47 protein-coding genes and 1 tRNA gene (2 of these 48 cut by a window edge) are annotated in these 57671 nt (G+C 54.2%); 23 read left to right on the top strand and 25 right to left on the bottom strand.

Features of this window, described 5'->3' with window-relative positions:
- Positions 1 to 361: the 5' end (the start) of a lamin tail domain-containing protein gene (locus PED39_00470; protein ID WII07704.1), read on the bottom strand. It extends 3536 nt beyond the left edge of the window; 361 of the gene's 3897 nt are visible here — the first part of the coding sequence; it begins with the start codon at positions 359 to 361; its stop codon lies beyond the left edge, outside the window.
- 153 nt (positions 362 to 514) lie between these two features.
- Here PED39_00470 and PED39_00465 point away from each other — a divergent pair, with 153 nt between their 5' ends.
- The 3 genes from PED39_00465 to PED39_00455 are packed head-to-tail and all read left to right on the top strand — an operon-like array spanning position 515 to position 3524.
- The gene (locus PED39_00465; protein ID WII07703.1) at positions 515 to 2146 is read left to right on the top strand and encodes a radical SAM protein; all 1632 of its coding nucleotides are present in this window, start codon (positions 515 to 517) and stop codon (positions 2144 to 2146) included.
- Positions 2147 to 2161: 15 nt separating this feature from the next.
- Positions 2162 to 2329, top strand: coding sequence for a 4Fe-4S binding protein (locus PED39_00460; protein ID WII07702.1), 168 nt, complete (start codon positions 2162 to 2164; stop codon positions 2327 to 2329).
- Between the two features lie 4 nt (positions 2330 to 2333).
- Entirely contained in the window at positions 2334 to 3524 is a 1191-nt protein-coding gene (locus PED39_00455; GenBank protein ID WII07701.1) for an NAD(P)/FAD-dependent oxidoreductase, read from the top strand.
- A 247-nt stretch (positions 3525 to 3771) separates the two neighbouring features.
- On the opposite strand, the gene PED39_00450 is transcribed toward PED39_00455, so the two are convergent.
- From PED39_00450 to PED39_00420, 7 genes are all read right to left on the bottom strand, one after another.
- Positions 3772 to 4818 carry a (Fe-S)-binding protein gene (locus PED39_00450; GenBank protein WII07700.1) on the bottom strand — a complete coding sequence of 349 codons (1047 nt, stop codon included), beginning with the start codon at positions 4816 to 4818 and terminating at the stop codon, positions 3772 to 3774.
- Between the two features lie 4 nt (positions 4819 to 4822).
- Positions 4823 to 5800 carry a mevalonate kinase gene (mvk, locus tag PED39_00445; GenBank protein ID WII07699.1) on the bottom strand — a complete coding sequence of 326 codons (978 nt, stop codon included), beginning with the start codon at positions 5798 to 5800 and terminating at the stop codon, positions 4823 to 4825.
- Positions 5800 to 6321 carry a hypothetical protein gene (locus tag PED39_00440; protein ID WII07698.1) on the bottom strand — a complete coding sequence of 174 codons (522 nt, stop codon included), beginning with the start codon at positions 6319 to 6321 and terminating at the stop codon, positions 5800 to 5802. The genes mvk and PED39_00440 overlap by 1 nt, the downstream gene beginning before the upstream one ends.
- 4 nt (positions 6322 to 6325) lie before the next feature.
- On the bottom strand, positions 6326 to 7450 hold the full coding sequence (locus PED39_00435; protein ID WII07697.1) for an aminotransferase class I/II-fold pyridoxal phosphate-dependent enzyme: 1125 nt from the start codon (positions 7448 to 7450) through the stop codon (positions 6326 to 6328).
- 46 nt (positions 7451 to 7496) lie between these two features.
- Complete coding sequence (locus PED39_00430) at positions 7497 to 9638, bottom strand: DEAD/DEAH box helicase (protein WII07696.1); 2142 nt, start codon at positions 9636 to 9638, stop codon at positions 7497 to 7499.
- On the bottom strand, positions 9635 to 10909 hold the full coding sequence (locus PED39_00425; GenBank protein WII07695.1) for an ATP-binding protein: 1275 nt from the start codon (positions 10907 to 10909) through the stop codon (positions 9635 to 9637). The genes PED39_00430 and PED39_00425 overlap by 4 nt, the downstream gene beginning before the upstream one ends.
- A gap of 66 nt (positions 10910 to 10975) precedes the next feature.
- Positions 10976 to 13246, bottom strand: a complete 2271-nt coding sequence (locus tag PED39_00420) for a TerB N-terminal domain-containing protein (protein ID WII07694.1) — start codon at positions 13244 to 13246, stop codon at positions 10976 to 10978.
- Positions 13247 to 13334: 88 nt separating this feature from the next.
- Here PED39_00420 and PED39_00415 point away from each other — a divergent pair, with 88 nt between their 5' ends.
- Positions 13335 to 14822 (top strand): DUF1846 domain-containing protein, encoded by a 1488-nt coding sequence (locus PED39_00415; protein ID WII07693.1) that lies wholly within the window; start codon positions 13335 to 13337, stop codon positions 14820 to 14822.
- Positions 14823 to 14857: 35 nt separating this feature from the next.
- Here PED39_00415 and PED39_00410 read toward each other — a convergent pair whose 3' ends face one another.
- Positions 14858 to 15748, bottom strand: coding sequence for a DUF362 domain-containing protein (locus PED39_00410; protein WII07692.1), 891 nt, complete (start codon positions 15746 to 15748; stop codon positions 14858 to 14860).
- A gap of 86 nt (positions 15749 to 15834) precedes the next feature.
- Positions 15835 to 17742, bottom strand: coding sequence for a molecular chaperone HtpG (gene htpG / locus PED39_00405; protein WII07691.1), 1908 nt, complete (start codon positions 17740 to 17742; stop codon positions 15835 to 15837).
- Between the two features lie 514 nt (positions 17743 to 18256).
- Between htpG and PED39_00400 the strand changes: the two genes are divergently transcribed.
- Positions 18257 to 20221: a hydantoinase/oxoprolinase family protein gene (locus PED39_00400; GenBank protein ID WII07690.1), complete on the top strand. Its 1965-nt coding sequence runs from the start codon at positions 18257 to 18259 to the stop codon at positions 20219 to 20221.
- Positions 20222 to 20264: 43 nt separating this feature from the next.
- Complete coding sequence (locus tag PED39_00395; protein WII07689.1) at positions 20265 to 21446, top strand: MFS transporter; 1182 nt, start codon at positions 20265 to 20267, stop codon at positions 21444 to 21446.
- Positions 21447 to 21471: 25 nt separating this feature from the next.
- Here PED39_00395 and PED39_00390 read toward each other — a convergent pair whose 3' ends face one another.
- From PED39_00390 to PED39_00380, 3 genes are all read right to left on the bottom strand, one after another.
- On the bottom strand, positions 21472 to 22563 hold the full coding sequence (locus PED39_00390) for a DNA topoisomerase IV subunit A (GenBank protein WII08391.1): 1092 nt from the start codon (positions 22561 to 22563) through the stop codon (positions 21472 to 21474).
- Positions 22556 to 24586, bottom strand: a complete 2031-nt coding sequence (locus PED39_00385; protein WII07688.1) for a DNA topoisomerase VI subunit B — start codon at positions 24584 to 24586, stop codon at positions 22556 to 22558. The genes PED39_00390 and PED39_00385 overlap by 8 nt, the downstream gene beginning before the upstream one ends.
- 114 nt (positions 24587 to 24700) lie before the next feature.
- Positions 24701 to 25816: a zinc-ribbon domain-containing protein gene (locus PED39_00380; GenBank protein WII07687.1), complete on the bottom strand. Its 1116-nt coding sequence runs from the start codon at positions 25814 to 25816 to the stop codon at positions 24701 to 24703.
- A 68-nt stretch (positions 25817 to 25884) separates the two neighbouring features.
- On the opposite strand from PED39_00380, the gene PED39_00375 reads away from it, so the two are divergent.
- Positions 25885 to 27897: a hypothetical protein gene (locus PED39_00375; protein ID WII07686.1), complete on the top strand. Its 2013-nt coding sequence runs from the start codon at positions 25885 to 25887 to the stop codon at positions 27895 to 27897.
- A gap of 37 nt (positions 27898 to 27934) precedes the next feature.
- Positions 27935 to 29041 carry a GTP-binding protein gene (locus PED39_00370; GenBank protein ID WII07685.1) on the top strand — a complete coding sequence of 369 codons (1107 nt, stop codon included), beginning with the start codon at positions 27935 to 27937 and terminating at the stop codon, positions 29039 to 29041.
- Positions 29042 to 29165: 124 nt separating this feature from the next.
- On the opposite strand, the gene PED39_00365 is transcribed toward PED39_00370, so the two are convergent.
- From PED39_00365 to thrS, 3 genes are all read right to left on the bottom strand, one after another.
- Positions 29166 to 30527, bottom strand: a complete 1362-nt coding sequence (locus tag PED39_00365) for an MATE family efflux transporter (GenBank protein ID WII07684.1) — start codon at positions 30525 to 30527, stop codon at positions 29166 to 29168.
- 75 nt (positions 30528 to 30602) lie between these two features.
- Positions 30603 to 32342, bottom strand: coding sequence for a Na+/H+ antiporter NhaC family protein (locus tag PED39_00360; protein ID WII07683.1), 1740 nt, complete (start codon positions 32340 to 32342; stop codon positions 30603 to 30605).
- Positions 32343 to 32578: 236 nt separating this feature from the next.
- The gene (gene thrS, locus PED39_00355) at positions 32579 to 34333 is read right to left on the bottom strand and encodes a threonine--tRNA ligase (GenBank protein ID WII07682.1); all 1755 of its coding nucleotides are present in this window, start codon (positions 34331 to 34333) and stop codon (positions 32579 to 32581) included.
- A gap of 230 nt (positions 34334 to 34563) precedes the next feature.
- On the opposite strand from thrS, the gene PED39_00350 reads away from it, so the two are divergent.
- The 5 genes from PED39_00350 to hisS all read left to right on the top strand — a co-directional run bounded on the left by PED39_00350 (position 34564) and on the right by hisS (position 40922).
- Positions 34564 to 36246, top strand: coding sequence for an ABC transporter ATP-binding protein (locus PED39_00350; GenBank protein ID WII07681.1), 1683 nt, complete (start codon positions 34564 to 34566; stop codon positions 36244 to 36246).
- Complete coding sequence (locus PED39_00345) at positions 36243 to 38009, top strand: ABC transporter ATP-binding protein (GenBank protein ID WII07680.1); 1767 nt, start codon at positions 36243 to 36245, stop codon at positions 38007 to 38009. Before PED39_00350 ends, PED39_00345 begins: the two co-directional genes overlap by 4 nt.
- Positions 38010 to 38088: 79 nt before the next feature.
- Positions 38089 to 38532, top strand: coding sequence for an NfeD family protein (locus PED39_00340; protein ID WII07679.1), 444 nt, complete (start codon positions 38089 to 38091; stop codon positions 38530 to 38532).
- Positions 38533 to 38541: 9 nt separating this feature from the next.
- Entirely contained in the window at positions 38542 to 39609 is a 1068-nt protein-coding gene (locus PED39_00335; protein WII07678.1) for an SPFH domain-containing protein, read from the top strand.
- 68 nt (positions 39610 to 39677) lie between these two features.
- A complete protein-coding gene (gene hisS, locus PED39_00330) occupies positions 39678 to 40922 on the top strand; it encodes a histidine--tRNA ligase (GenBank protein WII07677.1) in 1245 nt (414 codons plus the stop codon).
- Here the strand turns inward: hisS and PED39_00325 are convergent.
- Both PED39_00325 and PED39_00320 read right to left on the bottom strand, forming a co-directional pair.
- A complete protein-coding gene (locus PED39_00325; GenBank protein ID WII07676.1) occupies positions 40845 to 41321 on the bottom strand; it encodes a ribonuclease HI family protein in 477 nt (158 codons plus the stop codon). The genes hisS and PED39_00325 overlap by 78 nt on opposite strands.
- Positions 41321 to 41668 carry an aspartate 1-decarboxylase gene (locus tag PED39_00320; GenBank protein WII07675.1) on the bottom strand — a complete coding sequence of 116 codons (348 nt, stop codon included), beginning with the start codon at positions 41666 to 41668 and terminating at the stop codon, positions 41321 to 41323. Before PED39_00320 ends, PED39_00325 begins: the two co-directional genes overlap by 1 nt.
- A 106-nt stretch (positions 41669 to 41774) precedes the next feature.
- On the opposite strand from PED39_00320, the gene PED39_00315 reads away from it, so the two are divergent.
- The 3 genes from PED39_00315 to PED39_00305 are packed head-to-tail and all read left to right on the top strand — an operon-like array spanning position 41775 to position 44718.
- Positions 41775 to 42899, top strand: a complete 1125-nt coding sequence (locus PED39_00315; GenBank protein WII07674.1) for a hypothetical protein — start codon at positions 41775 to 41777, stop codon at positions 42897 to 42899.
- Positions 42899 to 43933 carry an iron ABC transporter permease gene (locus tag PED39_00310; protein ID WII07673.1) on the top strand — a complete coding sequence of 345 codons (1035 nt, stop codon included), beginning with the start codon at positions 42899 to 42901 and terminating at the stop codon, positions 43931 to 43933. The genes PED39_00315 and PED39_00310 overlap by 1 nt, the downstream gene beginning before the upstream one ends.
- The gene (locus PED39_00305) at positions 43930 to 44718 is read left to right on the top strand and encodes an ABC transporter ATP-binding protein (GenBank protein ID WII07672.1); all 789 of its coding nucleotides are present in this window, start codon (positions 43930 to 43932) and stop codon (positions 44716 to 44718) included. Before PED39_00310 ends, PED39_00305 begins: the two co-directional genes overlap by 4 nt.
- 100 nt (positions 44719 to 44818) lie before the next feature.
- On the opposite strand, the gene PED39_00300 is transcribed toward PED39_00305, so the two are convergent.
- Positions 44819 to 44891: transfer RNA gene (locus tag PED39_00300), tRNA-Asp, on the bottom strand.
- Between the two features lie 111 nt (positions 44892 to 45002).
- Here PED39_00300 and PED39_00295 point away from each other — a divergent pair.
- A complete protein-coding gene (locus PED39_00295; protein ID WII07671.1) occupies positions 45003 to 45404 on the top strand; it encodes a VOC family protein in 402 nt (133 codons plus the stop codon).
- A gap of 35 nt (positions 45405 to 45439) precedes the next feature.
- Here PED39_00295 and PED39_00290 read toward each other — a convergent pair whose 3' ends face one another.
- Together PED39_00290 and PED39_00285 are read right to left on the bottom strand one after the other, a co-directional pair.
- Complete coding sequence (locus tag PED39_00290) at positions 45440 to 46645, bottom strand: SufD family Fe-S cluster assembly protein (protein WII07670.1); 1206 nt, start codon at positions 46643 to 46645, stop codon at positions 45440 to 45442.
- A 5-nt stretch (positions 46646 to 46650) separates the two neighbouring features.
- Complete coding sequence (locus PED39_00285) at positions 46651 to 47367, bottom strand: ABC transporter ATP-binding protein (protein WII07669.1); 717 nt, start codon at positions 47365 to 47367, stop codon at positions 46651 to 46653.
- 170 nt (positions 47368 to 47537) lie between these two features.
- Between PED39_00285 and PED39_00280 the strand changes: the two genes are divergently transcribed.
- Positions 47538 to 48119, top strand: a complete 582-nt coding sequence (locus PED39_00280) for a flavodoxin family protein (protein ID WII07668.1) — start codon at positions 47538 to 47540, stop codon at positions 48117 to 48119.
- On the opposite strand, the gene PED39_00275 is transcribed toward PED39_00280, so the two are convergent.
- The gene (locus PED39_00275; GenBank protein WII07667.1) at positions 48120 to 48842 is read right to left on the bottom strand and encodes a hypothetical protein; all 723 of its coding nucleotides are present in this window, start codon (positions 48840 to 48842) and stop codon (positions 48120 to 48122) included.
- 171 nt (positions 48843 to 49013) lie between these two features.
- Here PED39_00275 and PED39_00270 point away from each other — a divergent pair, with 171 nt between their 5' ends.
- Entirely contained in the window at positions 49014 to 51158 is a 2145-nt protein-coding gene (locus PED39_00270; GenBank protein ID WII07666.1) for an AAA family ATPase, read from the top strand.
- Positions 51155 to 52429, top strand: coding sequence for a hypothetical protein (locus PED39_00265; protein ID WII07665.1), 1275 nt, complete (start codon positions 51155 to 51157; stop codon positions 52427 to 52429). Before PED39_00270 ends, PED39_00265 begins: the two co-directional genes overlap by 4 nt.
- Positions 52430 to 52463: 34 nt before the next feature.
- On the opposite strand, the gene PED39_00260 is transcribed toward PED39_00265, so the two are convergent.
- Both PED39_00260 and PED39_00255 read right to left on the bottom strand, forming a co-directional pair.
- The gene (locus PED39_00260; protein WII07664.1) at positions 52464 to 53252 is read right to left on the bottom strand and encodes an ABC transporter permease; all 789 of its coding nucleotides are present in this window, start codon (positions 53250 to 53252) and stop codon (positions 52464 to 52466) included.
- Positions 53249 to 54106 (bottom strand): ABC transporter ATP-binding protein, encoded by an 858-nt coding sequence (locus PED39_00255; protein WII07663.1) that lies wholly within the window; start codon positions 54104 to 54106, stop codon positions 53249 to 53251. The genes PED39_00260 and PED39_00255 overlap by 4 nt, the downstream gene beginning before the upstream one ends.
- 333 nt (positions 54107 to 54439) lie before the next feature.
- On the opposite strand from PED39_00255, the gene PED39_00250 reads away from it, so the two are divergent.
- From PED39_00250 to PED39_00240, 3 genes are all read left to right on the top strand, one after another.
- Entirely contained in the window at positions 54440 to 55570 is a 1131-nt protein-coding gene (locus PED39_00250) for a hypothetical protein (GenBank protein ID WII07662.1), read from the top strand.
- A gap of 119 nt (positions 55571 to 55689) precedes the next feature.
- A complete protein-coding gene (locus PED39_00245) occupies positions 55690 to 56853 on the top strand; it encodes an iron ABC transporter permease (GenBank protein WII07661.1) in 1164 nt (387 codons plus the stop codon).
- Complete coding sequence (locus PED39_00240) at positions 56814 to 57629, top strand: ABC transporter ATP-binding protein (GenBank protein ID WII07660.1); 816 nt, start codon at positions 56814 to 56816, stop codon at positions 57627 to 57629. The genes PED39_00245 and PED39_00240 overlap by 40 nt, the downstream gene beginning before the upstream one ends.
- A gap of 2 nt (positions 57630 to 57631) precedes the next feature.
- Here the strand turns inward: PED39_00240 and PED39_00235 are convergent, their stop codons facing one another.
- Positions 57632 to 57671, bottom strand: the 3' portion of a protein-coding gene (locus tag PED39_00235) for a 4Fe-4S binding protein (GenBank protein ID WII07659.1). Its footprint extends 581 nt past the window's final position; the window shows 40 of its 621 coding nt (coding positions 582-621); its start codon lies beyond the right edge, outside the window; it ends in the stop codon at positions 57632 to 57634.

Here is a 57671-nt window from a genome sequence, read left to right as displayed (position 1 = left end):
ATTCTGCTCCAAGGTCTACGCTGACGTCCACAAGTTCCGTTCTGACTCCGTTGCTCCTCATAGGGAAAGTGTAATCGAACCAACTGTCCGACCGCTCCTTGAACACCGTTGCTCTGTCTTCCAGGGAGCCGAGGTCACCGTCCCTGGATATGTCGAGGATCAAGACTCCCAGCTCTTGGTTGACGTATGATGAGATCTCTTCCAACGAGGAATCCAACGCCCTGGTCCCCTCAGCCGTCTCTTCTACGCCGTTCCCGGACCTCATGTGGTCCGCGACAACGATCCCGGCGACCGATGAAAGCAGCAGGATCGTTACTGCAATGACCGAGAAAGGCATGTTTCCACGCTTGTCTCCATACATGACTGCCTCTTTCTTCGTAGGGGTATAAAAAACGCCGATACTGCAGTCATGCTGACTGCTACTGGCTGATAGGTGAAAAAAGGATACGCCAAACGTCGAAGTTTATTGGGTGTCTATTTTATATTATTAGGGTATCGGCTCTTATAGGGTACTATGACTAGAACGTCAGTTGAATACACGGCAAAGACTGGTCTTCCCAAAAAGACAAAGTCAATTTGCCCTGAATGTGGAAAGATTATCGAAGCCACCATCCTCGAGAAGAATGGAATGGTCATGATGGAGAAGGACTGTCCGGAGCACGGTCACTACAGCGACAAGATCTGGACCGATGTCGATCTCTACCTCAAGGCTGAGAAGTACGCAACCGACGGAATCGGAATCCACAATTCAATGAACGAGACAATCAAGGACAACGACGACACCGCACGCATCGTCATCGACAACGAGAAGATCGACATGCTGTCCTGTACGATGATCGCCAACGTCGATCTGACCAACAGGTGCAACATGCACTGCCCCATCTGTTTCGCAAACGCGAACGACCAGGGATATGTCTATGAGCCCTCCTTCGAGGAGGTCCACAAGATGCTCGTCGCACTCAGGTCCGAGAAACCCATCGCCAACACTGCGGTGCAGTTCGCCGGTGGAGAGCCCACTGTCCACCCCAGGTTCATCGACATCATCGCAGATGCCAAGAAGCTGGGATTCGCCCAGATCCAGGTCGCCACCAACGGTCTCGAGTTCGCATACCACTACGATTTCCTCAAGGCCGCTAAGGAAGCAGGTCTCAACACCATTTATCTCCAGTTCGACGGAATGGACGACGAGATTTACCTCAGGGTCAGGGGAAGGAAGATGTGGGCCAACAAGCAGAAGGTCCTCGAGAACTGCAGGAAGCTTCAGGAAGACGGTCTCCACAGCCCTTCCATCGTGCTGGTCCCCGTCATCATCAACGGTGTCAACGACAACCTGGTCGGCGACATAGTCAAGTTCGCCTTCGACAACTCCGACATCATAAGGGCGGTCAACTTCCAGCCCGTAGCGTTCACCGGAAGGGTGACGAAGGAGGAGATCGAGTCAGGAAGGTTCACCCTCACAGACCTTGTCGACAGGGTCGAGAAGCAGACCGGATACGCTAACAAGGACGATTGGTACCCCGTCCCTGTCGTAGCACCCATCTCCAAGTTCGCTTCGATCCTGCTGGGAAAGACCAAGGTCACTTTCACAACCCACCCCCACTGCGGAATCGCGACATATCTGTTCCAGGACGAGAAGGGCAACGTCGTCCCCTTCCCCAGGTTCGTGGACATCGATAAGTTCTCCAGAGAGCTCAACAAGATCTCCGACAAAATGGAGAAGGCTAGGTTCAAGAAGCTCTACGCGATCAAGCTCATCAAGCTGCTCAACAGCTGCATCGATGAGAGCAAGATGCCCGAGGGACTTACCAAGAAGAAGTTCGTCGATATGATCTCAGGCGTCATGGGAAGCGATTCCAAGACCGCTCTGGCAAACTTCTCCTGGAAGATGATGCTCCTTGCAGGAATGCACTTCCAGGACAGCTATAACTACGATATCGAGAGGGTTAGGCGCTGTGGTGTTCACTACATCACACCCGACTGCCGCCTGTACCCCTTCTGCGCTTACAACAGCGGCCCCGAGTTCCGCAGGGAGATCGAGGCGAAGTTCTCCATACCTCTGGAGGAGTGGAAGAAGCTCCACAAGGAAGAGGCCGACAAGATCGACGCGGCACTCATCGTCCCCGAGGACGAGAGGGGCCCCGAGTGATCAAGGAGTGATAACATGATTCAAGTCAACGTGGACAAATGTCTCCATTGCGGAGGGTGCGTTGGTTCGTGCCCCAAGAACGCGATCTACCTCAACGATTTCGTCCTTGAGTTCAACAGCGATTGCATCAACTGCGGTATTTGCGTGAAGCTCTGCCCCGTTGGTGCCCTTACGAAGGTGTGATAACATGAAGACCTACACATGCGACGCGGTCATCGTCGGGGCAGGACCCGGCGGAAGCATGGCGGCCAAGTACTGTGCCCAGGGAGGCATGGATGTCATCCTCATCGAGAAGAAGGCAGAGATCGGTGCACCCCTCAGGTGCGCAGAGGGAGTCTCCAAATCCTGGCTGGACGAGGTCGGCATCAAGCCCGACTCCACATGGATAAGGGCGGACATGAAGGGTGCGATCATCAAATCCACCAAGGGAACCACATACCAGCTGGACGAGTCCAAGGCAGGAAACGAGGTCGGATACGTGCTGGAGAGGCACCTCTTCGACAAGGCCCTCGCCAGGGATGCCGCCAACGCCGGTGCCAAGATCATGATGAGGACATCATGCACAGGTATCATCCGCGAGGACGGCAAGATCGTCGGAATCAAGGCGAAGAGCATGGGCGAGGAGATCGAGATCCGCGCCAAGGTCGTCGTCGCAGCCGACGGATACGAGTCGCAGGTCGGAAGGTGGGCCGGAATCGACACCACACTGAAGCTGAGTGACATCGACTCATGCATCCAGTACAGGATGTGCAACATCGACATCACGCCCGACTACTGCGAGTTCGTCATCGGATCCGCAGCGCCCGGAGGATACATCTGGGTGTTCCCCAAGGGAGAGAAGGTCGCAAACGTCGGTATTGGAGTCGCCGGACACCTCTGCAAGAAGGGTGCCGATGCCAAGTACTACCTCGACAAGTGGATCGCCGAGGATCCCAGATTCAAGAACGGACAGATCCTGGAGATCATGGGAGGATTCGTCTCCACATGCCCCGGACTCGATTCCGCAGTCGACGACAACATCGTCCTCGTCGGAGATGCCGCAAGGATCATCGACCCCATCACAGGCGGAGGAATCTGCCACGCATGCAGGACCGGTATGTACGCCGGTCAGGTGCTCTCCGAGTGCAACAAGACCGGAGACTTCTCCAAGAAGGCGTTGCAGCCCTACGAGAAGAGATGGAGGGACAGGATGGAGGACAAGCTATTCAGGAACTGGATGGCCAAAGAGAAGCTCGCCACCCTGGACGACGATACCATCGACGACATCATCAAGATGGTCAAGACCTCAAAGATCTCCAACGTCACCGTGTACAACCTCCTCAAGGCTATCAAGGAGAAGTACCCCAAGGTCGTCGAGGGATTCGAGGACCTTATCTGAAAACCTTTCAAGGGGCTCCGGCCCCTTTCACTTTTTCAAGAATACATCATTTCCTTCTGACGTATTTCTCGACCAGGCCTTTCTTTCCTACCAGTTCGACGTCCACGGCGCCCTCGTTCTTCGCTACGGCCTCAAGGAGCTTCTCCTCGTATGCCCACTGATGGGTGATGTGTCCCTTAATGGCGTGAACCGTGAAAGCAAGGAAGAGCTGGCGGAAGAATTGTCTGAATCTGAACCCGAGTGAGGTTCACCAGCGCATTCCCTTGGATTCCTTGGGGATGAAACCTTCGAACCTCGGTTTGTAGAATTCCTCTTTATCCGGTTCTATGGGGATGTTGTGATACTTGAACGTCTCTGTGTGTCCTGCAGCCCAGGCCACAAGCTCCGAGAGGAACAGAACGGGCATCCCGTCCGGTTGGGCATCGTATTTCGTGAAGCACTTGGGACAGGCGACGATGATCATGCATCCGTTGCCGCACTCCTTCTCCCTGTCGGCCATCATGGTCTCGGCCAGTTCCGTGTCCTTTCCGCAGCACCCCATCCCGTTGTCCACGAACTCGCATCCTAGGGCCTCGACGATGGCGATCATGTTCTTCTTCAAGGGCATGCAAGAGCATCCAGGCTCCAGGGCCACCTTGAACTTCCTATCGAACTTCGGGAGCTTGTCGATGTTGTTGTACAGGAACTCGATCATGTTCGTGGTCTTCTGCCCCTCGCTGACGAGCGCATCGGTGCATCCCCCGCAAAGGGTGATCAGCTCCTTCCCGTGAGCGTTGGCGACCATCTTCACGACGGCGTCATGCCTGTCGGTACCTGCCATCTCCCTGAATTGGGGAGGGCGCATGCAGCATCCGGAATCCTTCAGTTCCGAGCACGTCTTGCCGACAGTCTTCACTGCTGTCAATGCAGCATATTCCAGGTAGGGCGCCTTGCACTTGACGACGCATCCGGGCATGATGTAGGCATCATCCCCGTTCCATTCGTATTCTAGCTCGGTGCGCGAGGGATGGTCAGCCTGAGGCATGGCCAGCCCCGTCTGTTTGTAAGCATCGGATACATGGAGGTTGTTGGCCAAAGCCTTCAGGTCCCTCATGACGGTGAACGGATCGCTCCTCCTGCATACCTGAGAGCAGGTACCGCATAGGATGCACTTGGACACGTCGTCCTCTCCCCCTATCATGATCTCGTGGGGATCCACACCTCCGTATTTGTGGGAGGGGCAGTATGGTGTGCATTTTCCGCAGCTGATGCATTTCTGCATGAGTCTGGCGATCTCGTCCTCGATCATTCCCATAGTATCACTTCATCATCGGGACATCCAAAGGTTCTCCCTTTGCCATCTCCGTCTCCATGCGGGCTCCTTCCGCCCCGCTCTTGATTATCATCGGCGTTCCGCCTCTCGATGCGATGGCTTCAGCCACTTTATCCGGCTTGTCCGTAAGGGCGACCATGCACCCTCCGCCTCCGGATCCGGTTAGCTTCGCCCCGTAAGAGTATGGGAGCGATGCGTTGACCAGTTTGTTGAGTTCCTTGCAGGACACTCCCAGGATGGACAGCAGCTTGTGATCCTTGGTCATCAGACGGCCCAGAGCTTCTTTGTCGCCATTCTTGAGGGCCTTGTATCCTTCCAACGTGAGCATCCCGATCTCATCGATGATATCGGATGCGAAGCTGTTCCTGCTCATGTATCTTCTGACCTTGTCCACCTGAGGTCCTGTGGGTGCTTTGACTCCGGTGTTCCCGATGACGAATGACAGATCAGGCACTTTGATGTCCGTGACCCTCCATGTGCGCTCTCCGCGGGATATGGTCCACAGTTCCTTGGAGTCATCGTCCATGTTGATGGCGACTCCTCCTCCGTGGACGCATGCGGATGCATCCATAGGCGATCCGCCTCCCTGGGCATGCAATTCTGCGCCGTACGCCTCTTCTACCAGCGACAGCTCAGTGGGGAACTCTCCCCTCTCTGTGCGGATCGCCAGTGCCAAGGCGGCCGATAAGGCGGCAGAGGAACCCATGCCTGCTCCCGAGGGCAGTTGGCTGGTGGTGAGGAAATCGAGGGCGTAGTTCATCCCTCTGGTGAGATAGTTGAAATGGGGCTGCCTGCTCAGGTCGAGACTGTCACCGTTGACCGTGAACTTCCTGCTCCTATGGACACTGCAGTATATCCTGCGGTCCGTAGCAAGGACGATGGCCGGTTTGCCATAGACTACTGAATGCTCTCCGAGCACCACGAACTTCCCGGGAGCAGAGGCGGTCACCCATTGCGTCGTCATCACTGATTCAATCCGTATTTGTTCATCTCTTCCCTGATGGCATCGTTGGGGTTGCGTCCGTTCAGGAGAGGCTGGGGGATGTTCCACCATGCCTCCTCCATGTCCATCAGTCTCTTCTCGAACATGTCGTCCGATTCCCCGGCCTGGGGCTCGATCTTGCTGAGCTCCTCCATGACCGTGTTGACGAGGTCCACTCCGAATCTCTGGTTGACCAGGTTCAGTCCAATGAACGAGTCCAAGCTGGTGGCAACCTCTTCCCTGTACTCAGGCTGGAGGCTCTCCATGATCATGTCCAGCACCCCGTGCACCGTGGCCTTGAAGACGAAGGACATCTTGCCTTCGACCGGCAGCTTGTCGTCGGCCATGGTCTCGTCCATGAGCCTCTTTCCGAACAGTGTCTCGATGGCAACCGCCCTGTTGGGGTTCTTTCCGAAGGAGTACTCGTTCAGTATCTCTTCCGGGCTCTTCTCTGGTTCGGGCTCTCCGAAGAGGCCCGCATTGGGGTCGAAATCGTTAGACATTATCTCACCTTAGTTTCTTGACTGTGGACTCAAGGATGTCCATTCCTTTGTTGATCTTTGTTTCGTCTGCTGCGTAGGAGAACCTCAGATGGCCTTCTCCGTACTTTCCGAATGCCGATCCCGGGGTGCATATGAGCCCAGCTTTGACCAGTTCCCCTGCCAGTTCCTGGGAGCTGATCTTCATGTCGAACGAGGGGAATGCGTAGAATGCTCCCTTCGGAGGTTCGATGCTGAATCCGGGGATCTCGTTTAGCCTCTTGCATATCAGGTCCCTTCTGGCCTTGTAGACGTTCCTGGCGTTCTCCAGGTAAGGGTCTATGCTGGGCAAGGCATCCAGTATGCCGTACATGGCGGGCATGTTGGGGCTAGCGCAGACATGGTACTGCATCTTGATCAGGTATTCCATCATCTCCTTGCTGGCGCAGAGGAATCCCATCCTCCAGCCGGTCACCGCCATCATCTTGGAGAATCCGCTGGCGACAATAGCCTTATCCAGCTGGTTCATGAATGACAGGTGCTTGCCCTCGTAGATGAAGGACTCGTACACCTCGTCGGCCAGGATGGTTATGTTCTTGTCGGCGGCGATGTCGCAAAGGGCCTTGTAGCTCTCCTCGTTCAGAACGCCCCCGGTAGGATTGGAGGGAGTGGTAATGACCAGCATCTTCGTCTTGGAAGTGATCTTCGACTGTATGTCGTCGATGTCGGGCTGGAAGTCCCCGTCCGTGAGCTTGTATTCGGTGAACGTGCCGCCTGCGAGCTGCGCGTGCGGCCCGTAGATGACGAAACCGGGGCTGGGAACGAGAACATCGTCGCCCGGGTTCACCACGCTCATTGTGATCTCCAACAATGCCGATGATCCGCTGGGAGTGATCATTATGTTGTCACCCGTGATGTCACCGTATTTCCTGAACCTGTCGGCAACAGCCTTCCTGAGCTCGGGTATTCCGGCGGTAGGGCCGTACTTGTTACGTCCCTCTGAAGCGGCCTTGTTCATGCCCTCTACGGCTTCCTTGGGCGGTGCGAGATCGGGTTCACCCAGGCCTAGATTGATGGAATCCGGGCCAGCCATGTCGAACATCTTTCTGATACCTGACATCGGGATGTCGTGTATCCTGTTGGAGATCTGCATGGTGCGGGTCATACCTTCTGTAAATAAAAGTAATCGTGGGCGCGCGTTAGAGTTCGAGGCCTGTATCCAGCTTATCCGCAACGAACTCCCTTACAAGCAGGGATTCGGGGATGTATCTGTCGTATTTCCCGTATTTCAGAAGGTCCTCGTCGTAGATCAGCGGAGCGAGGTCCCTCTCCTCGACGTACCTCAGCACCCTGTCGATTATCTGGTCCTCTGACAGTTTGGTCCTGATGTCGATGTAGTAGGGCTGATAGGCCCTGATGGAATCTGTGCCGATCACTTTCTGGAGGATCCTCCTGAGGGTGTCGAACTGTTTCGTCCCCAGCCAGGGGTACATCCTGTATCCGCCTTTCCTCTCCGAGAACAAGGTGGTCATCCCGTTCTCCCTGGCGATGGCCCTGCTCTCTTGGAGACGAGCTTTCGCGGCATCGTCCAGATAGTGGTACTCCTCATCGCTCTCTAGAACCTCCAACATCTTCTTCATGACGCGGTTGTGTGTCGGCGGGGTTCCTGATTTCCAGGGGTTGCACGCCTCTCCGTCGCATTCCTCCACCTCGACCGTAGATTTCTCCTTGGAGGCCTTGATGACCCTCCATACGCGTCCGGCCAATTGGATGAAATCATCTTCTGAGGGCATATTCTGTATCGAACCGACCATGTGGCCGTCGCATTTCACCATGACCTCTTTCTTAGTGGTGAACACAGAGCAGAAGTCGCGGTTGAACACAACACGTTCAGCATTCTGGCCAATCAGGATCGTCTGGTCTGACATGACCTCTAAGTGGCCTATGTTGACCAGATGCTTGATCATCAGTCTGTACTGCTCCTTCGAGATGTTCCTGAACGGGTACATCGAGAGCACGTCCGAAGCTAGCAGCGAGAATTTGGCCCCGATCCCGGAACGGAGGTATTCCATCGTCTGGTGGTAGAGGAGTCCGAACGGCATGGAGTTCTGCTCTGCCGGTTCGGTCCACCCCTCATTCAGGACGAGCTCCGACATCGCGACGGCCTTGACCAGACTCATGGAAACGCCATCCAAAGTCGCCCACCATTCCTCGGCGTCCTCGTTGCACATGAGGATAAGGTTCTGTCCGTTTCCTCTCCTTCCGGAACGGCCCATCCTCTGGACCAGGCCCGAACATGTGTACGGGGCATCGATCTGGACTATCCTATCCAGATCCCCTACGTCTATCCCCAGCTCCAAAGTGACCGTAGCCACGGTCGTGTTCTTGACCATGGGGTTCTTCAATCTGTCCTCCGCTATCTTGCGGTACTCCTTGGATATGCTGCCGTGATGGATCGTGACCTCGTCTGGATAGCCTTTCTTCTCCGAGACGATCCTAAGGGATTTGGCAGCCATCTCGGCGCTGTGCCTGCTGTTGGTGAACACGATGCAGTTGTAGCCATGCGTCTCCCTGAACAGGTCCAGGTAGTACGATGTGATGGCCTTCTTCCTGTCCACGCTGTCAGTCTCTGGATCCGGAAGAGGGAAGGCGTTGTACTTGATGCGTATGTTGCGCTGGTTACTGGCCTTATCGTAGACGATACTGACGTAGCGGCCAGTATCAGCCTTCAGCCATTCTGCGGCATCCTCCCTGTTCGCAATGGTCGCTGAAAGCCCTATCCTTCTCGGATCGCAGTGGGCGAGGAGCTCCAATCTCTGGAGACAGCACAGCAGCTGCAGTCCCCTGTCGGAATCCATGAATGCATGCACTTCGTCGATGATGATGAACCTGAGATCCCCGAAAAGCCTCTCCACTTCCTCAGGGTTATACGAAACGATGTTCTGAAGGGATTCAGGTGTAATCTGGAGTATCCCGCTGGGTTCAGCGACGAGTTTGTCCTTGGAACTCTTGGCGATATCTCCGTGCCATCCTGTAATCTTGAGTTCCGATTCCCCTAGAACCGGCCCCATCCTCTCGAACTGGTCGTTGATCAGTGCCTTCAGCGGACCGATGTACAGCGCCCCCACGCTCTCGGGGGGATTGCTGTAGAGCGAACCTATGACCGGGAACATCGCTGCCTCGGTCTTACCGCTGGACGTTCCCGCTGAGATCAGTATGTGGTCATCCGTGGAATAGAATGCCTCGAAGGTCTGGTTCTGGATCTCCCTGAAGCCGGACCATCTGCAGTTGTGGATGTACTCTTTGACGAACCAAGGCAGCTTATCGAAGTACTCGCTCATACCTCGAGGTCCTCGATGATCTCATCGTCGGGGTTGTCATCGGCCTTGACGAGCCTTCCCTCAATCAGGTCCATGAAGTTCAGGTCCCCGTTCTGGTGCATGGTGTCCAGAAGGCTGATGAGGTCCCTTGTGATCTCCCTGGGGGTGATCATAGCGGTAGAGACGACGTTGGACATGATCGTCCTGAGGTATGTCTCCAGCATCTCGTCGGTGATCTGCGATTTGTACTCGTACCTCTGCTCGTGGAGGTCCTTGATCGTCTTGAGGAGGACGAAGACCTCCTCGTTCGTCAGGGGCTTGAGGTTGATGATCGGCCCGAGGTAGTTGTCGAATCCGTTCTCGTAGCGTCCGGCGACGAGCCTGGACCTGAGTGCCTCATAGCTGTACAGTCCCCTGTTGGGGTCCTCGATGAACTCGGGTGTCCCGCAGACGTAGATGGACATGTACTGCGTCTTGCCCTGCATGATGTCGTTGAACATGGTCAGCAGACGCTCGTAGTTGTTGGCCCTGGAGACCTTGTTCTGCAGCTTGTAGAGGATGACCCCTTCGTCGATGAAGACGATGAGTCCCTTGTATCCGAGCCTCTTGAAGATGCCTGACCAGATCTTGATCATGTCGTACCAGTTGCTGTCGTCTATGACGACGTTGGTGCCGAGGCTCTTCCTGGACTCCTTCTTGAGGTCCAGTTCTCCCTTCAGCCACCTGAGGGCGGTGATGTCGTCCTTGCCGTCGAGGAAATCGTTGGTGTAGCAGACGATGACCCTCATGAAGTCCTGATAGTTCTGATAGCTGGAGATGTCCGCGACATCAGCACGCATGGCCTTCTCGATATCCTCTTTGGATGGGGATCCGCCCAGTTTCTCCTGTGTGTTGGAGATCCAGTTCTGGAGAAGGGACTCCAGTGCTCCCCCGTCGGGTCTGGCCTTGTATGCTATGTTCCTGAGGAGCTCCTTGTACGTGTTGAGCCCCTCGCTCTTGGAACCAGTGAGTCTCCTGTTGATGGCGAGATCGGCATCCATGACAACGAAGCCGTTCTCCATGGCGTAGTTGCGTATCATCTGCGTCATGAAGCTCTTACCGTTACCGAAGCGGCCGGAGATGAATCTGAATGCTCCTCCGCCTGCAGCGGTGTCCTCCAGGTCGTTGACGAACGTCTCGGTCTCCTTCTTCCTACCTACCGCGATGTACTCCAATCCCCTTCTAGGTACGACACCAGAGGATAGAGCGTTCATCATTCCGATCAGAGTTCTCTTTGGGACGGTTTCTGTCATGGTAGAATTCCCTTCGGGGCGCCGTATATAATGCGCGCATATACTTTTATCGCTGTTCTGCGGGCATCAGAGCAACGATCTAACGTCGTCCGCATAGTCCTCGAAGACGTTTCCGTCCTCAACGATGCTGTCGCCCACTGAATCCATGGCGAGAGTGTTGATAGCCTCTTCTATCCTGGTCATCAGCAGCCCCTTGTCCTTGAGATACTGTTTCGCCTTGCCTTCGAGAGCGGCTTCGAGGTATCCTTTCTGGTCATCATCCAGAGCCTCGGAAAGGCCCTGCCATGTGTTGGAAATCGCTCTCACGGGCTCGACAGGCTTGGTGACAATCTCGGGAACTATCTCCTCGTCGTTTCCGACCTTCATCATCTCGGTGACTTCTTTGAGGGCAGCCTGTGCACCAGACACCGCCTCGAGATCCAGTTTCATGTTGCTGGCTCTTTCTTTGATCTCCTCTATGGCCTTATTCTCGTACCATGCGGAAACACTCTTGGATACGATATCCTTGCAGTCCATTCCAAACGCGGCCACCTTGCCGATCTTGACCGCCTTTCTGGTCCTCTTCATGCGCACTGCTGAGAACACGGCTTTGACTATCTCCTTCAGAGAGTCGTCGAACATTCCGTTGTAGATGTAGTTGAGATAGGTGAATCTGGCCTTCCTGATCTCCTTGAAGTACTTCAGGCCCTCGAAGACATTGATGACGGTGTTGACCTTCTCGGGGTCGCACAGTTCCTCGATCGATGTGCCTTCCGCTTTCAACGTTGCCTGAACGCCGCGTATGGACATGTTGGTGATCCCGACACAGTCGGGGTCGAACTCCCTGGTCATCGTCTTATCGTTGATGCCCGATAGGAACAGGAGCAGTGTCTTGTCAGGCCTGACGTTCATTCCCTTGAGGAACTGGTCCATGACCAGACAGGCGGTTATGTTGGATTCGCTGATGGAAGGCTCAGGGAACGGTAGCTTGTGGACCACGGAGTACTCGAAGCAGGTCTTTCCGATGAGCTTCTCCTCATCGGCCGAACCGTAGGCCTTGTGGAGTGCTATCAGCTGGTCCAGGTTCTTCTGGGGATCCTCCTTGACATTGATGAGTTCGCAAAGGTACAGCCATAGGTATCCCCAGTCGGTCTCTCCGTAGTTGCCTTTGCGGGTCTGGTCACGCCAGTATACGTAGCATTTCCTCTGAGGCTCGGTGAACGACCTCCAGTCGGGGTTCGTGAATCCGGACGGGATGTACTCCTGCTTCTCCTTGATCTCCACGTTCCAATTCCTCTCGATATCTGTCTTGAGGTGCGGGCTCACATGCTGCTTCTCAGCGTTCTTGTCGATGTTGAGTATGGGCTTAGGCTTCTCCGCGGTTCCGTATTGTGCTTCCAGATGCGCTCCCATATCGACAAGCGCCCTTTCCTTAGAGGACATCGGGACCCTGGTGGTGCCTCTCCATTCCTTCGGGATGCGCTCGTATTCTCCGGGCCCTTCCGAGAATATCCTGTCGACAATTCCCCTGAACTCCTTATTGAACGAGCTGGGGGTGGCAGGGCCCTTCTCACCGATCTCCTTGCACAGGACCTTCCTGGTGTACGAGAACAGTCCGAGCATGAACTCTCCGAAGACACCATCAGTGCGGAGCTTCTCATAGGTGACCTGATAGTCCTTGTCCTTTCCGTATGGGAGGTACATGAAGACCTTGAACAGCTCGGAGACCATCCCTTCGGAGTAGGTCTTGGCGATTCCCTTGCCCGTATTCTCCATCAGGAAACGGTCTATGGCGATGAGGCTGTCGTTGAAAAGTGAAACATGTCTGAGGTTGTCCACGCCGTCGGCGTGCACCTTCGGGCCTCCCGACAGATACCAGATCAGCTCCCTGTTGAGCCTTCTCGTCGGGAAGGACATTATCTCTGATGTGACCATGAACGATCTTACGGATCCCTTTCCAAGCCACATGACGGGGAGGTCCAGGTCGTGAACCACGGCATAATCGAACATCACCGATCCCAGATCGGACTGGGGCATGCCGTGCATCCTGGTGTTCTCGTAGAGCAGCCTGAGCTCTCTGATGCCTTCGGCAGGATCCATATCGGAGTTGATGATCTCGACCACTCTGAGCTTTGCATATCCCCTGTCGGACTTGAGGCAGTTCCCGCGGGACAGCTCGTCCCTCCAGTAAAGGTAGTATGCTCTCTGTTGGCGGTCCATGACGGAGTAATCGGCATTCCTGTGCTCGCACCTGATGTACTCGCATTCCTCTCCGTGCCTGTCCCTGTACTCCTCGATCTGGGATAGAAGATCGTTGACGTTGTATTCGCGTCTTTCCTCGTACGGATTGAATGCCATCAGAACTACCTGCTCCAGTATAGCTCTCAATCATAAAATAACTGTCAGTCCGTGCGTCTTTTATAGGATTCTGCCGTTATTTCTTTGCATGAAGGTCGGTTTCGACAACGACATGTACCTCAAGACGCAGTCCGAACATATCAGGGAACGCATCCAGAAGTTCGGAGGTAAGCTGTATCTCGAGTTTGGTGGCAAGCTTTTCGACGATTATCACGCATCAAGGGTCCTTCCCGGTTTCATGCCCGACAGTAAGATCAGGATGCTCATGGAGTTCGGTCAGGACGCTGAGGCGATCGTGGTCATCAATGCCGAGGACATCGTCAAGAAGAAGATACGCAAGGACTTCAGCGTAGGATACGACTCCGAGGTGTTCAGGCTCGTGGACATGTTCCTCGACAGGGGCATCGGAGTGTGCGGTCTGGTCATCACGCATTTCAACGGACAGGCCGAGGCAGAGGCATTCCAGAAGAAAGCCGAGTCCAACGGTCTGAAGGTCTACAGGCACTACCTGATAGACGGATATCCCTCCAATGTCGACCTCATCGCATCCGACGAAGGATTCGGAAAGGATGAGTTCGTCCCGACCACCAAACCGCTAGTCGTTGTCACCGCTCCCGGACCTGGAAGCGGAAAGATGGCTGTCTGCCTCTCGCAACTCTACAACGAGAAGAAGAGAGGCGTGTCCGCAGGATATGCGAAGTTCGAGACCTTCCCGATTTGGAATATCCCGCTGAAGCATCCGGTGAACATCGCCTATGAGGCGGCCACGGTGGACCTGGCGGATGTCAACATGATCGACCCGTTCCATCTGGAAGCATACGGAGAGACCACGGTCAACTACAACAGGGACATCGAGATATTCCCCGTTGTGAACGCGATCCTCGAAGGTGTTCTGGGAAACTCTCCCTACAAGTCCCCTACGGACATGGGAGTGAACATGGCGGGCAACTGTATTGTCGACGACGAGTTCGTCAGGAAAGCAGCGAACTATGAGATCATCAGACGTTACTTCTCGACCCTCAGGGACCGCAGGGAGGGCAGAGCATCGGCAGAGACCCTTCTGAAGTCCGAGATCTACATGAAGAATGCCGGTATCACCCCGGAGTACCGCAAGACCGTAGCAACCGTCAGGCAGCTGATGACAGAGACGGAAAGGCCCATAGTCGCAGCAGAGCTGGATGACGGAAGGCTGGTCACTGGAAAGGCCACCCCGTTGACCACAGCATCCTCATCGCTTCTTTTGAACATGCTGAAGGAGCTCGCGGGCATAGACGATTCCGTCACTCTGATTTCCAAGGAGGTCATCGAATCGGTCCACAGGCTGAAGGTCAACAACCTCGGGTACAAGAACCCCCGCATGCATCTCGATGAGATGCTTGTAGCCCTTTCCATAATCGCAAGGACCGACAAGAACGCGGAGAAGGCATTCGCGATGCTCCCCCTGCTGAGGGGATGCGACGTGCACTCCTCGGTGATCCTTTCCGCCGTGGACGAGGGAGTGTACAAGAAGCTCGGTATGAGCACATCCAGTGAGCCCGAGCATCAGACCAAGTGTCTCTTCCACGAAAGTTTCTGAGAAATATGCGGGGGATTCCCCCCCCCCCCGCTGATTTACAGTTTTATCAATTCGTATTCGCGTGATCCGTAACCCATCTCTGCTGCATGTTCGATGGTGTGGAATCCGCTCTTGCTGTTGACTCTCTCCATGAAGTGTTCTTTTCCGGGGTCATCTGATGCCACGACGAGGTCCAGACAGGCCTGGTCGATAGCAACGGGGTCGAGAGATGATAATATCCCGATGTCCTTCATGCAAGGGGGGTCCGGGGTCGCAACGCAGTCGCAGTCCACGGACAGGTTCTTCATGACGTTGATGAAGGCCATGTTCCCGTTGAAGTATTTGACCACGGTTGATGCCGCTTCGGCCATACCCTCGCAGAACGCAGGATCACTGGCATGGACGTCCCATCCTGCGACGGGATCGGTGGATTTTCCACAGGTGTGTATGAGGATCTTTCCTGTCTTCGAAGCACATCCGATAGAGAGCTGTTTGAGTGCTCCGCCATATCCTCCGTTAGGGTGTCCCTTGAAGTGTGCCAGTACAAGCATGGAATCGTAGTTCTTCAGGTTCTTTCCGACATAGTTCTTCTTGAGCTGTTTGCCGGCGGGGATGTCGAATTCCACATCTGGTCCCTCGGCATCCATGAGGTCCACGTCGAAGTACTTGCTCCATCCGTGCTCCTCGAGGAGCTTCCTGTGGGAGTCCGTGTGGTCCCTGACGCCGACGAATCTGTCTCCGTAGGCCGTGTTGCACTCCACGACGCGACCGCCGACCTTGTCGATGACCGGCTTCCAGAACTCGGGTTTGAGGAAGTTGAAGTTTCCCTTCTCTCCGGAGTGGACCTTAACGGCCACCTTTCCCTTCAGTTCTATGTTCAACGCCTCGTACATCTTCACTACGTTCTCGGGCGTGATTTCCTTCATGAAGTAGACTTTCGATTTCATATGTGGCCTCCTTCGAACCGTTCGGTTCCAACGAGGTCTGGACTGAATTGTAGAAATAAAAAAGAAGGGGGAGACCCCCATGAGTTTCAGAACAGTTTAAACACGTTCTCGGAGTAGTTCAGAAGGTCCTCTACAGGCATTCCGGCCAGGAGAAGCGCCTGATCGAGCATGATGGAGCACATCGATTTGGCTTTGTCCTTATCCTCAGAGTATGCCTTTTTCAGGGATTCGAAAGCCGAGTGGTTCGGGTTTATCTCCAGCACGCGCTTCGCTTTCATACCCTCATTCGGGGACCCCGGCAGGCTGGCGAAATACTTCTCCATCTCGAAGGATACGTCCCCTTCGGAGCTCAGGCATACCGCATGAGTCTTCAGTTTCCTGGAGAGTTTGACGGAATCCACCTTGTCCCCGAGGGTCTCCTTTACGAAGTCCAGAAGCTCCTTGGATTCCTCCTCCTTTGCTTCTGCCTCCTTCTTCTCCTCCTCGGTACCCAGGTCGAGGCCGTTGCTGTTGATGTCGCAGAACTCCTTCTCGTTGTAGTTCCTGAGGGTCTTGAGAGTGAACTCGTCCAGTTCCTCGGTGAGACAGATTATGTCATATCCTTTCTCACGTACCTGTTCGGCCTGGGGGATCTGCTTCGCCCTAGAGACGCTCTCCGCTGATGCGTAGTAGATCTTGTCCTGACCCTCCTTCATGTCGGAGACGTATTCCTGCAGCGTGATGGGTTTGTCCTTCTCTACCGAGGGGAACATGATGAGGTCCTTCAGCAGGTCGGCCTTAGCGCCCCAGTTCTCGACGATGCCGTACTTGAGCTGCGGTCCAAAGTTCTTGTGGAACGCCTCATATGTTTCCCTGTCATCCTTGAGGATCCTTTCCAGATCGTTCTTGATCTTCTTCTCCAGGTTGCTCCTGATCATGCTGAGCTGACGATCGTGCTGGAGCATCTCCCTCGAGATGTTCAGCGAGAGGTCCGGTGAATCCACGACACCCCTGACGAACCTGAAGCAGTCTGGCAGCAGGTCCTTGCACTTGTCCATGATCATGACTCCCGAGGAGTAAAGCTGCAGCCCGGGCTCGAATTCCCTGCTGTAGAAGTTGTAGGGTGCGACCTTGGGGATGAACAGCATTGCCTTGTAACTGACGGTTCCTTCCGCGTTGATGCGGATGACGGATATGGGTTCCTCATAGTCATGGAACTTCTCCTTGTAGAATTCCTTGCAGTCCTCGTCGGATACGCTCGACTTGTCCCTCTGCCAGATGGGCACCATGCTGTTGACCACGGTGTCCTCCATGTGTGATCTCCATTCCTTCTTGGGGGTGCCGTCCTCGTTCTTTTCGCCGGTCTCTTCCATCGCGCCCTTCTCGAGCTCCATGTGGATAGGCCAGCGGACATAGTCGGAATACTTCTTGATGAGGTCCTCCAGGGTGTATTCGTCGAGGTACGAGCTGAACGTCTCATTCTCATCGTCCTTCCGGATATGCATGATGACATCGGTTCCGTGAGAGTCTCTCTCGCATTCCTTGATGGTATATCCGTCAGCGCCTTCGCTGGTCCATCTCCATGCCTTGTCCTCTCCGTATGCCTTGGAGATGACAGTTACCTTGTCGGAGACAAGGAACGAAGAGTAGAATCCGACACCGAACTGGCCGATGATGTCCACATCCTTGCCTTCCTCAAGGTTCTTCTTGAAGTCCAGGGAACCGCTGTGGGCGATGACTCCGAGATTAGCATCCATATCCTCTTTGGTCATCCCTATACCGTTATCGGATACGGTGACCGTTCCGGCGTCCCTGTCGATCGTGACGTCGATGCGGAAGTCTTCCCTTGCGACGGGAACGTCGGACTCCGTTATGGATTTGTAATGCAGCTTGTCGATGGCATCCGATGCGTTGGAGATGATTTCTCTGAGGAATATCTCCCTGTGCGTGTAGATGGAGTTGATCATCAGGTCGAGCAGCTGTTTCGATTCTGCCTTGAATTGTTTCTTTGCCATTTCAAGAACCTCTAGCTTCAATCTTCTGAGATGAAATAGAGTTAGAACTTCTATAAAAAAATTATTAAAATTGATTTGTCGTGAACTAATTGTTTTGGATTTTGGAAAGAATCAGCGAGTATTATGGGCGGTTAGGAGGCTCTGAGCCCTTCTTCTAAAGGGGTCGACCTTTCGAGCCTCCGACATCATTCAGCCGATGTCAATCTTTTTCTACGCCGATGGTTTATGACTATTCGATAACGATGGTCAATGGACCCACCGTTATAGTCAGCCGGAATCCGCCTTGCGGACTACGGCAAAAGGTGGTATTAAACGTATTCTCACCTCCTGTCAGTCCCCCGGGGTCGACACCCTGATAGGACTTTAGTCCGTTTGTACCGGACCAAAAGTCCGGGAACCGGCAGGAGATGAGTTTTTGAATGGGTATCTAGAAGTGAGTTCCAGAATTCACTGTTACCACATAGTGCGCAATTATCCTCGATATGCTTTTAGGCCTTATCGGACATTCGTACCCATGGTCCTAGGCTTGGGGATAGACACCGGAGGAACCTATACGGACTCCGTTGTCATCGACATCGATACGAAGGAGATAGTCTGCCGTTCCAAGGCCCTCACCACCCGCGATGACCTGATCAAGGGGATAGTCTCTTCTCTCAAGGGCCTCTCCAAGACCGATGGGATCTCAATCGTTTCATTGTCATCCACCCTTGCCACGAATTCTATCGTCGAAGGGAAGAGCTGCCGTGTCGGACTGATAGTCCTGGGCAAGAAGTTCGGCCATACCGTGAACATAGCGAATTATGCATACATCGATGCGCAGCTGGACCTTAAGGGCAGGACTGTCAAGAAGCTCAACATGGATGAGGCCAAGGCTGCTGTAGAATCGATGCGTGGAAAGGTGGACGTCCTAGCTGTCGTAGGATACATGAGCGTCCGTAATCCGAGCCACGAAGATACCGTGAGGAATCTGGCGGAGAAGATGCTCGGGATCCCCGTCGTCTGCGCTCACGAGCTGACATCCAAACTAGGGTTCGAGCAGAGGGCCAATACTGCCATAATCAATGCGGGACTGATCCCGACGATCATCGATCTGATCAAGGCGGTGACGAAGGCTTTGGAGGATCTCGGAATCGACGCCCCTTTGATGATCGTCAAGGGCGACGGATCCATCATGAACACCAACACGGCGATCAGGAGACCCATTGAGACCATCATGTCCGGGCCGGCATCCAGTCTGACCAGCGCCATGGTCCATACAGGAATCCAGGACGCGCTCATCGCCGACATCGGAGGAACGACCACGGATCTGGGGATCATCCACGGCGGTTTCGTTCGCACTCTGGACACCGGCGCCCTGGTGGGCGGACACAGGACGAGGGTACGTGCAGCAGACGTCAGCACCTACGGAATGGGCGGTGACAGCCGCATCTCCGTAGAGAAGGGTAACATATTGCTGTCCGCAATACGCATCATCCCCGTCTGCATAGCTGCATCCAAATGGCCCAGCGTCAAGGAATGGGTCGATGGCCTGCAGTCATTGGATCAATCTCCTTCGGATACCGTATCCGATTGCGAATTCTACACGAGGGCATCCAACACCGAGCTTTCGTATCTGACCGAGGCTGACAGGAAGTTCCTCAAGCTCATCGAAGAGAGGCCTTATTCCGTAAGAGAGGCATCAGAGGTGCTGGAGATCCCGTTCGAGAGATTCTGCCTGAGGGATCTGGAATCGGAGGGATATGTCACACGCATAGGCATTACTCCAACGGACATATTGGCGGCCGAAGGGACCTACAAGGAGTACGATACCGAGGCATCGGTCAAGGCAGTATCTATGCTGGCATCGAAGTCGGGCATGTCCACGAATGTGTTCATCGAGTCCGCCAAGAAGGCTATCGTCAAGAAGATCGTCAGATGCATCATGGACCACATGATCAGGGCAGAGACCGGAAAGGATGAGCTGTCGAAAACGGATGAGGCCATCATTGAGGAGGTCCTCAGGGACTCATCGGAATACAACGTGGGGATGAAATTGAAGATGCCCATAGTCGGCATCGGCGCCCCAGTAGGTGCATGGCTGCCAGCCGTGTCGGAGATACTACAGACGGAACTGATCCTTCCTGATAACTACGATGTAGGGAACGCCATAGGTGCCATCTCCAGTTCAGTCACCGAGACTGTAGAATTAACCGTGCGTGCAGGATTCCAGGATTTCTCCGAGGATCCGGAATGCACCGTCTACAACGGTGAGGAGGCGTTCGATTTCCCTGAGAAGGATGAGGCAATAGATTTCGCTGTCCAGGAGGCAACGAGGATCGCCACTGCGAGAGCGATAGAATCCGGAGCCGCAGAGGTGAACATCGAGAGCAAAGTCGTCGAGATGCTCATAGACGTGGAAGGCAAGGGGAAGAAGGTGTTCCGCGGCGCCACCGTAATCGTCAGAGCATCGGGTAAACCGATGATGCACTGGTTCGACTAAATTTATTAATCGGGACTCTTTCGCGCTCTCCAGAGGCCCAAATATGAAGCTGAGTGACGGAGCGTTGATTGTTCTAATCATAATGCTCAGCATGTTCGCTCCGCTGGCCACCGATATGTTCCTGCCGGCTCTTGATGAGATGGTGGAATATTTCGAGACCGACGAGGCCACCTTCAGCATGACGATGTACATGTTCATGCTATTCCTCGCCATCGGTGTCCTTTTCCTGGGCCCTGTCAGCGACAAATATGGGAGAAGATCCGTTCTAATCGGTTCTTTGGCACTGTTCATTGCATCCAGTTTTCTGTGCAGTGTCGTGAACTCCATAGTCCTTATGATTCTGTTCAGAATGCTGCAGGCTGTAGGTGCCGGAGGAGCGATGGCAACGTCCGTCGCGCTCATCAGGGATTGCTTTGACGGCGAGAGGAGATCGAAGGTCCTTACCATCGTTGCTGTGATCGGAGTTTTGGGTCCGGTCATCGCGCCGGTTCTCGGTCAGGTCATGATATGGGCAATGGATTGGAGGGCCACGTTCTGGGCACCAGCCATCGTGGCATTGATATGTGCGCTCATGGCCCTGATGCTGCCCTCGGAGATCCCGACTGAGAGATACAAGGGATCGATCATGGGTTCCGTGAAGACCATGGTCCCCATCCTGAAGAACGGGGACTTCAGAAGATTCACGATAATGATGAACATGTTCGCCTTCGGAATCCTGGCCTACGTATCCGTTTCCGAATACATCTACAAGGAGAAGGGATTCGATGTCGGCGATGCTTACTCATTCTATCTTGCGGGAGCGATGATCATGGGAGTAGTTCTCATGCTGATCATCGAGAGGTTCAGAATGAGCAACAAGACTCATATCGCGGTCATGTTCGCACTCATCGTCATAGCTACGGCGATCCTCTGGTTGCTTGGAGCCGAGAACCCGCTCTTATTCTTCGCAGGAATAGTTCCCTTCATCGCCGCATCATCGATCGCTCGTTCCTTCGGTTTCAACATACTTCTGGCGCAGGATGTTGGTAACTCTGGAGCGATATCCTCCGTACTGAATTTCATCCACTTCCTGTTCGCGACCGCAGGGATGATCGTGGTGGTCAACCTGCCCTTCGGTTCTTACATCGAGAGCGTCGCATTCTGTTTCACTCTTTTCTTAGTGGTATATGCAGTCCTCTGGGCTGTCATGAAGATAAGGGGCACTACGCTCAAAGGATTAGAATGAAAATGGGGCGGTTGCCCCGTTTTGATCAGAGTATGCCCATGTCAGTGAGCTTCTCTGGAAGGTACGTTCCGGTGGCGTACTCCAGACCGTACTTGGCCAGCGCCTGCTGCTCAGCCTTCTTGCCCATGTGGAGCATGGCCTGAATCTCGTTCACCCAGTATTCGTCTGCAAACCTGGGGTCGGAGAGCTCTGCGTTGAGCGCACCGATATCCTTGTCAGATAGCTTGTCGGTCGGCAGGTCGTAGTTGAGGATGTCCGATGGAGTGATTCCGATGAACTGTGCCGTCGGCGTCGCCAGATACTCTGAGATGTGTGCTGTCTTGATCGCACCATATGCTACCGATGCATAGATCCTGAATGACCAGGGATCTCCGTCGGTGAACACGGTGACGGGGAGGTTGTATTCCTCGTTGAGTCTCTTGATAAGACGCCTGGTGGATCTTGCAGGCTGACCGGAGAGGTGCACAAGGGCGCAGTTGTACTGCTCTGGGAACCCGTTCTCGATGAGACGGGCGAACATTCCTCCTGTCTCGATCGCCATGATGAACTTCACGTTCCCGGGCTTGATCTTGAATGTGTCCTCCTCGACCTTGTAAGGCACCGCGAATCCCGTCTCGGGGACATCGTCGATGCAGTTGTTGGTCTTCCAAGTTCCCTTGGTGGTTATCGTGGTGAAGTTGAGGTCACCGTAGACGTGGGCTCCGGATTCCTCGGGACGGAGCTTGAAGTCCTCCCTCATGCATCCTGTGATTGTCTCCAGATCCTCTGCCAGCAGGTTGCTCTCATCCTGCGTGTGGAACTTGGCGTTATGCCATCCCTCGGAGATGTAGTACATTTCCCTTAAGGTGGATGATTTTCCCTCCCTGATCATCTCGTTGATGAAATCCGTGGTGTAGGCGGTCCTGAGCATGGAGACCGCTCCCTGCACAGTCTTGGCGGTACGTGCGGTCTTCAGGTCACCGTATGTCCAGACGTTGTGCCTGGAATCGAACTCGATGTTCTTCTTCGACCTCATGGGGAGGTTCATGGCGGGGATGTCTCCGTTGTCCAGCTGATCGTAGATGTTGGAGATGACGCCGGTGAGGCTGTCAAGTGCAACTTTCTGTCTGTCATTCATCGTCAAGGTCTTCCGCCTCCTGTGTCTCCTCCTCGTCATCGGACACGAGGTCATCCTCCGAGGTCTGGACGATGTCCAGTCCCTTTATTCCCCAGTCTCCCGGGAGCATTTCCGCACCCATCACGATCACCGGGTTGAGTCCGGAGAAGTAGATGTCGTCTGCATCGAAGGTGTCCGCCATCTCGCCTGCGAGCTCGAAAGATATCTTGGTGGATGTGGACGGGGCCAGATCCTTGATCTCCCAGTTGGCCTTGCCCTCTTCGTTCATGTCAAGGAAGTACTCTCCCGAGAACAGCGATAGGTTGACGGCCTCCTTCGGGACCTGTGCGTGCAACCTTATGCTGCGGGGTTGTGTAGTGTAATTGTAAACCGTGTAGGTGATGGTGCGGAGCTTCTTGTTCTCCTTCTTCACCTCGGGCTCCACCCAGACCACGTTCATGATTTTGGTGATGGTCCTGCTGAGATCGGGAACGGGCTTGTTCAGATGGTCCGCTACCTTCTTCGCCATGTCGGGCAGGATCTCCTGCACGATCTCGAACTTGGCATGGGTCTTGTTCTTCCTCTCCTGCTTGTTCAGATGGCTCTTGAGGTTCCTGGCGCATAGTCTGAGCGCCAGTCCTATCTCGCTCTGCAGCTCGGGGAACGAAGCCACAGCCTCCTTTCCCTCGGATGTGAACGGAACCTTCGTGGATGCAACATGAACAAGGATGATGGCGGGACCGTACGGGATTCCCTTTCCACCTCTCTGCTCCAGTCCGTACCTCCTCCAGTCCATGTCGGAAATCGCCTTCGTTATGGCGCAGTCTCCCTGTTTGAACAGCAGCGGGACGCGGTTCGCGAACCTATAGATCTGAACCTGACCGTCCGAGGGGATATCTCCGCCGTAGACGATTCCTGCTTCTACTACGAACGGGTTTCCGTTCACGGCCTTAGGAGAACGTGTGACGGGCGTAGCGTAGTATTCGGGCCTCAGTCCGTCCAGGACGTGCATCAGACCCTTCTTGATCAGCGTATCCCCGATAGGCGACAGGCAATCCGTCGGCGGGGCCATGATCTTGACCTTGGTGATCGCATCGAGGATGGCGATGGCCTCCTCCCTTGTGAGCTTGTCCGGCTTCTTGTCCGGATCCACTTTGGCGATTTCGAATATCTCGGTCGCGAGCCTGTCCGTGATCCTGGAGAAGTCGTTCTTCAGGAAGGCCTTGAGTGTCTTCTGCTGCGTGTTGGCGGCATACTTGAACAGGTCTCCTATCTCCATGCCCTCCGGGTGGGGCTTGATCTCCTTGGGCCTCGGAGGCATGATGTCAGTGGCCCTCTCGAACACGGTCTTGGTGTTGTCGGGGTCGTAGAATGTGATCTGGGCATGGGGGTTGACGATAGCGGTCTCCTTCAGGTATTCGAAGATCGACTGCTTTCCGGTGATGTACCTTCCCTTGGTCGTGTACTCGATCTTGGTACCGTGTTCCTTCCCTTCCCATGTGAATGCCCTATCGTTGGTGATGACCGGTCTGTTGGTCTTCGTGTCGATGAAGATGTCCATCTCCCAGGCAACCTCGTCCTTACCCTCGATCTTGGATATGGCATGGGCGGGTTTGCCGGTGGTGATGTTTCCGTACATGATCGTAGCTGAAATTCCGATACCCTGCTGTCCTCTGGACTGCCTCAGAGCATGGAATCTGGAACCGTACAGGAGCCTTCCGAATACGTTGGGCATGGCCTTATGGGTGATACCTGTACCGTTATCCTCGATGGAGACTCTGTAGTCCTCGTCGTTGAGCCTCTCGATCCTGACCGTAACCTCCGGCAGGATGTTGGCTTCCTCACAGTTATCCAACGAGTTGTCGACAGCTTCCTTGATTCCCATGAGCAGGGACTTCGACCTTGAATCGAATCCGAGGATCTGTTTGTTCTTCTCGAAGAATTCGGTGACCGAGATCTCCTGCTGCTTCGATTCCAATTTGTGCGCAGTGACCGTCTTTTCCTTCGGTGCGGCTTTCTTAGTAACATCTTCGTTCGAGGGCATCCGCTGGAGTGATGCTTATTCAATGTTAAAACGGTTCGCCTTGGTCATCTCCGAATGAACGATGGCATCTTAACAAAATATGTGTTAACCCCCGCCTAAGCGGGGGAATGAGTTTCACTCGTCGTCCTCGTCGAAGTCAGCGCCGCAGTAGGGGCATCTCTTCGCATTAGCAGGGACGACCTTTCCGCACTCCGAGCACTCGAAGGTCTCGTCCGAGACATCCACGGTTCCGTCCGCGTGCTCGATCTCAGCTTCGTCCTTCTCGTCGAATACCGCACCGCACTTAGGACACATCTTGGCATCCATAGGGACTTCTGTTCCGCACTCCGAGCACTCGAAGAAGTCCTTCTTGTGGAGGACCTTGATCTCTTCGGGGACCTCGATGGGGGTTCCGCACTTCCTGCAGTTTATCTCTCCGGGGAGGACCATCGCGCCGCATTTCTTGCACTTGCCGTATCCCTGGGGGTACAGCCTTCCCTCGGCCTCCATCTTCTTGCGGGCCTTCATCGCGCTCCTTCTCATGAGCTCGGAGAAGATCAGCATCACATAGAACACGGCACCGATGTAGGCCAGCATCTCGACAGCACCCATGAAACAGGCGCTGCGGATCTTGTCGGGCGTTATTCCGGTGTTCACCAGCTTCACGTAGATATACGAGTACTGGTCCTTGGTCACGTCCTTCTTGTAACCGACGTAGATGCAGTTGTAGTCATCCTCGACGAGCTTCACTTTCTGCTTGTATTTGCCGTCAGCATAGTCGAAGTCCGTGTATTCCTTGACATTGTCCGAATTGTTGTACGGCCTTCCGAAGGACATCACGGTGATCGTGCTTACCTCCACGACCGGGGACAGATCCTTGTTGTACGATTCGATGACGATGTATCCGTCATCGTAGTAGACGTCTAGGATCTCCGCTTCGGCCAGAGCAGTGGATTTGGATTCCATGTCCTTGAACGAATCCGAGTACGCGAACGTACCGACTATCAGCATTACGACTATGAAGACCGCACCTATGACGGCCTTGATTTTGGGGGACGTGACGCCCATCATGTGGGGGACCATATACAGGAAAACCGCCACAATGAGGAATCCTAAGCATTCCGCTCCCATCCCGAAACCTGTCAGGATCGCGCTCAGAGCGAACGCACAGGCAATGGATGCCCACTGCTTCTTGGTGAGTCCCTTGAACTCATCCAGCAGAGACACCTTGGCTTCAGCGTATTCTGTCATTGCCTACTGTTATCGAACACCGAATAATAAGGGTATTCTTTTTTAGTGGGGATGGGGTAAGGTGTCGCATGACCATCCTCTTGACAAAATGCCCTCATTGCGACTCCAATTTCATGCTCCTCAACACCGAGATGAGCAAGGGAGAGTGTGTGGCCTGCGGAAAGGAACAGGCGTTCAACGAGAAGGAGATCTCGGAAGCCGAGACCAGGCGCGATAGCCTGTCGGAGCAGTACATCGGACGCCTGGAGAAGGCATACGGCGATAAGGACAGGGAGAAGATGTCATCCCTAGCCGAAGAGGTGGCCAACGCAGGGATATCGTCATGGTACGCATGGTTCTGCGTAGGATGGTCTGACCTGCAGGAAGGCAGGACAGGTCCAGCATTCGACGATTTCAAGCTCGCGGCATTGTTCCTGGACGAGGAGAACTTCGACGAGTTCTACGAGCTCGCGATGGACGCCGTGCTGGAATCCATAGAGGATGCTGCCAGGGAGGATAAGGACTGGAGCACCGAGGATACGACCCTGGTGGATTTCACAGGAGCTCTGTTCGAACGCTTCGAGCATCTCTGCGAGCAGGACTTCATGTGCGATCTCATCCTGAGGCTGGGCACCCTGTCGGATTCCATCGAGACCGCAAGGATGGGTGCATCTCTGATAAAGGAGATCATGATGATAGTCATGGACTACATGTCCGGCAACCTGTTCGTGGAGGACCGTCAGAATCTTCTCAACAACGCGAAATCCAGCATCGATTCCGTGGACGAGGCGATGCAGGCGAAGGCACAGGACGGCTCGATGGCACCCAACACCGTGAAGATCTGGGGATCCGGATTCTCGGAGTTCCTCCAGATGCTGATCGACGGAGGGGACAAGATCGTTGCCCAATACTCCGACGAGGAGATGTTCTCCCTCTGCGAGTACTGGGGAGTGAACGATTACGAGGCGGTCTTCGGACTGCTGCAGAATGCCTTCGAGTTCCATCTCGGATTCATGATGTCCGGCAAGCGCAACAAGGGCATACAGAAGAAGAGGGACAAGGCGCTGTCAGATTACGAGACGGCATTCAGGAAACCCCTCGACGAGGGACTTACCTCGGAGATGGAGGAAGGTGCTTTGGACTATGACAGGATCTGCCCCGATTGCGGCAAGTACCTGATAGCGGACGAGGACGGAGTGATCAAGTGCGAGTGTGGATTCAAGAGCAGGATCGCGACCGCAGATATCGATGACCTCCCGGAGAACGTCCCTGCACTGGTGATGATGGGCAGGAAGGCATTCCTGGACAGGGATCCCAAGATGCTCAATAACATCGGGGAGAGGATCCTGGAGTTTGATGAGAACAATTGGTACGGTTTCGTCTCATTGGCTTCGTCATGCGCGATCGACGGCCAGATAGGGGAATCGATAATGCTTTTCACACAGGCATCAGAGCACCTCGACCAGAAGGACAGGAAGGAGTTCAGGGACTGTCTGCTCGACATACTGAGCGAATCCATAATGAGCGGTGACCCCGACCCCATGTCCATGATGTTCATGCATGTGCTGTTCGAAGCTCTGGACCGTTCCCCCGCCAAGGACTGCAACATATCCCTCGCCCTCGTGGACAGGGTATCCAAAGCATCCTTCGATGATTCCGTGAAGGGATTCCAGGCATCGATGATGGTCAACCCGGTATTCTCCTTCGAGATCATGCATTCCACCAGTCTGAGGCACCTCAAGGAGACCTGCTCAAAGCTCTTGGATCTGGTAGATGCCATCAGGGCAGGCAACGATTCGATCAAGAAGGACAGCAGCAACCTCAAGCAGGATGTATCGGACTACGTCAGGACCTACAACGATCTGCTGAGGCACATGTTGTCATCCATAGATGGCCGCACCGCAGGAATGAATGACGAGAAGATAGGATATCTAGCAGGACATTGGGCGGCCAGCATGGACGCATATTCGGACATGGCCAGCAAGGTCAACGAGGCGATGTTCGAGGACGACGATGCGCCGTACAATCCCAAATCTAACTCCATCATGAAGGCGAAGCATGCTATCGACCGCTTCCTGGACGATTACCTGATGAGCTCCTGAACCTTAAATACGGGTTATACATCCCAACGGACAGTACATGGCGACCATCGAGGAGCAAATAAAGGAGTTGGAGGAGCAGATCTCCAAGACCAAATATAACAAGGCTACCGAAGGTCACATTGGAAAGCTCAAGGCGAAGATAGCACGTCTCAATGAGGAAGAGGAGAAGAGGCGTGCCTCCAAGGGTGGCAACACCAAAGGATTCTATGTCAAGAAGGCAGGTAATGCAACAGTTGCACTGGTAGGATTCCCGTCAGTGGGAAAGTCCACCCTTCTCAATCAGCTAACCGGTGCCAAATCCGAGGTCGGGGCGTATCACTTCACAACACTGGATGTCGTTCCCGGAGTCATGGTTTACAACCATGCCAAGATCCAGATCCTGGATATGCCTGGACTGATCAAGGACGCATCCCGCGGAAAGGGAAGGGGAAGGGAGGTCATCGCGGCCGCAAGATCCGCAGACGTCATCCTCCTGGTCGTCGATATCTTCAATCCAAACATGAACGTCCTCTTCAAGGAACTTTACAACGCGGCCATTCGTCTCAACCAGACGAAGCCCGACGTGGTCATCAGCCGTTCTGACCAGGGAGGAATCCTGGTTAAGCCGACCGTGAAACTCACGAAGATCACACCGGAGATCATCAAGGATATGACCGCCGCATACGGGCATATCAACGCCACCGTCGTCGTCCGTGAGGACATCGACGTCGAGCAGATGCTGGATGTACTGGCGGGGAACAGGGTTTACATCAAGGCGATCATGGCGATTAACAAGGTCGACCTGGCGAAGCCCGGACAGCTCGAAGAGGTCCTTGAGATGCACAAGCAGTTCCGTTGCGTTCCCGTTTCGGCAGCGACCGGATACGGTATGGAGGAGCTGAAGCAGGCCATGTACGACACCATCGACATGATCCGCATATACCTGAAGCCTCAGGGGCAGGAAGCGGATCTGGAGGTCCCCCTCATCGTCAAGCGCGGCAACACGGTTGGGGACGTCTGCGAGCTGATCCACAGGGATTTTAAGAACAACTTCAGATATGCTATGGTCTGGGGGACGAGCGCCAAGTTCCCTGGTCAGACCGTGGGCCTCGACCACAAGGTCGCGGACAAGGACATCCTCTGCATCATCGTGAAGAGAACCTGATCCTGGTCCCGATTCCGTCCGTCGATGCTGGTATGTGCGGGGGCTGGGAGGAAGCTTTCAAAGGGTGCGCTGGCCTTATCGATGTTGAAATCGGATCGAAGATAAAGTCCATAGCAGCCACCGTTCACCGTTGTCCGTTCAGATGTCTTGCGACCTGTCTGTCCGTATAAAGAGTTACAGCCAGGATGGAGAACGCACCGATCATGTGGCCGAAGACGAGGGCCCATGCGATCGCCGTCAGTTCCGTCTGCTGGATGGCGATCAGGTAGAATGTTATGAGGACAGCGTTCCTCCACAGGGCCATGATCAGGGACCTGTTGGGATGGCCCATGGCCTGCATGTATCCGGAGCACAGCGGCGTGAATGCGAAGAACCCGATGTACAGGCACATGACCTTCAGCATCTCCACCATCTCGGGACGGTTGTCCAGCATCTCTCCCGAATACGAGAAGATGTAGAGGCTCTGGTCTGGGAAGATCTCCAGGATTATTGCGAGGATGACCACAATAAGGATCCCCCTGGTGAAAGCGAACCTGAAGGATTCCCTCATACGGCCAACATCTTTCTGGCCCAGAGCGGACGATGCCACGGGGACCAATGCGGAACCGATGGCTATCGCAGGGATCACGATCAGGTTCATAAGGTTGTCAGGGACCGAATACAGCGTCAAAGCGTGCGAACCTGCAGCGGACATCAGGACGATGAGGTTCAGGATGGCATCCATGAAGTACATCACCGTGTACTCCAGCATCTGCGGAACGCCTGCTTTGAGGAGCATGCCCATGCATAGTCTGTCATATAGCAGATCCCTCTTCGAAATGGGAAGATAGGTCCTCTTGCTGATCAGCAGAAGTATCCCTACTGCCAATGAGGCTATCGTGGATATGACAGTCGCAATCGCCGCACCCTGCAACCCCATGCCCATGGTGTAAATGAAAATCGGATCGAGGATAATGTTCAGGACTGCCTGGATGGCCATGAGGAGGGTGGAATATTGGGTCGCGCCCTGTCCGTTCAGGATCCCGCCCACCACTCCGTTGAAGATGATGAACATCGTGAATACGGAGTAGGGCAGCATGTAGACGCATGTGAGCTCCAGTATGTTCTCCTTGCCCAGTATGGTGAGCAGTCCCGTCTGTCCGAAGACCATGATGGGCGTCATCACTATGCCGAATATGACTGCGAAAAGGATCGCCTGAACTGCGGAGCTCGATGCATCTCTCTTCCTTTCGGCACCGATCATTCTCGAGATGACTGCCGATGCACCGACACCGAGGCCGCTTCCCAGGCCGACGAGAGTCATGTACACGGGCATGACCACTGCGATGGCGGACATCGCATCGTCGCCCAGTCCGGCGCACCACGCACGGTCCGCGAGAACGTTGGCCTGGGAGACCAGCAGGGATATGACGATGGGTATGGCCATCGCTACGACGGCTTTCCTGGGATTTCCCAGAAGAATCGATACCCTGTCCTCCGCGGTCATGCTTCGTCCATTAGGTATGTAATAGATAACGATTGGTAGAATTGGCCGGGGCTAGGCCCCGGAAAATGTTTGTCATCACTCCATTACTGGAGGCTCAACCCCTTCAGGGGTATCGACGAGCTTGACTCCTCTGTTCTGGTATTTCTTGATGAAGAGCAGTATGACGACCATGGTCACGATTCCGATGACGGTGACGATGGGGCTCTGCCAGAATCCAGCGATGAGGAAGAACACGAAGGATACTCCTGCGACCAGCAGTGCGTAGTAGACCTGGGTACCGACGTGGTTCAGGTGACTACACTGGGCTCCGGCCGACGACATGATGGTGGTGTCGGAAATGGGCGAGCAGTGGTCTCCGAAGACGGCTCCGGACAAGCAGGCACTGATTCCAACAATCATGAGGGCGGGGTCGTGGATGAACACCGCGTACACGATGGGAAGCAGGATACCGAAGGTTCCCCATGAGGTTCCGGTGGAGAACGCGATGAAACAGGCCAGCAGCATGAAGACTGCGGGCAGGAAGTTCATCAGGGCCTCAGCACCCTCTCCGACAAGGGAGTCGACGAATTCGGGCGCTCCGAGTCCGTATCTGGTAAGGCTGCAGATACACCATGCGAAGATTAGGATGGAGATCGCAGGGACCATGTTACGGAATCCGCGGGGGATGCACTCCATGGTCTGATCGAACGAGACCGTCCTCCTGCAGAGCACGTAAATGACTGTGAGGATCAGCGCGATGAGTGAACCGTATGCGAGAGCGGAGGATGCAGACGCGTCTCCGAAGGCTCCGAAGATGTCCATGTAGTAGTCCGAGCTGGGGTCGAAGAATCCGCCGGACCAGATGAGCATGATGATGCTCGCAGGGACCAGGAACAGGAAGATGGGAATGATGAGGTCTGCGACCCTTCCCTTGGGGTTGCCCTCTTCCACTTTCTCATTCTCGTAGGGTCTCTCCTCGGTTGTGAAGAGGTCACCCTTCTCTCTAGCGTTGGTCTCATGGACCTTCATCGGACCGAAGTCCAGGTCGATGAGGGCAATCGTGATGACCATCACGATGGTGAACAGTGCGTAGAAGTTGTACTGGATTGATTCGATGAAGAGTCCGAATCCATCGGTTCCGTCCGGAAGATAGGAAGAAACCGCAGCCGCCCAAGAACTGATGGGCGCGATGATACAGATGGGGGCAGCCATCGAGTCGATGAGGTATGCGAGCTTTGCACGGGAGATCTGGAATTTATCAGATACCGATCTCATGACTTGACCGACTGTCAGACAGTTGAAGTAATCGTCCACGAAGATCAGGATTCCGAGGAAAGCGGTCATGAGCTGTGCTCCCTTGCGGCTCTTGATGTGGGACAGGGCCCACTCTCCGTATGCGCGGCTTCCTCCACTGATCAGCAGGAGGCATCCGATGATACCGAGGGCCACCAGGAAGAACAGGATTCCAGTATCGAGCGATCCCAGGAATCCCCAGGTGTCGTCGATGATCTCGATCTCCTCTCCAGTCACTGCATCGATGACAGTGTGTGAGGTGCTTCCATCCATGATGGAGATAAGCGTTGCTTCGAAGTTTCCGTCGCCGACGAATATTGCTGCCAGCACTATTCCGACGAACAGCGATGTATACACATCTTTCGTAGCCAATGCCAAGACGATGGCGACAATTGGAGGCACAAGAGCCCAGAACGTTCCGTAGAACCTGTTCCCTCCCTCAATGGCCGGTGTTGTAACGAACGCTACCACAGCGATCGCTGCAACGAGCAGGCTTATCACCAGCAGAAGCAATGGCTTGTGCTTTGTATTTGTCAAACTCATAGACATTCACCTATAACGATTCGCGGATTCCTTTTTTGTTTATAATGATAAAGGACAATTATTCGAAATACGATAGTAATTATTCGAAAATCGGAATATATTATACGAAAAACTTCGATAAAACTACGCATTCGGTCTGAATGACATAACGGCGTATCGTATGTATTGGCAGCATTATCCATTGTGATGACTTCTAGAAGAAAAAGACCGCACCCGAAGGTGCGGAATTAGTTTGATCAGACCCTGTCGGCGATCTCTTTCTGGAGGTCGGCGATGAAGTCATCGAGCTTGACGGTACCCTGGTCTCCTCCGTCCCTCTTCCTGACGGTGACTATGGTTCCGTCCTGGACCTCGTTCTCTCCGAGGACCAGCATGTAGGGGACCTTCTGGAGCTGAGCCTCACGGATCTTGTATCCGATCTTCTCGCCTCTGTTGTCCAGCTTGACCCTGATTCCGGCAGCCTTCAGCTTGGCAGCCACCTGCTCGGCATAGTCGAAGGACTTCTCGGAGACCGAGAGGACCCTGACCTGAACGGGTGCGAGCCAGGTGGGGAACTTTCCTCCGTAGTGCTCGATGAGGATTCCCATGAACCTGTCGATGGATCCGTAGATGACACGGTGGATCATGATGGGCCTGTGCTTCTCTCCGTCGGCTCCGATGTAGTTGATGTCGAACCTCTGGGGCAGCTGGAAGTCCAGCTGGATGGTTCCGCACTGCCAGGTCCTTCCGAGAGAGTCCTCGACGTGGAAGTCGATCTTGGGTCCGTAGAACGCTCCGTCACCCTCGTGGATGGCGTACTCGCGTCCAAGCGAGTCCAGTGCCTTCTTGAGACCGTTGGTCGCCATCTCCCACTCCTCGTCGGTTCCCATGGAGTTCTCGGGCCTGGTGGAGAGTTCGATGTGGTAGTTGAATCCGAATTTGGAATAGACCTCATCGACGAGCCTGACGACTCCTGCGATCTCGTCAGGGATCTGCTCGGGGGTCATGAAGATGTGTGCATCATCCTGGGTGAAGCATCTTACTCTGAACAGACCGTGGAGGGTTCCGGACCTCTCGTGCCTGTGCACGGTTCCGAGCTCTCCGAGCCTCAGAGGCAGCTCCTTGTAGGAGTGGTTCTCGTTCTTGTAGACGAGGATGCCTCCTGGGCAGTTCATAGGCTTGATGCAGTGGATCGCGTCATCGATGACAGTGGTGTACATGTTCTCCTTGTAGTGATCCCAGTGACCGGACCTCAGCCAAAGCTGCTGGTCCAGGATGAGCGGGGTGGAGATCTCGTAGTAGTTCTCGCGGGTGTGGAGCTCCCTCCAGTATTCGATGAGGGTGTTCCTGAGGACCATTCCCTTGGGGAGGTAGAACGGGAATCCCTGTCCCTCCTCCATGATGGTGAAGAGACCGAGCTCCTTTCCGAGCTTCCTGTGGTCTCTCTTCTTGGCCTCCTCGAGCATGGTGAGGTACTTGTCCAGCGCCTCCTTGGAATCCCATGCGGTACCGTAGATACGGGAGAGCATCTTGTTGTTCTCGTCGCCTCTCCAGTAGGCACCGGCTATGGATGTGAGTTTGAACTCTTTGACCGCTTTCGTGTATAGAGCGTGGGGTCCTGCACAGAGATCTACGAACTCGCCCTGCTTGTAGAAGCTGATGCTAGCGTCCTGGGGTAGCTCGACCACGAGCTGGACCTTGTAGATCTCGCCTTTGGATTTCAGATAATCGATGGCTTCCTGCCTCGACATTGTGTATGTCTCGAGTTTCAGGTTCTCCTTTACGATCTTCTTCATCTCGGCCTCGATCTTCTCGAGGTCCTCGGGGACGAAACCGCCCTCCTTGTCGAAATCGTAGTAGAATCCGTCTTCGATCGCAGGTCCAATCGCCAATTTGGTCCCAGGGTACAGCCTCTGCACCGCCTGGGCCATCACGTGGGCAGCCGTGTGCCTTATGACCTTCAGGTCATCTTCGCACTCGTTGACGCTGCCGTCGTTGTACAAAGCCTTCATTTCAATCACTATCGACCCGTCGACATACCTCGCCGGCTGGGATTTAATTTTGTAAGGGGTGGGTATGTTTCATTGTTTTTATATGTTGTTGGCGGGAGCGCCAGTATTGTGGAAGGTAGAAGATATATATCCGCTAATGAAGATGGTTGCTTAGTCAACTATAGAGGGGCGATGGACTGAAGAGCGTACTGAGATTCCTGAAACCTTCACACTGGGCACTGCTGGCCCTCATGACCGTAGTGATTTCCACTCAGGTATTCTTCGACCTGGAGATCCCGGGATACATGGCCAGAATCACGGTCCTTCTCAGTCAGAGCAGCCCTGCCAATCTGATCATGGACGAGGGGCTTGCCATGATTGGATGTTCCATCGCCAGTGTGTTCTGTTCCGTCGCTGCCGGAGGCATCGCTGCATATGTCGCATCGGAGTTCGCGAAGATCCTCAGGAAGAAGCAGTTCGAGAAGGTACAATCCTTCTCGCCGGAGGAGATGGGCAGATTCAACATCTACAGTCTCATAACCCGTTCGACCAATGATGTCACCCAGGTTCAGCTGGCCATGGGCAGGACATCCAAGCTTATCGTCATGGTCCCGGTGATGACATACATAGCGTTGAGCAAGGTGGCTACCGGAAGCTGGGAATGGACCGAGGTCACAGCTGTCGGAATCACCGCCATCATCATCGTCCAGATCTTCATGCTTTACTACGTCATACCGCGCTACAGGAAGGTCCAGGGATACACCGACGAGATGAACAGGACCGTGAGGGAAGGTCTCTCCGGAGTGAGGGTCATCCGTGCCTTCAACGCAGAGGATTATCAGAACAAGAAGGCCGATGACGCTAACGATGAACTCACAGAGAACAATCTCTACGCATCTCGTCTGCTGGCGTTCACCCGCCCTTTCAACGGTGTGGTCCAAAACATACTGACCGTGGCCATATACATGCTGGGCGCAGGGATCATATTAGCCGCTTCGGCCGATGACGCGCTCATAGTGTTCTCGAATATGATCGTATTCTCCTCGTACATCATGTACGTCGTATCCGCCTTCATCCTTCTGGCCCATGTCGCGATGGGATTGCCCAGAGCTATTATCTGCGGAAGGAGGGTCAGAGAAGTCATCGATACCGACACCACAATCCTGAACGGAACCGTCACCGAATCAGAGGATACCGATGTTTGCATCTCGTTCAAGGATGTCGCGTTCGCCTATCCTGGCAGCAAGGCAGAGGCTCTTTCCGGCATATCGTTCGATGTGCGCAGGGGAGAGACCGTCGCAGTCATAGGACAGACCGGTTCAGGAAAGACATCGCTGGTCAATCTGGTCCCCCGCATGTTCGACGCCACCTCAGGCAAGGTGGTGATCGATGGCATCGATGTCAAGGACTATGATCTGGACGTTCTCCGTTCGAAGATCGGTTACGCAACCCAGAAACCAATGCTCTTCTCGGGAACGGCGAGATTCAACATCGGATACGGCAGATCTGATTGTTCCGATGATGAGATGATGGCCGCAGCCCGCGTGGCATGCATAGACACATTCCTGCAATCGAAGGAAGGATTGGATACCGTCGTCGAGCAGATGGGAAGCAACCTCTCGGGTGGACAGAGGCAGAGGATCTCCATCGCCAGAGCGGTCTGCAAGCGTCCGGAGATCTACATCTTCGACGATACCTTCTCCGCATTGGATTTCAAGACGGACGCTCAGGTTCGCAGGAACCTGAAGAAGGAGACTTCGGGTTCCACCATACTCATCGTATCGCAAAGGATAGGGACGATAGCCGATGCCGACAGGATAATAGTCCTTTCCGACGGAAAGATGGTCGGTAACGGCAAGCACGAACAGCTCCTGAAGGATTGCGATATCTACAGGGAGATGGCCAGGATCCAGGACTACGAGGTGATGGAATGATGGATTCCAAGAAGCCTGAGAATTTCACCGAGGCCTGGAAGGACATCTTCAGATACATCAAGCGCTACAAGTATCTGTTCGTGGTGACCGCTGCGCTGTCCGCGATATCTTCCGGACTTGCCTTGCTCGGTCCCTATTACATCAGCGACATGACCAACCTCATCAAGGAAGGACTCGAGACCGTGATGGATTATGATTCCGTCATATCCATCGGTTACCTGCTGATCACGATTTACGTGGTCAGCGGGTTGCTGAATTTCTTCGAGAACTATCTGATGGCCACAGTGTCTCAGAGATGCGCACAGATGTTCCGCAGGGACATCTCAAGGAAGATGAACAGGATCCCCCTCAGGTACTTCGACCAGTCATCGAAAGGGGATGTGATGAGCCGTGTCACCAATGATGTGGACACGCTCGGTATGTCTATGAACCAATGCATAGGGTCTTTGGTGACCGCCATAACGACTCTGAGCATGGCATTCATCCTGATGGTGTTCCTGGACATCCATCTTACCATACTCTCAGTGGCGATAGCCGTTGTCGGTTTCATCCTGGTGAAGACCATCGCCAAACGCACCCAGAAATACTTCAGGTCGCAGCAGAAGAACCTCGGTGCCATGAACGGACTTGTCGAAGAGCAGTACACTGGGCATGCTGTAGTCACCATCTACGCAGGCCAGAAGGAGGCCATGGACAGGTTCAACAAGATCAACGACGAGCTTGGGCACACCGCTTTCAGGTCCCAGTTCCTGGGAAGCGTCTCAGCATATCTCAGCGGTCTGATCAGCAATGTGGCCTACGTACTGATCTGTGTCGCCGGGGCGCTGCTGTACATGAACGGAACGATAACCTTCGGAGTCATCGTGGCGTTCATGATCTACGTCAAGATGTTCACCAGCGCCTTCTCGCAGATTTCCAATGCCATCGTCAGCATGCAGTCCGTAGCGGCAGCGGCGGAGAGGGTGTTCATATTCCTGGGCTATGACGAGATGCCTCAGGAGAGGGAGGTTGTGGACATATCGGGCATCAAAGGAAAGGTGGAGTTCAGGGACGTCAGCTTCGGTTACGATGAGAAGAAGGTGATCAACAATCTGTCCCTTTCCGTGGAATCCGGGCAGAAGGTTGCCATAGTAGGACCGACCGGTGCTGGTAAGACCACTCTCATAAACCTCCTCATGAGGTTCTACGAGGTAGATTCGGGAGAGATACTGATCGATGGCATACCTGTCAAGGAAATGACCAGGGAACAGGTCAGGAGCCTGTTCGGAATGGTTCTTCAGGAGACATGGACGTTCGAAGGGACGTTGAGGGAGAACATCGTGTTCAATGCCGAAGGCATAACCGACAATAAGCTCGATGAGGTATGCAAGGCCGTCGGCCTCAATCACCTGGTCGCATCGTTGCCGCAAGGCTACGACACGAAGATGGGTGATGCGGAATCAATATCGGTGGGCCAGAAGCAGCAGATAGCCATCGCAAGGGCGATGATCGACGATCCCAAGATGATAATCCTCGATGAGGCGACCAGCTCTGTGGACCCGCTGACCGAGAAGCTCATCAAACAGGCCACCGACCGCATGATGGATAACAGGACGTCATTCGTCATTGCCCACAGGTTATCCACCATTGTGGATGCCGATCTGATCCTTGTCGTCAGGGACGGAGAGATCGTCGAGACCGGCAGGCATGAAGAGCTGTTGAAGAAGGGCGGATTCTACAAGGACCTCTTCATCAGCCAGTTCGATGCGGCCGACACAGCATGATAGGCTTCCGATTCAACTGTACTCGATAATCTTTGATTATCAGAAATAGGTTAATCTATGCTCATGCTGATACGGAACCATGGATCCGTTCATGATATCCTGCATAATACTGATCGCAGGTGCAGCGTTCCTCGTGTATGAGGTGTTCGCACCAGGCGGCTTCTGCGTGATCCCGGGAGTGGTCCTGTTGGTCCTCGGTGTGGTCGGTCTCTTCTGGCCGGACATCCTGATGAGCATCTGGTCTCCCGTGATCGCATTGGTCGTAGCAATACCCGTGACTCTGATCACGCTCAAGGCTTACCAATACCTGGCGAAACCGGAGCCTCCGTCGACAACGGTTGCGGAATCTCTGGTCGGTAAGACGGGAGTGGTCACGGTGGCCACGGAGATGGGAAATATGAAGGGCAAGGTCAGGATCAGCGGCGATCTCTGGTCAGCGACATCCGACGAGCCCATCGAGGAAGGAACGGAAGTAGTAGTCGAGAGTAGCGAAGGCGTGCATGTCCACGTCCGCAGAGCATGAGGTGTTCAAATGGATGAGATGATAATGATCATGACAGCGGTGGTGATCATCGCTGTGGTGCTCGTAATATCGAGCGGAATCAAGATCGTCAGGCCCTACGAACAAGCCATCTATATGAGGCTCGGAAAGTTCGTCAGGGTTCTGAACCAGGGACTGAATGTGGTATTCCCGCTTATCAACGAGGTCGTCAAGATGGATCTCCGTACCGAGGTCCTGGACGTTCCCAAGCAGGAAGTCATCACGAAGGACAACTCCCCCGTGGAGGTAGATGCGGTCATTTACATCAAGGTGACCGATCCCAAGAACGCATATTTCGAGGTCTCCAACTACAGATTCGCAACCGTCAATCTGGCACAGACTACCCTGAGGTCCATCATCGGAGACATGGAGCTCGACGAGATCCTGTCCTCGAGAGAGAAGATCAACGTCAGCCTCAGAGACATCCTCGATGAGAACACCGACAAGTGGGGAGTCAAGATCGAGGCCGTCGAGATCAGGGAAGTCAACCCCGCTAGGAAGGTCAAGGACTCCATGGAGGAGCAGACCTCGGCGGAGAGGAAGAGACGTGCAGCCATCCTCGAGGCGGACGGACAGAAGAGGGCGGCCATCCTGGAAGCCGAGGGAAAGAAGAGGTCCCGTATCCTCGAGGCAGAGGGTCTGAGGCAGTCCATGATCCTCGAGGCAGAGGGAAAGAGGCTGGCAACCATCCTGGAGGGACAGGGAGAGGCCCAGAAGCTGAGGATCCTCTCAGTCGGAGCCGCAACCATGGATTCCAAGGCCATGTCCGTGCTTTCCATGCAGACCCTTCAGAAGGTCGGAGAGGGAGAGTCATCGAAGATATTCTTCCCCATGGAAGTCACCAAGCTTGTCGAGGGCGTATCCGAATACCTGGGCACCGCCAAGAACGTTCCTGACAGGGAAGTCTCTGATGTGGATTCCATCCGCAAGGCGGTCGGGGATCCCGACGATGTGCTCGGACCCATCCCGTCGATGGAGGATATCGCCGCAGAATCTTCAAAGGCCAGTGCCGAAGCCGCCAAGATGGAGGACGATGTCCTCCCTGACGACAAAATCTGAAAAACATGGGGGCCATGCCCCCTCTTTCGATTATAGTCCTTTTATACTCCTCTGATGTTGCTCGGAACATGATTCAGTGTCCGCGCGGTACTAGGGATTTCCTCCCGGATGAGATGGAGAAACGCAGGTTCTATGAGAACAGGCTCAGGCATACTGCGCAGACCTTCGGATTCAGGGAGATTGAGACGCCCATTTTCGAAGACGCTGAATTGTTCATATTGAGGTCGGGACCCAATGTTCTGAAGGAGCTCTATGCTTTCAAGGACAAGGGTGACAGGGACATAGCGCTCCGTCCCGAGATGACAGCTCCTGCGATCAGGATGTTCGTCAACGGTATGAGCAACGACCCCAAACCGATCAAGATATTCTACTTCGGACAGTGCTTCAGGTACGAGAGGCCTCAGAGCGGAAGGTACAGGGAGTTCTTCCAGTTCGGTGCTGAGCTCATTGGTTCGGCTACACCCGAGACCGATGCAGAGGTCATCTGCATGGCAGCCGCCATGATCAAGCAGCTCGGTCTGAAGGATTACAAGATACACATCGGACACATCGGAGTTCTGAGGCAAGCAATAGCGGATGCCGGAGTCCCCAAGGAGAGAACGGCAGAGGTCCTGCAGAAGCTGGACAAGAAGCTTTACGACGAGGCCCGCCCTCTGCTCGAGGATATGGGTGTCGCATCCGACGTCATCGATTCCATCTTCACGCTGACTGAGACGGTCGGAGGAATCGAGGTCCTGTCCAAGGTCCCCGGAGAGGCTGGAGATTATCTGAGACAGGTCACATCGTACATGCATGCCATGGGAGTTGACAACTTCGATATCGATCTCGGAGTGGTCCGTGGACTCGATTATTACACCGGAATGGTCTTCGAAGCAGAGGCTCCAGCTCTCGGAGCGGAGAAGCAGATCTGCGGAGGAGGCTCGTACACGCTCTCAGAGCTGTTCGGAGGAGAGAAGGTATTCTCCACCGGATTCGCCATCGGATTCGACAGGATCCTTCTGGCCATCGAGAAGGAGGGGCAGGTCTATGAGCCCAAAGGCATAAGCGCTTACGTCGTCCCCGTCTCCGATGAGGTCAGGATCAAATCGGCCGAGATCGTGGCGATGCTCCGTGCAGCAGGTATTCCGTCCGACATAGACATCATGGGCCGTAAGATGGGCAAGGCGTTGAAGTATGCGTCAGATGTAAGGGCCAAGTATGCCGTCATCATCGGTGCCAAGGAACTCGAAGAGGATTCAGTCACCCTCAGGGACATGGCAACCGGAGAGCAGAAACTGGTGAAGATCTCGGAGCTCGTATCGAGCATCCAGTGATCGGTGCCTGTCCAGCTCTTCGTTCAAGAGAATATCTGCTCTAGGGATAAGTTCCTGTGACCTGCGGACGTTGCGGAATCTCACATTCGGTATCATTGAGCAAAGGGCCCTGGCGTCTTCGTAGAGGCCCTTCATATCCGGGTTCTTGACCTTGTACTTCCCGGTCATCTGCTTGATGACCAGTTCGGAGTCCATCACGAACTCCGCATCGGTGCCTTTGTACTCGAGCACCTTGGCAATCCCCGCTATCAGCCCGCGGTATTCCGCATAGTTGTTGGTATGGATGCCGAGGTATTCCGAATGCTCATGGATGACCTCCCCGTCCTCGACTACCACTATCGCGTAAGCGGATTTCCCGGGATTTCCCCTGGACCCCCCGTCGGAATAAAAAGTGAACATCAGTACAACAGTTCCCTTGAGATCTTGTTCGAATCATCGACCAGGAGCACATACGCCCCGATGGGCTCATCGGTGAGCTCGAATCCCATGATGATGACCTTGTCCCCTTCCTTGCACAGATGGGCTGAGGCGCCGTTGATGGCGATGATGCCCGATCCTCTCTTTCCGGGGATGACATAGGTCTCGAAGCGGTTGCCGTTGTTGACGTTGGCGACCAGAACCTTCTCCCCGCTCCACATCCCAGACTTCTCAACAAGGTCCTCGTCGATGGTGATGCTCCCCTCATAATCTAGACGGGTCTCGGTGACTGTCGCCCTGTGAATCTTGCTGCGGAGCATCCAACGCATGATACCTCGATAATCTGATGCGATTTATCAATATCGCATATGGGTGTTACTTTCAAGTTCAATAGTATTATTAACTTGTAATATTTTTCCTCCAATAAGTGATATTATGAACACCAAATTAACAGCTCTGGCCATGGTGGCCATTATGATTTTCGCATCCGTATCCATAGTGTTATCTGGCGAGGATTCGGATGCGGCGTTCACAGTCAAGGACGGAGAGGGGACGGAATTCACGTTCGACGGCCCCGTCGACCACATAATGACCATAGGCGTCGGCGCCACCGCTACAGCCATCGGAGTGGGCGCACTCGACAAGATTGTGGTGTGTGATTCCTACTCGAAGACCAATGCCAGCTCCGTCTTCGACAAGCTCAGGGCATACATCGAGGAGGGCAGGATCGCCGCCAACGGTAACATCTACAGCAGCGGAAAGGCCCAGCTGGAGACGGACATCGTCGATGCCGCCGAACCCACCAAGGGCAAGTTCGACAAGGATAAGGATGTCGTCATAGCCATCGTCTCCCCGTCGTACAAGGCAAACCTCGCCTTCCTGGACACCTACGGGTTCAAGAACGTCCTCTATTGGGACAGCAGCGTGAAGACCTACGACGACATCATCGCATTCGTGGAGACGATCTCCATGGTATGCAACGGCAAGGTGGACGACAACGCCAAGAGGATGAGCCTCGTGGCGGACACGATCTCCGAGACGCTGTCCAAGGTGAACAAGGCCCCGAAGGAGGCATTCTACATCACCTACTCGAGCGGCGTATACAAGGTCGGTAATACGAGCTCCATCACGACGATAATGATTGAGACCGCCGGCGGAAAGGTCGTCACCAAGGACGATTCCAAGAGTGCTAGCACGATAGAGGTAAGTCTCCCCATGTTGAAGGAGAACTATCCCGACGTCATGATCTTCGCCGACAGTCAGATCGCCGACAGCCAGGACCATATGAACTACCTCAGGGGAATATTCGGCAACGATCAGAAGATCATCGCATTGGACGGCATATGGAACAACTTCTCCATCGAGAGCGCCACGGGCGTCTGGACCATGGCCTGCGCCATGTACCCCGATCTGTTCAGCGGTGACGTCCCCGAGGCCGGAGGCTCCACCGACACCACGATGATGTACATAATCGCCGGTGCTGTAGCGGTCGTTATTATACTGGCTGTCGCATTCTTCTTCATGAGGTCCTCAGGTAAGGCCTCGAAGAGGAATGACTGATGAACGGGACCAAACTATTCAGGACCAAAGGGTTCGCCATCACTTTGGTGGCGACCCTGGCCCTTACCGTTTTCTGTGTGCTCCTCGACCTGTCTTGGGTCTCGGAGGGCAACTCATACACCTTCCAGGAAGTCATAGACACCCTTATGGGAAAGGGAACCTGGTCCCAGAACATCATCATATTGGGCATCAACGCACCCAGGGTGGTCATAGGCATCTTCGTGGGTGCCGGACTTGCGGTCACGGGAGCGGCCATGCAGGCGGTGTTCAAGAACCCCCTCGCATCACCCTACATCCTCGGTCTGTCCTCGGGAGCATCTCTCGGGGCCGCGATCAGCATGCTCTTCGTCATACCGTTCATACCGGTCGCCATAACTACCCCTGTGCTCGCATTCGTCACATGTTTCCTCACGATGGCCCTGGTGTACACCATGGCCCGCACCGGGAACGTGGTCAGGACCGAGACGCTCATCCTATCGGGAGTGGCCGTCTCGGCGTTGCTTTCAGCACTGGTGTCTTTCCTCACGTTCATCTCCGGCGAGAAGCTGGAGGGCATAGTGTTCTGGTCCATGGGTAACCTTGGCAACGCCGACTGGGGCGAGATAGCCTTCGCTGCACCGATCATCACGGTCGCATCTGCATTGCTGATAACGCAGGCCAAGAACCTGAACGTCCTCATGCTCGGGGACGCCCACGCCATGGACCTGGGGGTCGACGTCAGGAAGACCAGGCTGTTCATCCTCATACTGACGACGGTGGTCGTCGCGGCAGCGGTGTCGTTCGTCGGTGTCATAGGATTCATAGGTCTGGTGATCCCGCACATCCTAAGGATCCTGCTGGGCCCGGACAACAGGGTCATCATGCCTCTGGCGATGGTTGCCGGATCATGCTTCATTTTGATATGCGACTATCTGACTCACGTCATAGCGCCGTATTACGGCACGCTGCCTATCGGAGTGGTCACATCGCTGATCGGAGCTCCATTGTTCATCTACCTGCTCATCAGGAGGAAGAAGGAGGTGGGCTGGAATTGACGCTGGAGACCAGAGGGCTGTCGTACACGTACTCCAAGCGGCCGGTCCTTGAGGATGTGGACCTCCAGGTCAGGGAGGGGGAGATCATCGGGATCCTCGGGCCGAACGGCTGCGGGAAGACCACTCTGCTCAAGAACCTAAACAAGAACCTGTCGCCGCAGACTGGATGCGTCCTGCTGGACGGCGAGGATCTAGAGGACATCTCCAAGAAGGACATCGCGAAGAAGGTGGCCGTGGTCCCGCAGACCAACGAGGTCAGGTTCTCGTTCACGGTCAGGGACATCGTTTCCATGGGCAGAATGCCGTTCCAAGGGCTCATGGAGGGGATGTCGACCAGCGACGAGACCATCGTGGATGCGGCCCTGGAGCGCGTGGGCCTGTCCGATTTCGCCGATAGGCACATCAACGTCATGAGCGGAGGGGAGAGGCAGAGGGTGATCATCGCAAGAGCCCTCGCCCAGACCCCGCAGATCCTTCTGATGGATGAACCGACTCTGCACCTGGATATCAACACCCAGTTCGATGTGCTGGACCTCGTCAGGGACCTTTCGAGGAATGACGGGCTCACGGTCGTCATCGTGTCCCACGATCTGGGGATGGTCGCAAGGTACTGCGACCGTGTCCTCCTGATCAAGGACCACACGATCTTGGCGATAGGCACGCCGGAGGAGGTCCTCACCCCCGAGAACATGGCCGACGTGTTCGGAGTAGATGCGGAACTGGTGTTCGATGACAAGACCAACGAGAACACGGTGTTCCTGCACGGTTCGGTGAAGAGAAGGTAATCCCTTCACCCGATTCTAATGATCGTGGGGAGCCCCACGAAACAAATCGTATGGATAACTGCTTCAGAACGATGGAATTTTTGATGTAATAGAAGATGAGCGCCCTGGACGGAATTTGAATCCGTGTCGAAGCCTCGACAGGGCTTCATGATAGGCCGCTACACTACCAGGGCAACATTCCAGTGTATAATGGGCACATATATAACTCTTGGGGGTAAGCGATGTCTGCCATCCAGCATCCCCGGCTGAGAGCGTTTATAACCGTATTCCCCGATGCTCGTTGCATGCCTTTAGGGGATCCGCACGGAGCTAATTTCGAGTACACGGTGGAAGGTCTGCCGGAATCGATCCACGTATGCACGATACCGGCGAAGGACATCTCAAGGGCCGTGGGTTTCTATGTAGACATACTTTCTATGGAGTTGCTCTCGAAAGATGATGATCAGGCGTTCCTTGTCAGAGGCAACTGCAGGATCATTCTCAAGAGGTCCGATGCAACCGGCATCGATACCGGCCTGTACTTCGGAGTCGATTCTCCATACAACACCCGCAGGCGTTTGATAGACGAAGGTGTGGTGTTCGTGCAGGAACCCAAACGCGGACCGTTCGGCACATTCTGTTCGATAAAGGATGACGACGCCAACATCATCCATCTCATCGAGACGGGTGCTGAATTCAAGAATTGAGAAGAATGGGGCCGAAGCCCCTTGATAGTTTAGTTTTAGTCGCCGACGTTAGCTGCAGCGATGGCTTCGTCGAGCTCCTTCTGGAGCTCTGGGGGAAGACCGTTGATCGATCCTCCTGAGAGGAATCCTTTGACGATCATGCTGACGGCCTCATCCTCGCTGAGCCCTCTGGACATCAGGTACTCGATCTGGTCCCTTGCAACCTTACCTACAGCAGCTTCGTGAGTCATCTCGACATCTGCGACGTGTGCCTCGAGCTCCGGGATGGCCAGAGTTGTTCCGCCGTCTTTGAGGATGATGCTCCTGCATTCCAGATGTCCCTTGGCCTCTGGAGCGTTTCCGACCATGCGTCCGCGGGCGCACATCCTTCCGCCCATGGAGATGGATCTGCTCATGATCTCGGCCCTGGACTTCCTTCCGTTGAGGTAGACCATTCCGCCGGTATCGATGTCCGAGCTCTCATGTGCGATGCACATCGTGTTGTATGTCGCGGACGAGTTATCTCCCAGTGTTGCCACAGGGAAGCTCTGGAGCGATCCCACGGGGTTGAGGATGACGTAGTTGTTTGTGTAGTGCGAGTTCTTCCCGACTATGGTGTTGGTCCTCGGACGTACACCGGTGGTCTTTCCCCAGCTGTGGATCATGCTGAATGTGAGATCGGCGTTGTCCCCGATGTATATCTCGGAAACACCGACGTGAAGTGAATCGTCCGCATGGTGGGCGGTGGAGCATCCGGTGATCATCTCCAGGGATGCATTGTCCTCGACGATGACGATGTTGTGGACGTGCTGTGTGGCCCTGTTGGTGTTGAGGAGCATGCAGGTCTGCAGAGGATACTTGATGTGGTATCCGGACTTCACCCTGACGAAGTATCCGTCACCGTCTTCGAGATAGGTCGTGGCCGTGTACTTGTCCTTGGTAGGGTCCATGGCTTTCCAGTAGTGGTCCCTGAGGCCGTCGTACTTTTCCAGAGCCTCCTTGACCGTTGATATTTCAAGTCCTTCCTGGACCTTCGGAGAGCAGTGGCTGGGCTTGTTGTCGATGAACATCAGTGTTCCGGAGCGTGCGATCTCGTCAGCGACGATTCCGACATTCTCCATGTACCTCTTGTAATCCGACGTCTTCAGGTCATCGACCACAACCTGTTCATTGGCCTCGACATCGTAGTGCTCCAAATCCAGATCCTTTCCGTACGCTGCCTTCTTGTTGAGCGCTTCCTTCACTGTCTGACTCTCTGGCATCCGAATCACTCTCCGTATCCGTGGGCCCTGATCTCCTTCAGGAGCTCCATCGGGTCTCCAACGCGGTCGATAACTCCGTCCCTCATGACGTAGCCGTACTTCGCACCTATGTAGTCCATGATCTGTCCGGTGTGTGTTATGACCAATGATGAGACGTGTCTTCCGTTTGAATCCTTTCCCTCTTCCAGCAGGTCGTGGACCTTCTGTCCGATCAGGTCTATGGATTCTAGGTCGACTCCGGATTCCGGTTCGTCCAGGAGCAGGAGCCCTGGGCTCTGCGCTGTGAGCTGGAGGAGCTCTGATCTCTTGATCTCTCCTCCGGAGAATCCTACGTTGACCTCTCTCTCCATGAACTTCTCCATCCTGAACCTGTCAGCTTCGGAGATGGCTTTCTCGGGATTGTCAGCTGTGGCCTTGAGAAGGTCGCCGAGCTTGACCCCGTAGATGTTCGGAGGTCTCTGCATCATCATGCCTATGCCGAGCTTGGCGCGCTCGTCGACCGGGAGCTCTGTGATGTTCTTCCCTTTGAAGATGATCTCTCCCTGCGTGACCGTCACCGTGCTGTAGCCCATAATGCTGGCCAGAAGGGTGGATTTCCCTGATCCGTTGGGACCGAAGAGAACGCTGGTCTCACCCTCTTTGACTGTGAGGTTAACGCCTTTGAGGATCTTCCTTCCGCCTGCTTCCACATGGAGGTCGACGATCTTCAGCATGTCTGTCATGGATACACCTTGAATGTCTGTGCGATTGCGTTTTCATATATATTGCGTGCGCCCGCACCTACGAATGTTAAGAAGTTTTAACGCTGTTATTAAGCGTTCGGCTAGGGTTTCCAGCAATCGGAGGTTTTCGCCCGATAATCCTTAATAAAGTCGTGGACGATGGGGAAATCATGAAAGTCATCGCCATCAACGGAAGTCCGCGCCCTATCGGCAACACCAGCAACATCCTCAATGAGGTGCAGGATATGTTCGGCAGGGAAGGCATCGAGATGGAGGTAATCCACATCTACGAGTATCAACTCGTGAACTGCAACGTTTGTCTCACCTGTGAAATACGCGGCGATGGCAGGTGCATGGATGAGGACGATGGCTTCAACGGGATCCTCAATAAAATGAGGGCAGCAGATGGTATCCTGATGGCATCCCCCACCTACGCGGGAGCCTGTCCAAGCGTCCTTCAGACTTTCATGGAGAGGGCGGCATTGGTATTCGAGAAGGGAGATCTGGGTCTCAAAGGAAAAGTGGGTGGTGCTTTCTCAGTCTGCGCCCATGACGGAGGATCCTTGGTTTACAATCAGATGGTGGATTTCATGCTCCGCAACGGCATGGTCGTCTGTGGTTCGAATCCTCTGCCGATAGTCCATGCCTTGAATTCTCCTCAGTATGAGGATGACAAGCAGGGGATGAAGGGGGTCTGCGCCCTGGTAGAGGGCATGACCGACCTCATCCTGCGTTTGAACGGTTACCGCTGATCAGAAGAAATACCAGCCGCAACCCTCTGCAACGGAGATCTTGGCGACAGCTTCCATTCTGTCGACTGGTCCTCCGTAGCGGTTTACAAAGACCTTTCCCTCTTTCGGAAGGGCATCCCTCAGGATCTCGACTTCCTTCAGGAGAGCCTCGGCATCCTTGGGTGTGAAGATCTTGTGCGACTTGGACGATTCGGGTGCTGAAGCCGTTATGGGGCAGTTGTATTTGGCAGCGATCTCGGGGAGTTTGCTGGTGTCGGGTCCGAACGCTCCGATGCATCCGCGTCCCTTGTCCCATGACAGCGGGCATTTGGCGCACATCTCGTTCATCTCATCGAACTCCAGCTGATCCCAGCCTGTGATGATGTCGTCTTTGCTGGCGACTTTCAGAACGGCCTGTTTCTTGTCCTCGGGGAGACCCTCCATGGCAATCCATCCGGTGCAGACCTTCTTGGAAAGAGGCTGGAGAAGTGCGATGTCCTCGTCCTTCTTGACCTTGCTCATGTAAACAGCATCGGTTTCCTCGTTGATCCTGTTCCTTTTGATGAAGGCATCCCAGTCACCGACAGCTTTCTTGGCTGTTTCGAGATCGACGATGTCCTCGTACTGCAAGATATCCTCAAAGCCCTCTGTCTTGTCAACATGGACTCTGATTATTGTGGACCTAAGTTCTCTGCATGATGCGCTCTTCGCTTCCATTTCACAGATGCCGATATTGATTCCCATCGTGCTCGCCCAGCATGGTATCGGTGACCAATAATATAGATTATCCGTAACATCATGAGCAATGTCCTATCTAGGAATATTTGTCCATCAGAAACCCATCCAACAGATTTGTAATTTGATGGTTGTACCATCCAACTTATATCCATGTTAGATTATTCTATTCAGGATACTATGTATCAGCTAGCACTTTACGGAAAGGGAGGTATTGGCAAATCCACCATGGCAGCCAACATTTCCGTCGCTCTCGCCAAGAAAGGAAGTAAGGTCATGCAGGTCGGATGCGATCCGAAACATGATTCCACCAGATTGCTCTTAGGCGGAAAGGCGCAGCCTACGGTGCTTGAGTATGTAAGGAACACACCAATCGGGAAGAGAGATCTGAACGATCTCATAATGGAAGGCACCGAGGGTGTATTATGCACCGAGGCTGGGGGACCGGAACCTGGAATAGGGTGTGCAGGGCGCGGAATCCTCACAACATTCGACACTCTGAAAAAGCTCGGCGCTGACTCCTTGGACGTGGATATGAAGATCTATGACGTCCTGGGGGATGTTGTCTGCGGAGGTTTCGCAGTTCCGCTGAGAGGCGAATATGCGGATGGTATAATCCTGGTAACATCCGGGGAATTCATGGCGATGTACGCCGCGAACAACATCATGAAAGGGCTGGCCAATTTTGACACGGGCTCCCCGCGCCTGATAGGTATCCTACTGAACTCCAGAGGGGTCGATGGGGAGGAAGAGCTCGTCAAGAGGTTCGCAGCCGCCACCGGTACGGAGGTCATCGCCGTCATGCCTCGTGACAACCTGTTCGCAGAGGCCGAGGGACAGGGCCACACAGTCAGGGAGATATTCCCCGAATCGGAGATCTCCAAATCGATAGATCTGGTTGCCCAGCGTATCATCGATGTTTCCGAGGGAAAGGTATCCTGCGTCTACCCGCATCCTCTCAACGATGACCAGTTATCGGATCTCGCGGCCGGAAGGGAGATACGCCCAGGAGAGCCCGGGACGATTCGAGATCCCTGCGGCGGATGCACACGGTGCAAGAGATCCATCAGGGACTCACGCATCATGATGTCGTGCGCCGCATACGGTGCGCTGGCAGCATACATGAAGTTAAGCGATTACGCAGTGGTGCTCCACGGTCCGGAGAGCTGTCTGTATTTCATGGACACGTCCCGCAGCAAGGCCATCCTGGAGCTATATGGTAGGGATGTTTTCAAGACGGATCCCACACATCATCTGAGGTGCACCATGATGGATGATGCCGTATCGATTTTTGGCGGAGTCAAGTATCTGGAGAAGGCTCTCAATGACACAATTGCCGAGGGTCACAGGAAGATAGCTGTGGTCACCACATGCATGCCCGGAATCATCGGTGATGACTGCATAAGTGTCATCGACAGGATGATGAAAGAGAATCCGAGTGTCGAAATCCAGTATGTCCCCGCGGACGGAGACATCGCTGGGGAGTACACCGATGGTTTCATGATGGCGGTATCGAACATACTCCAGTCCGTAGACCTCGATGTCAAGCCGGAGAAGGGATTGGTTAACATCATCGCCACATCGTTCTACGATGTCCAGACCAAGAGGAACAGGGAGGATCTGGAAGAGATGCTGGGCAGGTTCGGATTGAGGATCAACTGCAATCTATTGGACGAGACGACTTCCGAAAAGGTCGTTGGATTCTGCAGGGCTTCTTTCGACATGCTTCTTAACGATACCGCGAACAATAGGGAGCTGTACGAACTGGTCCGTGAGAGGACCGGAAGGGACCTGTTCCCTATTCCTCTGCCCGTCGGGCTTTACGATTACGAGGATTGGATGTCCCGCCTAGGCGATCAATTAGATATGGTGGATACTGCCAAGTCCGAGATTGAGAGGGTGCAGGCGATCTACGATGTGTTCGTGGAGGAGCACCGCCCTCGTTTCGACGGCAAGAAGATCATAATCCTCAACAAGCTGTCATTCAATGTCGATTGGCTGATCGACCTGCTCATTGATCTGGGAGCTGACCTGGTGAAGGTAGCTGTCCAGGTTTCCGGAAGGAAGAAGAAGGCCGAACTGGTGTCCAGGCATCTGGACATCATAACGCAGGATTATGATTCTGAGAAGATGAAGGAGGACCTGAAGGTCCTGAGGCCCGACCTGATAATATCGGACATCGCCAGACCTGATGACGGCATACGCTTTGCCAGGGTCGGAAAGATAGGTATCGGGCTCAGGCCGGTCCTGGACTATGTTCAGTATCTTGAGAACATAATGCGCCTTCCAGTCATGGAGGGATGGAAGAGGGGTGAGATGAGATGAAGCGCACTCTGCCGGATGGATTCGTGGGTGCTGTGATGGCCGTAGAGAGCATATCCGATGCGTTGGCGATGCTTCACGGGCCAGGAGGATGCAGGGTTAGGTTCATGGTGTACTCCAGCGCTGTTTTCCCAAGGATGAGGCTGGAGGAGCATGACGATTACTTCATTCCCTATTTCTATGGTTACCCCAGGGTTCCTGCCACATATCTTGACGAATACGATTTCATAAACGGGGCTTATTATAAGCTGGAGGAAGGGCTTCCGATCATAGATTCCAAGAAACCCGGACTGGTGGTCATTATTAATTCTCCGGGAGCCGGGCTCATCGGAGACAACCATGAGAGGGCAATACGCGAGGCCGGAATGGAGGACCGTGCGATCTGGATGGACGAGGCTCTAGTCTCGATGCCGGTCACTCAGGGCTACGACCATACCCTCCACGAGATAATGGAGCATCTGGATCCGAAGAAAGGGGAGACGGTGAAGGACACCGTCAATATCCTGGGCATGACCGTCCTGGACAAGGATTGGGAGAGCGCTTTGGACGAGTTCAAGGAGAACATCGAGTCCATGGGTCTCAAGGTCAGGAGCATTCTAGGAGCAGGAGCGGACTTGCAGTCCCTGAGGGAATCAGTGGATTCCGAGTACTGCGTGGTCGTATGTAAGGAGGCATGCCACGACCTGTGCGAATTCTACAGATCAACGGGCCTGAAGATCATCGAGTCCGATGCCGGCGCTCCAGTAGGCTTCGACGCCACCGAGGCTTGGTACAAGACCATCGCTGAGGCAACCGGCAAGGACGCGTCCGTACCTTTGATGAGGATCGCCAAGGCCAGGGACAAGATCTATCGCAAGTTCGTAGGGATGAAGTACAACGCTCTACGTATCAAGGGACTGAGGTTCTCCATTGCGGGAATCGCCTCCGTAATAAGGCCCATGACGATGTGGCTCTATGATTATCTGGCACTGGCGCCGATTGCCGTAGATGCGGATCCTGGTTCCGACGAGGGCGAGATCGCCAAGATAAAGGAGTTCCTGGCGAGCATCGACTATGGGGATTCGTTCGGGAAGGAGCCTTTGGTCGGTTCCGATGTGGTCCTCAGCGAAGGTATCACCGCATTGACGATGAAACTCAACGGTGAATGCAAGATTGGAATCCCGATCGGCCACTCCTCTATGGGATTGGATGATGTGATCCCCAGGCCGATCTACGGGATCCAGGGCGCCATGTACATCCTGGACGAGATCCTTCACGGTGTTCGCAATTCATGAGAAAGATCCGGGGTATTCCCCCCGGTAAATATTTTCAGAACTTCCTGGTCTTCAGCAGGTAATAGTTCAATATGAACAGCGCCACCCCGAACGCGAATATCACGATCAGCGATATCCATGGGAAGTCTGGAAGGTACTCTGGCAGACACGCAGCCCTTATGCAAAGGCTGCTGTGGGTCAGAGGCAGGCAGTACAGAATAACCTGGAAGACGGTGTCCAGCGACGATACCGAGAAGAAGGTACCGCACAGGAAGGTCATCGGAAGGATGATCAGGCTGTTGAAGGTCGCCATGGACTGATGTGACTTGGCCAGCAACGCTCCGGCGACTCCAAGCAGAGAGAACACCTCGCAGCTCAGAATCACAGAAACGATTGCGAGCGGAGTGAGCTGGAGTTCGGGCGCCAGGAACAGGCCCAGCGCGTACATCAGGAAGCATCCGATCATTCCCCTGATCAGGCCCAGTACGCTCTTTCCGAACACTATGGCGGAAAGGCTCACAGGGCACATCATCATCTCATCGAAGCTCTTGTAATACAACCTCTGGACGTTCAGCCTCGTGGATGTGGAGGCGAACGAGGACGATAGCGACGAGAGTGCCATGATTCCGGGGATGACGAAAGCGACGTAGGATGCGCCTATGTCCGTTTCTCCGGTCCTGAGTCCGTAACCGAAAGCTATCAGGTAGAGCAGCGGGCTCATGATGGTCATGATGACTATGTTCGCGACGTTGTGCTTCAGGAACATCAGGTCGGACCATGCTATGTGGTAGACCTGGTGGAAGAACCCGTTGTACCTTTTGTATCCGTTGACGTTCTCGCTCATTTCTGATCACCTACCGATTTACCGGTCAATTCCACGAAGACGTCCTCCAGGTTCGTTTTCCTTATCGTCGCATCCTCCAGTTTGTTGTCGGACACGTATTGCTGTGCCTCGGCCATCGTCTTGAAGTACCTGTACTCGGTCTTCCCGTTGACCAGATTCTCGACGGCCAGTTTCCCTGTGTCCTCAATCAGTTTGCTTGGGGCATCCAGGGCGATGATCTTTCCGCGGTCTATGATTCCCACACGGTCGCAGAGTGCCTGGGCCTCCTCGATATAGTGGGTTGTGAGTACGATGGTCGTGCCGGTCTGGTTGAGCCTCTTCACCACATCCCAAAGCAGGCGCCTGGCGTTGATGTCAAGTCCTGATGTGGGTTCATCCAGGAAGAGCACCTTCGGCTGGTGGAGCATCGCGCAGACGATGGCGGCCCTTTTCTTCCATCCTCCGGAGAGCGAATCGACGGGTTTGTCGAGGTATTCTTCGAGTCCGAAGTACTCAGTCAGCTCATTGATCCTTTCGTTCCTCTCCTGCTTGCCCATTCCATGGTACATCGCATGGGAGATCATGTTCTCGCGGATACTCAGGTCCTTGTCCAGGGAGACCTGTTGCTGGATGACTCCCATATACTGCTTCGCCTTGACCGGATCCTTCATGACATCCACGCCGTTCACCAGGACCTTCCCCGATGTGAGGTTGGTAAGAGTGGAGACACACCTAACGGTGGTGGTCTTACCAGCACCGTTGGGGCCGAGGAATCCGAAGAGCTCCCCCTCGTGGACCGTGAAGGATATGCCGTCCACGGCTGTCTTCTCACCGAATCTCTTGGTGAGGTTTTCTATCTCGATAATCTCTGACATTGATATCATCAGTTGCTAAGTCAACTGACAATAGGAGTCGTCGTATATTAGGGTAATGCTCATAAAAGATTGGAATAGTTGGATGGGTAGACCTAGGGGTGCAGGGTATATCATCCAACTATTTGAAACATATAGTAAACCCGTAGGGGGTATCGGTATTTAGTAACACCAAAAACTTTGAAAATATTATCACCGCTTAATATGGATGTTATGTCCTTTATATATCCAGCATATGAATAATCGTCACCATCCACCTTATCTACTATGAGCAACTTCTTTCGCCTACACACCCTGTAAGGAAAGGAGGGCGACAACATAACCAAGAATTCAACAATGATCGTAATCGCGGTTATCGCCATCGCGATAATAGGAGTAGGCGCATACTTCGCCTTTGCACAGCAAAATCCCGATCCAGAACCGACCGGGATCACAATCGTGGACGGCTCAGGAGCCACCATTACGCTCGATGAACCCCTGACATCATGCACCATCGTATCGACAAACCCTGCGATGGCCATGAAGATCCTCGGTCTGACGGACAAAGTGGACAATATAATATTCTACACAGAGAACAAGTCACAACAGTATTACGAGGCGGGATTCACGAAAATCGACATGAGTTCTGACAAGCCTTCCGCCAAGACGATGTCCAACATCGAGTACCTTCAGCAGAAGGGGGTCAAGTACATCATCGAACCTGTCAGCAGTAACACGTTGTCTGCAGCGGCAGAGGCTGCATGCGCCAATGCCAACATCACCACCATCAAGTTGGACTGTTTCGGAGAGACGATGCTGGAGGATATGGAGAAGATGGCAACCCTGTTCGGTAACACCAATGAGATCAAGAAAGCTTATTCCGCTTACAAGGAGCTCAGGAACAAAGTCATCCAGCCCGTCGTCTCCCAGAAGACTGTGGATTCCGACCTCTTCCTGTTCTACTTCTTGGGACTCGGGGCATTCTACAACGAGACCGGGGAGCTGAGCAAGACAGTGGAGAAGATCTATGGCAAAAACGCCACCAGGCTCATAGAGGGACTCAATCCCACGAGCCCGACCACCAAGGCTCCCGAGACGGAAGGAATCTTCGCATCCCTCACCGTCATCAACGAGGAGACGCCCATCAAACTGCTCCTCCTGAGAGGTTCTGCTGGGGACCAGGCAGAGCAGCTGTTTTCCAAGTGGAATTCTAAGTCCATCCATGTTTACAAGTTCGATTACATCGATGGATCGGACAGCAATGTCTTCGCAATCGAGAGCGACCTTCTCTCCGGGCCCATGGACTACATCGCTTATGCCGCAATCGGGAAGATCGTCGGAATGGATCTGGACTTCACCGTCTCGGATCTCGTCGATGAATACAAGCAGTTGTACGGTTTCGGACCCAATACGGAGACCTACATCTGGGAGTTCCAGTTCGACGAGAACGGAGACCTCGCGGAAGTAATGCCCTCGAGCATCGATTGAAGGATCAAAAAGGATGGGGGTCATACCCCATCCAAACCGTTTTATCAAACTGTCGGAATATACAACCAATTCACACAATCCCTGACCCGACTGGTCGGGATGAAGTACGGACCGATAACATGGCTGAGGATAAGAAGGTCGAACTCTCCCGCATAATCCGCAACAAGATAGATGCGGATACCTTCGAGGGGAAGTACGATGCATCGATCCGTAAGAAGATCCTGTTCCTTTTAGCTCTGATCGCGGCATCCATCGTCACGTTCATAGCGGCCATATGCCTCGGTTCCGTGGACATCCCTCTGGGAGACCTGTTCTGCGTTTTCTTCCATCCGCTACTGCCCGATCTCGTGCCCGAGCCGTCGCAGGATTACTACTATTCATTCGTCTATGACGGAAGGATGCCAAGGGCCATACTGGTCATTCTGACCGGAGTCAGCCTGGGTGCCGCAGGAATGATGATGCAGGCGGTCCTGCGCAATCCGCTGGTCAGCCCGTTCACCCTCGGGGTATCCACAGCGGCATCGTTCGGAGCGGCCATCGCTATATTGCTGGGGGACGCCGTGTTCGGCCTCACTTTCATGGGCACCAACTTCCACCTGCTGGGCACATCCTTCACATACGGAAGCCTGCTCAGGGTGCTGTTCGCGTTCCTGACGGCTTTGGCCAGCATAGCACTGGTCATAATGATGTCCAGGAGAGGATCGTCATCCAGGTCGCTCCTGATCCTTTCGGGAGTCGTGGTGAGCTACCTGTTCCAGGCCGGAATCATGTCCACCAAATACTTCTCGGATGACGATCAGCTGAGGGAGATTACACTTTGGATTATGGGGACCATGGCCAACGGTTCGTGGGGAATCGACCTCATCATATTCCCTGTGATCGTGGTGTGCCTGATCTATCTGTTCAAGCAGTCAATGGATCTCAACGCATTGTCAGCAGGCGACGAGGTCGCAAGCTCCCTGGGAGTGGACGTGGAGAAGCTCAGGAAGAAGGGGTTGATTGTATGTACGCTGATGTCAGCCGTATGCCTAGCATTCACCGGAGTCATCGGATTCATAGGTCTGATGGCACCGCACATCTGCAGGATAATAATAGGCAATGACGCGAGGTACCTGATGCCCGCATCCGCTCTGATGGGGGTGGTCGTGCTCTCGTTGTCCGACCTGTTCTGCAGGCTCATAATCCGTCCGGGCGAGCTGCCGGTCGGCATCTTCCTCTACCTCATCGGAGGAGCATTCTTCATATGGCTGGTCACCAACAGGAAATGGGGGTCGAGACTGTGAAGCTGACCGTGGAAGGGCTGTCGCAGGGATACCAGGGCAAGGTGATCATCCATGACATCGACATGGAGGCCAACTCGGGAGAGGTGGTGACGGTCCTCGGACCGAACGGTGCCGGCAAGTCCACCATGATCAAGACGATATGCAACGTCCTGTCCCCGATGGCCGGAAGGGTATGCATCGACGGCAGGGACATCACCGACATCGATAAGAGGGAGTATGCCAAGATCATCGGCTATGTCCCCCAGACGGCGGTGTTCTTCGGCAGCGCCACCGTTTATGACAATGTCCTCATAGGCCGCAGGCCGTACGTGCAGTGGTCATATTCCTCAGAGGATATCGCCATGGCCGCCAACGCCATGATCCGCATGAAGATCGATGACCTGTACGACAGGCCCATCCACAGACTATCCGGAGGACAGCGTCAGAGGGTCACGCTCGCTCGTGCTCTCGCCCAGGCACCGTCGTTCTATGTGTTCGATGAGCCCACCAGCGCCCTAGACCTCAGGAACCAGCTGGACACGCTCAAGGTCATGCGTCAGGTGATCAACGAGACCAACGCATGCATGATAATCGCCATGCACGACCTCAACCTGGCCTACAGGTACTCTGACAAGGTCCTGGTCCTCAAGGACGGATCGGTATACGACTCTGGCGAGATCGAGAAGGTCATCACGCCCAAGATGATCAAGGACGTCTACGGTGTGGATTCGGAGATCGTCGAGGGATCCAAGGGTAAGTTCATCCATTCCTACGATTCGGACCTGGACGATCTCTGATATCAGCTGATGACCTCTCCCGATCTGGAGATGACCGTCTCA

The organism is Methanomassiliicoccales archaeon LGM-RCC1, assembly GCA_030168575.1.
Classification (GTDB): domain Archaea; phylum Thermoplasmatota; class Thermoplasmata; order Methanomassiliicoccales; family Methanomethylophilaceae; genus Methanoprimaticola.
This window is presented reverse-complemented; position numbering and strand designations above follow the sequence as displayed.

Excerpts from the sequence above, each read along its gene's own strand:
- PED39_00310 (WII07673.1), top strand. The coding sequence starts at position 42,899 with ATGAACGGGACCAAACTATTCAGGACCAAAGGGTTCGCCATCACTTTG.
- PED39_00410 (WII07692.1), bottom strand. The coding sequence starts at position 15,748 with ATGAAATCGAAAGTCTACTTCATGAAGGAAATCACGCCCGAGAACGTA.
- PED39_00350 (WII07681.1), top strand. The coding sequence starts at position 34,564 with ATGACCGTAGTGATTTCCACTCAGGTATTCTTCGACCTGGAGATCCCG.
- PED39_00435 (WII07697.1), bottom strand. The coding sequence starts at position 7,450 with ATGCAGATCTCCAACAGGATACACGACATCCCGATGTCAGGTATCAGA.
- PED39_00395 (WII07689.1), top strand. The coding sequence starts at position 20,265 with ATGAAGCTGAGTGACGGAGCGTTGATTGTTCTAATCATAATGCTCAGC.
- PED39_00290 (WII07670.1), bottom strand. The coding sequence starts at position 46,645 with ATGCCAGAGAGTCAGACAGTGAAGGAAGCGCTCAACAAGAAGGCAGCG.
- PED39_00385 (WII07688.1), bottom strand. The coding sequence starts at position 24,586 with ATGCCCTCGAACGAAGATGTTACTAAGAAAGCCGCACCGAAGGAAAAG.
- thrS (WII07682.1), bottom strand. The coding sequence starts at position 34,333 with ATGAAGGCTTTGTACAACGACGGCAGCGTCAACGAGTGCGAAGATGAC.
- PED39_00255 (WII07663.1), bottom strand. The coding sequence starts at position 54,106 with ATGTCAGAGATTATCGAGATAGAAAACCTCACCAAGAGATTCGGTGAG.
- PED39_00275 (WII07667.1), bottom strand. The coding sequence starts at position 48,842 with ATGGGAATCAATATCGGCATCTGTGAAATGGAAGCGAAGAGCGCATCA.
- PED39_00375 (WII07686.1), top strand. The coding sequence starts at position 25,885 with ATGACCATCCTCTTGACAAAATGCCCTCATTGCGACTCCAATTTCATG.
- PED39_00380 (WII07687.1), bottom strand. The coding sequence starts at position 25,816 with ATGACAGAATACGCTGAAGCCAAGGTGTCTCTGCTGGATGAGTTCAAG.
- PED39_00440 (WII07698.1), bottom strand. The coding sequence starts at position 6,321 with ATGTCTAACGATTTCGACCCCAATGCGGGCCTCTTCGGAGAGCCCGAA.
- PED39_00315 (WII07674.1), top strand. The coding sequence starts at position 41,775 with ATGAACACCAAATTAACAGCTCTGGCCATGGTGGCCATTATGATTTTC.
- PED39_00280 (WII07668.1), top strand. The coding sequence starts at position 47,538 with ATGAAAGTCATCGCCATCAACGGAAGTCCGCGCCCTATCGGCAACACC.
- PED39_00270 (WII07666.1), top strand. The coding sequence starts at position 49,014 with ATGTATCAGCTAGCACTTTACGGAAAGGGAGGTATTGGCAAATCCACC.
- PED39_00265 (WII07665.1), top strand. The coding sequence starts at position 51,155 with ATGAAGCGCACTCTGCCGGATGGATTCGTGGGTGCTGTGATGGCCGTA.
- PED39_00325 (WII07676.1), bottom strand. The coding sequence starts at position 41,321 with ATGTTCACTTTTTATTCCGACGGGGGGTCCAGGGGAAATCCCGGGAAA.
- PED39_00295 (WII07671.1), top strand. The coding sequence starts at position 45,003 with ATGCCTTTAGGGGATCCGCACGGAGCTAATTTCGAGTACACGGTGGAA.
- PED39_00465 (WII07703.1), top strand. The coding sequence starts at position 515 with ATGACTAGAACGTCAGTTGAATACACGGCAAAGACTGGTCTTCCCAAA.
- PED39_00370 (WII07685.1), top strand. The coding sequence starts at position 27,935 with ATGGCGACCATCGAGGAGCAAATAAAGGAGTTGGAGGAGCAGATCTCC.
- PED39_00455 (WII07701.1), top strand. The coding sequence starts at position 2,334 with ATGAAGACCTACACATGCGACGCGGTCATCGTCGGGGCAGGACCCGGC.
- hisS (WII07677.1), top strand. The coding sequence starts at position 39,678 with ATGATTCAGTGTCCGCGCGGTACTAGGGATTTCCTCCCGGATGAGATG.
- PED39_00415 (WII07693.1), top strand. The coding sequence starts at position 13,335 with ATGAAGGTCGGTTTCGACAACGACATGTACCTCAAGACGCAGTCCGAA.
- PED39_00340 (WII07679.1), top strand. The coding sequence starts at position 38,089 with ATGGATCCGTTCATGATATCCTGCATAATACTGATCGCAGGTGCAGCG.
- PED39_00345 (WII07680.1), top strand. The coding sequence starts at position 36,243 with ATGATGGATTCCAAGAAGCCTGAGAATTTCACCGAGGCCTGGAAGGAC.
- PED39_00425 (WII07695.1), bottom strand. The coding sequence starts at position 10,909 with ATGACAGAAACCGTCCCAAAGAGAACTCTGATCGGAATGATGAACGCT.
- PED39_00390 (WII08391.1), bottom strand. The coding sequence starts at position 22,563 with ATGAATGACAGACAGAAAGTTGCACTTGACAGCCTCACCGGCGTCATC.
- PED39_00260 (WII07664.1), bottom strand. The coding sequence starts at position 53,252 with ATGAGCGAGAACGTCAACGGATACAAAAGGTACAACGGGTTCTTCCAC.
- PED39_00335 (WII07678.1), top strand. The coding sequence starts at position 38,542 with ATGGATGAGATGATAATGATCATGACAGCGGTGGTGATCATCGCTGTG.
- PED39_00320 (WII07675.1), bottom strand. The coding sequence starts at position 41,668 with ATGCGTTGGATGCTCCGCAGCAAGATTCACAGGGCGACAGTCACCGAG.
- PED39_00285 (WII07669.1), bottom strand. The coding sequence starts at position 47,367 with ATGACAGACATGCTGAAGATCGTCGACCTCCATGTGGAAGCAGGCGGA.
- PED39_00250 (WII07662.1), top strand. The coding sequence starts at position 54,440 with ATGATCGTAATCGCGGTTATCGCCATCGCGATAATAGGAGTAGGCGCA.
- PED39_00240 (WII07660.1), top strand. The coding sequence starts at position 56,814 with ATGGCTGGTCACCAACAGGAAATGGGGGTCGAGACTGTGAAGCTGACC.
- PED39_00420 (WII07694.1), bottom strand. The coding sequence starts at position 13,246 with ATGGCATTCAATCCGTACGAGGAAAGACGCGAATACAACGTCAACGAT.
- PED39_00460 (WII07702.1), top strand. The coding sequence starts at position 2,162 with ATGATTCAAGTCAACGTGGACAAATGTCTCCATTGCGGAGGGTGCGTT.
- PED39_00360 (WII07683.1), bottom strand. The coding sequence starts at position 32,342 with ATGAGTTTGACAAATACAAAGCACAAGCCATTGCTTCTGCTGGTGATA.
- PED39_00245 (WII07661.1), top strand. The coding sequence starts at position 55,690 with ATGGCTGAGGATAAGAAGGTCGAACTCTCCCGCATAATCCGCAACAAG.
- PED39_00430 (WII07696.1), bottom strand. The coding sequence starts at position 9,638 with ATGAGCGAGTACTTCGATAAGCTGCCTTGGTTCGTCAAAGAGTACATC.
- PED39_00450 (WII07700.1), bottom strand. The coding sequence starts at position 4,818 with ATGGGAATGATCGAGGACGAGATCGCCAGACTCATGCAGAAATGCATC.
- PED39_00400 (WII07690.1), top strand. The coding sequence starts at position 18,257 with ATGGTCCTAGGCTTGGGGATAGACACCGGAGGAACCTATACGGACTCC.
- mvk (WII07699.1), bottom strand. The coding sequence starts at position 5,800 with ATGACGACGCAATGGGTGACCGCCTCTGCTCCCGGGAAGTTCGTGGTG.
- htpG (WII07691.1), bottom strand. The coding sequence starts at position 17,742 with ATGGCAAAGAAACAATTCAAGGCAGAATCGAAACAGCTGCTCGACCTG.
- PED39_00365 (WII07684.1), bottom strand. The coding sequence starts at position 30,527 with ATGACCGCGGAGGACAGGGTATCGATTCTTCTGGGAAATCCCAGGAAA.